The 54079-nt window shown below is 57.7% G+C and carries 40 protein-coding genes, 1 tRNA gene and 2 pseudogenes; 16 read left to right on the top strand and 27 right to left on the bottom strand.

Annotated elements, in window-relative coordinates; translation table 11 throughout:
* Window positions 1-144: 144 nt before the first annotated feature.
* The 3 genes from ACVOMF_RS06550 to ACVOMF_RS06540 form a co-directional block, all read right to left on the bottom strand.
* Window positions 145-993: an EF-hand domain-containing protein gene (locus ACVOMF_RS06550; protein WP_481508539.1), complete on the bottom strand. Its 849-nt coding sequence runs from the start codon at window positions 991-993 to the stop codon at window positions 145-147.
* Window positions 994-1018: 25 nt separating this feature from the next.
* Complete coding sequence (locus ACVOMF_RS06545; RefSeq protein ID WP_481508538.1) at window positions 1019-1813, bottom strand: DUF4198 domain-containing protein; 795 nt, start codon at window positions 1811-1813, stop codon at window positions 1019-1021.
* A 1131-nt stretch (window positions 1814-2944) separates the two neighbouring features.
* Window positions 2945-3787 (bottom strand): hypothetical protein, encoded by an 843-nt coding sequence (locus ACVOMF_RS06540; RefSeq protein ID WP_481508537.1) that lies wholly within the window; start codon window positions 3785-3787, stop codon window positions 2945-2947.
* Between the two features lie 72 nt (window positions 3788-3859).
* On the opposite strand from ACVOMF_RS06540, the gene ACVOMF_RS06535 reads away from it, so the two are divergent.
* The 4 genes from ACVOMF_RS06535 to ACVOMF_RS06520 all read left to right on the top strand — a co-directional run bounded on the left by ACVOMF_RS06535 (window position 3860) and on the right by ACVOMF_RS06520 (window position 8419).
* Window positions 3860-4051, top strand: a complete 192-nt coding sequence (locus ACVOMF_RS06535; RefSeq protein ID WP_481508536.1) for a hypothetical protein — start codon at window positions 3860-3862, stop codon at window positions 4049-4051.
* Window positions 4052-4527: 476 nt separating this feature from the next.
* Window positions 4528-5856 (top strand): SIR2 family protein, encoded by a 1329-nt coding sequence (locus ACVOMF_RS06530; RefSeq protein WP_481508535.1) that lies wholly within the window; start codon window positions 4528-4530, stop codon window positions 5854-5856.
* On the top strand, window positions 5853-6389 hold the full coding sequence (locus ACVOMF_RS06525; protein WP_481508534.1) for a hypothetical protein: 537 nt from the start codon (window positions 5853-5855) through the stop codon (window positions 6387-6389). The genes ACVOMF_RS06530 and ACVOMF_RS06525 overlap by 4 nt, the downstream gene beginning before the upstream one ends.
* Window positions 6386-8419 (top strand): AAA family ATPase, encoded by a 2034-nt coding sequence (locus ACVOMF_RS06520; protein WP_481508533.1) that lies wholly within the window; start codon window positions 6386-6388, stop codon window positions 8417-8419. Before ACVOMF_RS06525 ends, ACVOMF_RS06520 begins: the two co-directional genes overlap by 4 nt.
* A gap of 375 nt (window positions 8420-8794) precedes the next feature.
* Here ACVOMF_RS06520 and ACVOMF_RS06515 read toward each other — a convergent pair whose 3' ends face one another.
* The 5 genes from ACVOMF_RS06515 to ACVOMF_RS06495 form a co-directional block, all read right to left on the bottom strand.
* Window positions 8795-18304 (bottom strand): calcium-binding protein, encoded by a 9510-nt coding sequence (locus ACVOMF_RS06515; RefSeq protein WP_481508532.1) that lies wholly within the window; start codon window positions 18302-18304, stop codon window positions 8795-8797.
* A 36-nt stretch (window positions 18305-18340) separates the two neighbouring features.
* Window positions 18341-19024 (bottom strand): hypothetical protein, encoded by a 684-nt coding sequence (locus tag ACVOMF_RS06510; RefSeq protein ID WP_303747727.1) that lies wholly within the window; start codon window positions 19022-19024, stop codon window positions 18341-18343.
* Window positions 19025-19127: 103 nt separating this feature from the next.
* Window positions 19128-20234 carry an HlyD family type I secretion periplasmic adaptor subunit gene (locus ACVOMF_RS06505; protein WP_481508531.1) on the bottom strand — a complete coding sequence of 369 codons (1107 nt, stop codon included), beginning with the start codon at window positions 20232-20234 and terminating at the stop codon, window positions 19128-19130.
* Window positions 20235-20254: 20 nt separating this feature from the next.
* Complete coding sequence (locus tag ACVOMF_RS06500; protein WP_481508530.1) at window positions 20255-20548, bottom strand: hypothetical protein; 294 nt, start codon at window positions 20546-20548, stop codon at window positions 20255-20257.
* Window positions 20545-22722, bottom strand: a complete 2178-nt coding sequence (locus ACVOMF_RS06495; protein WP_481508529.1) for a type I secretion system permease/ATPase — start codon at window positions 22720-22722, stop codon at window positions 20545-20547. The genes ACVOMF_RS06500 and ACVOMF_RS06495 overlap by 4 nt, the downstream gene beginning before the upstream one ends.
* Before the next feature lie 723 nt (window positions 22723-23445).
* Here ACVOMF_RS06495 and ACVOMF_RS06490 point away from each other — a divergent pair.
* Window positions 23446-24843 (top strand): hypothetical protein, encoded by a 1398-nt coding sequence (locus tag ACVOMF_RS06490; RefSeq protein WP_481508528.1) that lies wholly within the window; start codon window positions 23446-23448, stop codon window positions 24841-24843.
* A gap of 221 nt (window positions 24844-25064) precedes the next feature.
* Here the strand turns inward: ACVOMF_RS06490 and ACVOMF_RS06485 are convergent, their stop codons facing one another.
* A complete protein-coding gene (locus ACVOMF_RS06485) occupies window positions 25065-26315 on the bottom strand; it encodes a YagK/YfjJ domain-containing protein (protein WP_481508527.1) in 1251 nt (416 codons plus the stop codon).
* A 451-nt stretch (window positions 26316-26766) separates the two neighbouring features.
* Window positions 26767-27186 carry a helix-turn-helix transcriptional regulator gene (locus tag ACVOMF_RS06480; protein WP_481508526.1) on the bottom strand — a complete coding sequence of 140 codons (420 nt, stop codon included), beginning with the start codon at window positions 27184-27186 and terminating at the stop codon, window positions 26767-26769.
* Window positions 27187-27606: 420 nt separating this feature from the next.
* Between ACVOMF_RS06480 and ACVOMF_RS06475 the strand changes: the two genes are divergently transcribed.
* Window positions 27607-29028 carry a DUF3987 domain-containing protein gene (locus ACVOMF_RS06475; RefSeq protein WP_481508525.1) on the top strand — a complete coding sequence of 474 codons (1422 nt, stop codon included), beginning with the start codon at window positions 27607-27609 and terminating at the stop codon, window positions 29026-29028.
* Window positions 29029-29337: 309 nt separating this feature from the next.
* Here the strand turns inward: ACVOMF_RS06475 and ACVOMF_RS06470 are convergent, their stop codons facing one another.
* From ACVOMF_RS06470 to ACVOMF_RS06450, 5 genes are all read right to left on the bottom strand, one after another.
* Complete coding sequence (locus ACVOMF_RS06470; protein WP_481508524.1) at window positions 29338-29832, bottom strand: hypothetical protein; 495 nt, start codon at window positions 29830-29832, stop codon at window positions 29338-29340.
* A 932-nt stretch (window positions 29833-30764) separates the two neighbouring features.
* Window positions 30765-31382, bottom strand: coding sequence for a hypothetical protein (locus ACVOMF_RS06465; RefSeq protein ID WP_481508523.1), 618 nt, complete (start codon window positions 31380-31382; stop codon window positions 30765-30767).
* A gap of 90 nt (window positions 31383-31472) precedes the next feature.
* On the bottom strand, window positions 31473-32426 hold the full coding sequence (locus tag ACVOMF_RS06460) for a toxin-antitoxin system YwqK family antitoxin (RefSeq protein ID WP_481508522.1): 954 nt from the start codon (window positions 32424-32426) through the stop codon (window positions 31473-31475).
* A 101-nt stretch (window positions 32427-32527) separates the two neighbouring features.
* The gene (locus ACVOMF_RS06455) at window positions 32528-32767 is read right to left on the bottom strand and encodes a hypothetical protein (protein WP_481508521.1); all 240 of its coding nucleotides are present in this window, start codon (window positions 32765-32767) and stop codon (window positions 32528-32530) included.
* A gap of 268 nt (window positions 32768-33035) precedes the next feature.
* Window positions 33036-33719: a J domain-containing protein gene (locus ACVOMF_RS06450; protein WP_481508520.1), complete on the bottom strand. Its 684-nt coding sequence runs from the start codon at window positions 33717-33719 to the stop codon at window positions 33036-33038.
* A 165-nt stretch (window positions 33720-33884) separates the two neighbouring features.
* Between ACVOMF_RS06450 and ACVOMF_RS06445 the strand changes: the two genes are divergently transcribed.
* Entirely contained in the window at window positions 33885-34232 is a 348-nt protein-coding gene (locus tag ACVOMF_RS06445; protein ID WP_293716824.1) for a helix-turn-helix domain-containing protein, read from the top strand.
* Window positions 34233-34481: 249 nt separating this feature from the next.
* On the opposite strand, the gene ACVOMF_RS06440 is transcribed toward ACVOMF_RS06445, so the two are convergent.
* The gene (locus ACVOMF_RS06440) at window positions 34482-34976 is read right to left on the bottom strand and encodes a JAB domain-containing protein (protein WP_481508519.1); all 495 of its coding nucleotides are present in this window, start codon (window positions 34974-34976) and stop codon (window positions 34482-34484) included.
* Entirely contained in the window at window positions 34973-35929 is a 957-nt protein-coding gene (locus ACVOMF_RS06435) for a DUF932 domain-containing protein (protein ID WP_481508518.1), read from the bottom strand. Before ACVOMF_RS06435 ends, ACVOMF_RS06440 begins: the two co-directional genes overlap by 4 nt.
* A 445-nt stretch (window positions 35930-36374) precedes the next feature.
* On the opposite strand from ACVOMF_RS06435, the gene ACVOMF_RS06430 reads away from it, so the two are divergent.
* Together ACVOMF_RS06430 and ACVOMF_RS06425 are read left to right on the top strand one after the other, a co-directional pair.
* A complete protein-coding gene (locus ACVOMF_RS06430) occupies window positions 36375-36773 on the top strand; it encodes a hypothetical protein (protein WP_481508517.1) in 399 nt (132 codons plus the stop codon).
* Window positions 36770-37330 carry a UvrD-helicase domain-containing protein gene (locus tag ACVOMF_RS06425; RefSeq protein WP_481508516.1) on the top strand — a complete coding sequence of 187 codons (561 nt, stop codon included), beginning with the start codon at window positions 36770-36772 and terminating at the stop codon, window positions 37328-37330. Before ACVOMF_RS06430 ends, ACVOMF_RS06425 begins: the two co-directional genes overlap by 4 nt.
* A 12-nt stretch (window positions 37331-37342) precedes the next feature.
* Here the strand turns inward: ACVOMF_RS06425 and ACVOMF_RS06420 are convergent, their stop codons facing one another.
* Entirely contained in the window at window positions 37343-37954 is a 612-nt protein-coding gene (locus ACVOMF_RS06420; protein ID WP_481508540.1) for a DNA-binding protein, read from the bottom strand.
* A gap of 431 nt (window positions 37955-38385) precedes the next feature.
* On the opposite strand from ACVOMF_RS06420, the gene ACVOMF_RS06415 reads away from it, so the two are divergent.
* Window positions 38386-39750: a phospholipase D family protein gene (locus ACVOMF_RS06415; RefSeq protein ID WP_481508515.1), complete on the top strand. Its 1365-nt coding sequence runs from the start codon at window positions 38386-38388 to the stop codon at window positions 39748-39750.
* 46 nt (window positions 39751-39796) lie between these two features.
* Here the strand turns inward: ACVOMF_RS06415 and ACVOMF_RS06410 are convergent, their stop codons facing one another.
* On the bottom strand, window positions 39797-40792 hold the full coding sequence (locus ACVOMF_RS06410; protein WP_481508514.1) for an Abi family protein: 996 nt from the start codon (window positions 40790-40792) through the stop codon (window positions 39797-39799).
* 249 nt (window positions 40793-41041) lie between these two features.
* Here ACVOMF_RS06410 and ACVOMF_RS06405 point away from each other — a divergent pair, with 249 nt between their 5' ends.
* Both ACVOMF_RS06405 and ACVOMF_RS06400 read left to right on the top strand, forming a co-directional pair.
* Window positions 41042-41419 carry a DUF2513 domain-containing protein gene (locus ACVOMF_RS06405; protein ID WP_481508513.1) on the top strand — a complete coding sequence of 126 codons (378 nt, stop codon included), beginning with the start codon at window positions 41042-41044 and terminating at the stop codon, window positions 41417-41419.
* Between the two features lie 8 nt (window positions 41420-41427).
* Window positions 41428-41676 (top strand): hypothetical protein, encoded by a 249-nt coding sequence (locus ACVOMF_RS06400; RefSeq protein ID WP_481508512.1) that lies wholly within the window; start codon window positions 41428-41430, stop codon window positions 41674-41676.
* A 9-nt stretch (window positions 41677-41685) separates the two neighbouring features.
* Here ACVOMF_RS06400 and ACVOMF_RS06395 read toward each other — a convergent pair whose 3' ends face one another.
* Together ACVOMF_RS06395 and ACVOMF_RS06390 are read right to left on the bottom strand one after the other, a co-directional pair.
* Window positions 41686-42780, bottom strand: a complete 1095-nt coding sequence (locus ACVOMF_RS06395; protein WP_481508511.1) for a BsuBI/PstI family type II restriction endonuclease — start codon at window positions 42778-42780, stop codon at window positions 41686-41688.
* A gap of 1 nt (window position 42781) precedes the next feature.
* Window positions 42782-44560 (bottom strand): HsdM family class I SAM-dependent methyltransferase, encoded by a 1779-nt coding sequence (locus tag ACVOMF_RS06390; protein ID WP_481508510.1) that lies wholly within the window; start codon window positions 44558-44560, stop codon window positions 42782-42784.
* 257 nt (window positions 44561-44817) lie between these two features.
* Here ACVOMF_RS06390 and ACVOMF_RS06385 point away from each other — a divergent pair, with 257 nt between their 5' ends.
* Window positions 44818-45252: a hypothetical protein gene (locus ACVOMF_RS06385; RefSeq protein ID WP_481508541.1), complete on the top strand. Its 435-nt coding sequence runs from the start codon at window positions 44818-44820 to the stop codon at window positions 45250-45252.
* A 174-nt stretch (window positions 45253-45426) separates the two neighbouring features.
* Here the strand turns inward: ACVOMF_RS06385 and ACVOMF_RS06380 are convergent, their stop codons facing one another.
* Window positions 45427-46383, bottom strand: coding sequence for a hypothetical protein (locus ACVOMF_RS06380; RefSeq protein WP_481508509.1), 957 nt, complete (start codon window positions 46381-46383; stop codon window positions 45427-45429).
* 492 nt (window positions 46384-46875) lie between these two features.
* On the opposite strand from ACVOMF_RS06380, the pseudogene ACVOMF_RS06375 reads away from it, so the two are divergent.
* Window positions 46876-46962: pseudogene (locus ACVOMF_RS06375) on the top strand (transposase); the annotation flags it as partial.
* A 32-nt stretch (window positions 46963-46994) separates the two neighbouring features.
* Here ACVOMF_RS06375 and ACVOMF_RS06370 read toward each other — a convergent pair.
* The 5 genes and pseudogenes from ACVOMF_RS06370 to dtd form a co-directional block, all read right to left on the bottom strand.
* Window positions 46995-47513, bottom strand: a pseudogene (locus ACVOMF_RS06370) (IS3 family transposase); the annotation flags it as partial.
* Window positions 47514-47602: 89 nt separating this feature from the next.
* Window positions 47603-48787 (bottom strand): tyrosine-type recombinase/integrase, encoded by a 1185-nt coding sequence (locus tag ACVOMF_RS06365; protein ID WP_481508508.1) that lies wholly within the window; start codon window positions 48785-48787, stop codon window positions 47603-47605.
* Window positions 48788-48967: 180 nt separating this feature from the next.
* Window positions 48968-49043 (bottom strand) — tRNA-Ile (locus tag ACVOMF_RS06360).
* Window positions 49044-49275: 232 nt separating this feature from the next.
* On the bottom strand, window positions 49276-51123 hold the full coding sequence (gene rpoD, locus ACVOMF_RS06355) for an RNA polymerase sigma factor RpoD (protein WP_303747752.1): 1848 nt from the start codon (window positions 51121-51123) through the stop codon (window positions 49276-49278).
* Window positions 51124-51216: 93 nt separating this feature from the next.
* Window positions 51217-51657: a D-aminoacyl-tRNA deacylase gene (gene dtd, locus ACVOMF_RS06350; protein ID WP_481508507.1), complete on the bottom strand. Its 441-nt coding sequence runs from the start codon at window positions 51655-51657 to the stop codon at window positions 51217-51219.
* Window positions 51658-51720: 63 nt separating this feature from the next.
* Here dtd and ACVOMF_RS06345 point away from each other — a divergent pair, with 63 nt between their 5' ends.
* Together ACVOMF_RS06345 and ribA are read left to right on the top strand one after the other, a co-directional pair.
* On the top strand, window positions 51721-52641 hold the full coding sequence (locus ACVOMF_RS06345; RefSeq protein WP_481508506.1) for a lauroyl acyltransferase: 921 nt from the start codon (window positions 51721-51723) through the stop codon (window positions 52639-52641).
* 74 nt (window positions 52642-52715) lie between these two features.
* Window positions 52716-53837 (top strand): GTP cyclohydrolase II RibA, encoded by a 1122-nt coding sequence (gene ribA / locus ACVOMF_RS06340; RefSeq protein ID WP_481508505.1) that lies wholly within the window; start codon window positions 52716-52718, stop codon window positions 53835-53837.
* The last annotated feature ends 242 nt before the right edge of the window (window positions 53838-54079 follow it).

The raw sequence follows: 54079 nt of genomic DNA, 5'->3' as shown, positions 1-54079 counted from the left end.
AACAATTTAAATGGGGTAAACCCCCGGTGCCGGGCTCCCCTAACCCATGCCCCCTGCGGGGGGGGGGGCAGGGCCGCCGGGGGGGGGCGGTGACTTTCCAAAAACTAAAACCACCGGTCGCATGCAGCGACCGGTACGCGGGGCTCAACGGTTGCCGTTGGCCGAATGGGCGCCGGCAACCGGCTCGGGATCGCGCGCATCGACGATGCCATCGCCGTTGCTGTCAGCGCGATCGAACAGGCGCTTGCCGGAAACCTGATACTCGGCAAAGGTCATGCGACCATCCTTGTCGGTATCCAGCGAGTCGAAACGCACGCCGGCCTGGCGGCTTGCCGCATCGCGAACCTTCCTGCGTTGTGCGTCCAGCCGGCCTTCAAACTCGGCGGTGTATTCGGCCAGGTCCAGCACGCCATCGCTATTGGTATCAGCAGCAGCGAAGGTCGCGGCACGTGCGGCGTCGAACTCGGCGCGCTCCACCAGCCCATCACCATTGCGGTCGTACAGCTCGATCATGCCGTTGGCGGTATGCGAGGTCGGCATCTTCAGTGGGTCGCGGTTGTCACTGGCAGCAGTTTCCTGGGTCGCGTCCTGGCGCTTCTCGTAGCCAGCCCAGGTGCGCTCGCCGGCGGCATCGAACTCGGCGCGGCTGATGCTGCCGTTCTTGTCGCGGTCCAGCGCCTTGAAGCGGGTATCGGTCTGGCGCAGGTGGCCGGCATGCGCGTCGGCCAGCCGCACATCGAAGCGCTGAAGGTATTCGTCCACGTACTCCTGGCGATCGACGTGCCCGTCATTGTTCGCATCGGTGGCGTCATAACGCTGGCGGCGGAACTGTTCGAACGCATTCCAGCTCACTGCGCCGGTCTTGTCCGGGTCGAACTGGGTAAGGAATGCGGTAACCGTCGGCGATACCACGGGCGGCGCGGCGGCCTGCGCCGAGGCAAGCGGGGCCAAGGCTGCAGCCACAACGGTGGCGGCAACTAAGAAGGTCTTCATCGGGGTATCCCTGTTGGAAAGCGGCTCAGGGCTCGAGCACGCGGAAACTGAGCGTGTAGTTGTTGCCGTATTCCGGCGCGGCCGCACCAGCCGGTGCCGGGCCGCGGTAGCGAATCAGCGCCAGATAGGTGCCCGGCTGCTGCAAGGCGAATGAGGCCTTGCCGGCAGCATCGGTGGTCAGCTCGACCGGAGCCGGCTGGATCTCGTCATCACCGCGCGCGGCGTGGATTTCCACCTTCTGCGCCGGCAACGGCTTGCCGTCGTAATGCACCTCGAAGACGAACTGCTCACCGACGTACAGGTCGGATGGATGGGTCACCGGCACCAGTTCCAGCCCCTTGCCATAGGGCGCCAAGGCTTGCCGTGTCGGCTCACCGGCGGTCAGGTAGACCTCCGAGCGCGACAGGCTCTGGTAATGCGAGAGCACGGTGGCACCGGCCGGCAGCGGCTTGGCCGGATCGCGGCTGCTTTCCTTGCGACCATCCACTTCCCAGGTGCGGAACACGGCGCCAAGGCGGTTGCCGGTAGAGAAGCGGTACGTGCCCTTCTTGCCCGGCAGGGTCTGTTCGGCCACGGCGCGGGTCTTCAGCCGCTGCACCACATCGGGCGCATGCTGCACGCCATCCGGATCGGTAACGACGAACTCGCTATTGTCGAACACGACTTCGGGCACGAAGAAATGCTCGGCGAAGCTGGCATCCAGGGTAACCGTGCTGGTCGGCTGCACCTTGAAGGTGGCGGGTGCGAGGTACGGCGTATGCGCCTGGGCAGGCAGTACCGCAGCGGCCAGCAACAGGCTGGCCAAAGGACGGAAGTTCATCGACAGGTCTCATGTAGGGACCGGCGCGACGCCAGCGGCCGATACGTTAATTCAATTGCGAATGATTCGCAATATCGTTTATTCGTAAGTAACGAACGACTGAGTCGCTCGTGGCTGGCCAAGGGCCGGAGGGCGAATTCGTCCTCTAACCACCGATAACGGTCTCACCCGTGTTGAGATGCGAACGGAGAGCGGCTCGCTGTGGCTCAGCCAAGTCGAGATTGCAAAGCTGTTCCAGATCACGCCACAGAACGTCACCCAACAAGTGAAGGCCATTTTTGCCGGGGGTGAAGTCGACCCCGAGGCAACTTGTAAGTCCCACTTACAAGTTCGCTTGGAAGGTGGCCGCAAGGTCTAGCGCGCTCTGCGCCTTTACAGCCTCGAGGTGATCCTGACGGCGGGTTACCGCGCTCGCTCGGCACCCTCACCGTCTGCGGCAAAGCGCGGACTGAGGACCTCGCGGAACTGCTCGACATCCTTGCGATTGGTCACGCCGTTGCATGACCACAAAATGCTCATGCAATGTCGGCAGGCGTTTGTACTCGGTGCTGAAGGATTGGTATGTGCCTTCAATGTTGCCTACATCGAAGCCGCCCTATGCCCGATGTCGACCGTGGACTCGTGACCTTTGAGGCCCCGCGCGAATCGCTGCGGAGGTTTGCGCATTTCGCTCCGGCGATAGGGATACCAAACGGGCACCAGCGAATTCTGAAGAGGTTGGCGTACCGGGGAAAAACACCGCAACGCATTGAATTACGTGGTGGGCCCATCATCAATCGAAAAGAAAACCTATCCAACTGAATTTAAACGACATTAAATCAGGCCACTCTAAGTGTTACTCACCCGGTTACTCACACCAGAAAAACAAACCAACTTCGAATCCAGTGCACAGCGGAAGCTCTTTTCGGCGCGAGAAGCAATGTTCCGTTAGGGCACTTTCGCGGCGACCAGCCACGAAGGCCTGAGCGTCACCACTGTTGATGGAAAGCCTGCACAGCTAGCGGCCGTGGGGCCATCTTGGCGGCAAGCAAAGAGGGCGCCGCAGCTGTTTACGAGGCTTCGGTCAAATTCCACCGTAGCTTTTTTGGGGGAACCGGACACTTAGAGACTCTGGTTCCGTCCAAAGCCTAGCTACTTCGAGGAGCGAGCCTCTGAAGCGGCCGACTTTGCTCCGTCATCCGGCGGACCGCCAAAGGCGATACCTCTGCCGCCAACGAGGCTTGGCCTGCATGGAACCACACTCGTATTCTCCATTGGCATCAACCGAGTTGTCTCGGAGATCTGCCCGCTCTTCGGGTCAAATGGTTTCAGGATCCACTGGTCAGATCGGACTCCTGCAACCAGCTGGTCCCCAGAGCACAATCGAACATCGAGCGTCCGCTCACTGAAGTAGCCGAATCCCGAAACCAGCCACGCCCCCATGAGCGACATGAAGGCCAGCCAAAGCACATTGGGAACCCAAGGTGGTAATTTAGGCCGATCTGCCGGCTCTGCTTTTTCGGTCGTGTCAGGGTCCATGCCAAGCGCTAGGAAGAAGGGGAACAGCATCGAAGCTACAACGGTGGACCACGTTGTCGAATGGAACAACGAGGGAAGTCCAAAGACGATGAAGGCAGAAAGGTAGATCGGCAGCGATCTCCCAAATCTAGTTTTCGAGGTCATCCAGCGACTCATGAATGCCACGAGTGCGAGCAACGCCGTAAACAACACAGCAAGACCGCCCCCCCCCATCAGCAGGCGGTTTACGGGTAGATCTATTAGCTCTGACGGCACCATAAGGAACCGATAACGGCCAGATTCGTAGGCGTAGACGCCTAGCAGCCCGATGCCAGGAGCAATAGCGGCCACGTAGGTCTCTTTCTTCCAAATGCTCAATGCCATTCCTTTCAGTATGTTTAAGAGACTGAAATCCCCCACGCGGACCGCGAAGACAAACATCTTGAAGCGGAACGCGCGCTTTTTTACAAAGAGCAAATGGCGGGGGCCTTGTGCACCGCAGATACACCCCCATTGGATAGAACCCTGACTACTGCTGAGAGAGCCGCTATGCCCGAGTACACCATTCCCTGCCCCGATGGTACCGACCGCAGGTGCTGGGGTGAAGTCACCATTGAGATCGACAAGAAGCTCCACCCAAGCGAAGTTGAGCAGTACATCGAGGACAACAGCATCATTGTCGATTCGTGCGGAGCTTGCGGCTCCGACTCAAATCACGATGACGAAGATGAAGAAGATTGAGCCTGCTTGAACTAGCGGCCCCACAGCCCCGCCCAATGCGGGGCTTTGTCAAAGTTGTACGGTCTAGCTCTTCACGCATATGCGCGAATTTTTTAAAGTATATTTTCGAAAACCTTCGGGGCCCCCAACCGTCAAGATCCCCGCAACCCTAGCGCAGCCTATCAAACGCTCAGAACTACCGGCAGCGGCTCTTTCAAAGGAATGCCCCCTCCCGTTTCCACAAAAATCTGCACACGCTTCCCTGGCAGTAACGATCTTTTCGCGGTAATCGCAGGCCATACTGCCACCCGATTCGGCATTGCCCGCTTCCGGCCGCATGACGCCCTGCGGCCAGAACCGGTTATTGGGCTATAGCATAGCCTTCTGGCTGCGGCATAATTTCCCTGAAAACTACCTTGGCACATGATGGCTACAGAACAGGCCGAGATGTACTTCCAGTTCCGGAGGGAGTACATAACGCACAAGGAGCGCGACAAATGCAACGTATCGATTTTGATCTTGGCATCGAAAAAGCGCTGGATTCACTGCTTGCCCAGCGGCTGACCTTACTGACGGGCGCAGGACTGTCGATGGCGGTGCCCAGCAGCCTGCCGAGCGCTTACACCATTGCAGCGGAAGCAAAGCGCAAGTACGACGCTATGCACGGCGCCAGTCGGCCGCCGTTGCCCACGGCCATTGAAGAACAGGCCGAGTTTTTCTTCCAACGTGACGAACTGGCATCGGTTTACTTCCGAACTCTGATCGACCAGAACATTTTTGCGGCACCTCCCAACGAGGGCCACTATGCTGTAGCAGATCTCTTGCTTGTCCAGGGCATTCAGACAGCCGTCACTACAAACGTCGACATCTTGGTCGAAACCGCCGGCCAAATCCTGTACGGGCAAATCGGGACCGGACTGGATCAAGCGCAGGTAGCTGCGCTCCCGCCAGACACTTCTCCATTGCTCAAGATCCATGGATGCCGCCAGAAAGATCATGACCATATGGTCTGGGCACCAGGCCAGATCAATGCGCCTCCTGTCGATGCCCGCATCGCTTCCAGTGCCCATTGGTTGTCCAATCGCCTGTTGGACAGGGATCTCCTGATCGTCGGCTACTGGACTGACTGGGACTACCTCAATCAGGTTCTTGAGACGGTGCTGGATCAAGTCCGGCCATCCAAGGTCATTGTGGTCGATCTTGCAGACGGCGGGGCTTTCCAAGCCAAGGCTCCTGCGCTTTATGCGATAGGAGAGGCCGTCCAGAATGGCTTCTGGCACGTCCAAGCCTCCGGCGATAGTTTCCTGGCCGCGCTCCGAAAGGCTTTCTCAAAAGTGTTTCTTCGGCAAGTCCTCAGCTGCGGAACCCAGGAATATCAGCATCTCACCGGAAACGCGGCGACGCAGGTAATGAAGGAACCGCCGGATATCGACAATGATTCGTTGTGGCGCATGCGTCGCGACTTGGAAGGATGCACTCCGAACCAGCCGGCTCGCCTACGTATACCTCCGAACGAATGCAACGTCGGCCTGACTGTCCTTCAACTTCGCGCATCCGGCGCTACTTCGGATGGTCACTATTGGCTCCTGAAACAGAAACGGATCAGGGCACTGCGCACGCCCAACCAACCACTCCATAGAGTCGAGGATGCGTATGCCAGGGAGACGGCTCCCTCGATCTCGCCGGATATCACCATTGCAATTGGTGCTGAAGCGGACTCCCTGCCCTCTAACATCGTCAGATCGGGAACCGCGTCTACCATCACCCGAGGTACGGCGGGCCGCTGGCTGACAAGACAGCAGGCCATTGAGGAACTGGGACTATGAATGAAATTCTCCACTTCAGTAGTGAGCTTCTCAGGGAAGCGGGCTACACGACCGAGCAGGTCACCATCGGTCAACGGCAGGCGCTTGTCTTCGAAGGAGATACTGCCTTGGGTTTCCTGTTCGCCTATGACAGCGCTGCGGATCTGATGAAGGTTTGGGCGGCGGATTCCGACCATGCCATCACGGCCTACCAGTTCGGGCTCCGCAAGTCAGGCGTCAAGGCATGGAATACCTACCTTGTGTTGCTGACCACTGAGCCCGCTGACTATGCGCGGATCGTGTCGTTAGGAGCCATCGAAGAAGACCTTAGCGGAACCAGAAAAATCGCCAGAGCAGGGATACGGGACCTAGCGGACCTAGGTGCCGCACTTCTTCCGCTTCGTCCGCTGCAAAGCGCGCCTCGTCTCGAAGCCGTCGACATGAAGAATGAAATTCGCGAACGCGCTACCGAGCTTCCCTCGCGAGCCGTTGATGCATTTCTTTCCGGCGCGGAAGAATCCGTCGTTCTTCAGGTGCTGGAGGAATCCCCATGAAGCTTGCTTACGTCGATCTGTGCGGCTTCCGTGGCTATCGAAAAAGAGTGCGAATCGACTTCGCCGACGATTTCACGATACTCGATGGACGAAACGGCGTAGGAAAAAGCACTATTTTCGACGCCGTCGAGTATGCGCTGACCGGGCATCTGAGCAAGTACAAGGATGCCAAGGCCGACGGAGAAACCGTCGCCGATTACATCTGGTGGACCGGGAGAGGCTCCGCCCCGGCAGATAGGTATGTCGAGGCGGGCTTCAGCGGTCAAGATGGCTTAATTTCCATTCGTCGTACCGAGTTCCAGCCACCTGATGATTCTATCCTTATAAAGCTAGCGGCCAGGCTATGCGACATCGACTTGGCGCCACGCGACCCGCTCTCCCAGCTTTGTTACACATCCATCATTCGCGATGAGCATATCGCCGGATTAAGCCTCGATCTCAAGGAAACGGAAAGATATGCACTGCTTCGCGATGGCCTCGGTGCAAATGATTCTGATAGCTGGGTGAGCAGAGGCGCACAGTTGCTGGCCGCGGCCAAGAAGCGGTCCCAGGTGGCACAGCAGGAAGTGGCCGCGCTCAACAATGACCTGACGGCTTCGACTCGGCGTATCGATGAGGCCCGCGCGAAGCTGGTAGCAGACAACGTCATCACCGATGCCGTCGCACGTCTGCGCGTACTGACCCGCTCGGAAGCCGCACCGGACCAACTAACCGGACCGGTGCGAGAATGGATTGCGCGAACCGAGGAAGAGATTGCGTCACTCCAGAGGTTGGCTTCCAACTGGGAAGCCGTAGAGCGGGAACGGAAGCGACTGCCCGAGTTGGCCAGAAATCGCGAAGTAGCTTCGTCCGAAGTCGCGGTCGCAACCAAGACGGTCGACGCATTGCGTAAGGGCGATGAGGTTTCTTCATCGACTGAACTCGCTAAGCAAGCACGGGATTTGATCGCTTTGGCCAGTCTCGGCCGGAGCTTGGGATTGCGGGATGGGCATTGCCCTTTGTGCCAATCAGGCCAAGACAACGATTATTACTTGGCCGGAATAGCCGTGGCCGAGGATTTTGCCAAGACGCTGGACTTGAAGGCCGCGGAAGAAGCGCAGCAAGAGCAGGCCGCACGCGCTGCCGATGCTCGGCTTACCGCTGCCCGCCAGCAGCTCGCGAACGCAGAGGCAACTTTTGTCTCCGCCAACACGGCGATCCAGGAATTCGACGCCCTGAGACAGACGCGGGACTTGGGTGATCTACAGACTCCGGAGCAGATCAACACGCGTTCGGCTCACCTTCGTCAAGAACTGGATGCGGCACAACGCGATATGCGCATCCTCGAAACTCTTCGACTGAACTCCGAACTCGAACGCGCCAAACAGGAAGAATCCCGCGCCAAGGAGCGTCTTGCTGCCGCACAGGAGCGCGCTGGTCGCGCCAGAAAAGCGGAGGCCACGGCCCAGGCGCTGCACGATGCGGCAAGACGTGCCGCCGGCGAAACCCTCGACCGACGCCTCGATCGAGTTCTGCCATTGATGTCGGAACTGTATCGCCGCCTGCGCCCACATCCTGTTTGGCGCGATATCGAGTATTCGATTCGGGGCGACGTCCGCAAATTCCTAAAACTGCAGGTAGGCGACGAACTCAATCCCCAGTTCCTGTTCTCCAGCGGTCAGCGGCGCGCCACTGGCCTTGCCTTCCTGCTGTCGGTCAACCTCTCGCTGGCATGGAGCAGATGGCGCACAGTTATGCTGGATGATCCCGTACAGCACGTCGACGACTTCCGGACTGTCCATCTCGCCGAACTCGCTGCGCAGCTGGTCTCAGAGGGGCGTCAGATTGTGTGTGCGGTTGAGGATGCAGCCTTGGCCGAGCTACTATGCCGCCGCCTTCCCGTGAACGGCCCAGATACGGCCAAGCGCGTGACATTGGGCCCTGATGAGGATGGCGACCTGACGATTAGCTCCGAACGATCGCTTCCGATGCTTGCGAAGAACTCTTTCCTTGCTGGCCGTCACTCGAGTCAATCAGTGGCTGGGGCCTAACACCAAATTTCCGCCTTGGATCGATAGTGCCCTGCGCGACAGCAGCCGCGCAGGACGATCTAAGACATAGAATCGGAGAGTCAGCCCACCAACTTTAGATGTGGCTGACCTTTCCCCTTCAACTTATCCAAGTAGTCTGCCCACACCTGCATCATCTTCCTCCGCTCAGGCAGGTGCTCCGCTCGATTGCAGGCAGCCTTGATGGTGCCGACTCCCCGTATTTCAATGCCAGGCTAAATTAGAGGTTTCCGGTTCGTTGACAGCAAGCGACCTGACAATGCCTCGTCACCGATATGACCAGAGCCATTATGAACAGAAGGCCCGAGCGTGACCCCGGGCCTTCTGTTTTGCAAACTGTACTATCTACACATCCGCTTACATCATCTGGAAGGTAGTCATTCCCTGATGTCGATGAAGCAAGTGGAAAGATTGGTTCGGAGAGCCTTCTATACCAAAGAGTGTTGGCTCAGCGCTCGGAGTCTCCTGCCCGGATTGGGCAATGTCGCCATACCCCGCCATTGCATCAATCAACTGCTGTAGTTCACTAGACCGAGTGATGAACTGCTCGCGCATTACGGGCACTGGCATGTCCACATTCGCAGTCATACCCTGCCGATCCATTTCGAAAGGCATGAGCTGCTCGAACTGCTCCTCCACATGCCAAGCAGCTTCGTCCTTCAGTCCTGGCAAGGTTGCCCAATCCGAATTCAATGGCCGCCAGGGCGTGATGGATGCCAGTAGATCCCTCCGATCCGAAGAGTGACCTGATGAAACCAAGTCAAAGACCGGACGACCGTTTATCCGAGCACCCATGCCAAGCGAGGAGTTCAACACATCCTCATCGTCAACGATCAGCTGATGAGGCACATATCCCCCCGCCCCGCTCCCACCCCGCGCCATGCCGCCCCCTTGTACTTCCATGCTGGCAGGCACGCCCATCAGGCTGTCCATATCAGGCAATACCTTCATGACGGATGCATCCGTCAGCGACATCGGGGCCAACATGGACTGAGCACTTGGCAAAGGCGTCAGCAATGCGTTGATACTGGCTGCCGAGATGCCATAGCCGTCGGCGGGCTGCACATAGTCGATTGCATAGTCACCGCTGGCATCGAAGTGCTTGTACACGCGCACCTGCTGGCCTGCATCGCTATCCACCATGATGACCAGATCATCGCCATCCTGATGGAAGCTCAAACGGGTGCGGTTGATGCTCTTGCTAGCTGAGTTGAACAGCAGCCAATCGGTGCCGCCGCCACTGTTATCAATGACATCGGCACCACCGCCATAGACATACTTGTCGTCTCCAGCACCGCCGAACATCGTGTCATCGCCATCCTCGCCCACCAGGGTGTCATTGCCGTTGCCACCGATGAGGATGTCGTTGCCGGAACCCGAGTAGCTGCCGTTGCCACCGGACAGATAATCGTCACCATCCCCGCCGACCAACTTGTCGTCGCCTCCGAACCCGAACATCGTGTCGTTGCCCGCCATGCCCGTGATCAGGTCGCGACCGGAACTTCCCAGCAATTGTTCACCATTTGCGGTGCCGGTGACGACGTTGGGGTAGTCATTGTCATTACCCTCATCTACGCCATCGCCCGGGTTGCCGGTACCTGGGCCCGGATCGCCACCACCTGGCTCACCACCGCCCGGATAACCAGATTGAGCCAATGCATTGATCGCGGCGGTGTTGAGCATGTTGCCACTGGATGGCTGGACGAAGTCCAGTGCCATATCACCTCCGAGGAAGTGATCGGTCACGCGCACGAACCCGCTGGCATTGTCGTCCACCGTAATGACCAAGTCATCGCCATCACGGTAGAACGTCAGGTCATTGGCAGTGATCCCATTGTCGAAGAACACGCCATCGGTACCGCCACCAGTATTGTCGATGGTGTCCTGGCCACCGCCGTACACGTAGTTGTCGTTACCTGCCCCCCCGATCAGGGCGTTGACGCCATCCTCGCCAACCAGCGTATCCGCCCCAGCCCCACCTTCCAGACGATCATCGCCCGAACCAGAGCCGCTGCCACTACCACCGGACAGGTAGTCATTGCCATCGCCGCCCTGCAGAGTGTCGTTCCCACCCATGCCGAACAACTGATCATTACCAGCCAGCCCCTTGATCAGGTCTTTACCGGAGCTGCCCACCAATTGCTCCGCCGCAGACGTACCCTCAATGACTTGATCATACTCGCCACCAGTACTCCCCCCTGCCACAAGCTGGTTGATCTGAGCTGTGGTGAGGTAGAAGCCACCATCCGGCTGCACGTAGTCGATTGCTGCATTGCCACCGAGGAAGTGATCAAGCACGCGAACCGCCGGCGTCGAGGCAGCATCAATGAAGATGACCAGATCATCCCCATCACGACCAAAGGACAGCCGCTCCCGCGTAATACCATTGGTGAAGAAAACACCGTCAAAGCCACCATCACTGTTGTCGATGACATCGCTGCCCGACGTGGCATCGAAGATGTATTTGTCGTCGCCCGTGCCACCTATCAAGGTGTCATTATCGCCGCCACCCACTAGCGTGTCGTTACCTGCACCGCCGTTAATCACGTTGGCCGCGCTATTGCCAGCGATGTAGTTATCAAGTGCATTGCCAGTGCCGCTGATGGCAACACTGCCGGTGAGGAACAGGTTCTCCAGGTTTTCCGACAACACATACGAGGCCGATGCCTGCACCTGATCCGTACCGGCGTTGGCCGCTTCGACGATCACGTCATCGGCGTGGTTGACGATATAGTTGTCATCGCCTGTTCCACCCTCCATGTGGTCGACGCCTGCACCACCATCGAGATAGTCATTGCCCACACCGCCGTACAGCGTGTCGGCACCGTTGCCTCCGAACAGATTGTCGTCACCGTCCAGACCGTACAACGTGTCGTCACCGTCCCAGCCACCCAGGCTATTATTGCCCGCGTTGCCGGTGATGACGTTGTTCAACGCGTTGCCGTTGCCGGTGGTCACGCCGCTGCCTAGAATCAGATTCTCAACGTTGCCCTCCAGCACCAGATTGGTCTCGAACACGCGCTCGATCGTGTCAATGCCTTCGTCTGCGTACTCGTGCACGCTGTCTTCGGCAGACACGGCCACGTAGTAGTCATCGCCCGCACCGCCATACATCACATCGGCCCCAGCACCACCTTCGATGCGGTTGTAGCCGGCGTTGCCCCGAATCAGGTTCTCGCCCGCATTGCCGGTTGCATTGAGATCCGCTGTGCCAAGTAGCGTCAGATTCTCCAGGGTCTCGCCCAAGGTGTAACTGATGCTGGATTCCACCGTATCGGTGCCTTCATTGGCCAGCTCAACAACCACATCCCCCACATTGTCCACCACGTAGGTGTCATCGCCCAAGCCGCCGATCAAGTTGTCGGCACCCGCCCCACCATCCAATCGGTTACCGTGCTGGTTGCCGGTCAAGGCCTGGCTGCCGGCACCGGCGACGCCTTCATAGGCATAGTCCACCAATATCAAGTTCTCGATGTTGTCCGACAACGTGTAGCTGTACGCGCTGGACTGCACCGTATCCGTGCCTTCCCCGGCCAGTTCGATCACTACGTCCGCACTGTCGTCCACGCGGTAGAGGTCATCACCCGAACCGCCGACCAACTGGTCTATGCCGAGACTGCCATCGAGCACGTCATTGCCTGCGCCGCCGTCCAGTAGATCAGCCCCCTCGCCTCCATTCAGCACGTCATTGCCGTTGCCGCCTTGCAGCCAATCTTCACCGGCACCGCCCATGAGCGTGTCGTTGCCATCCAATCCCTGCAAGTGGTTATTGCCAGCATTGCCTGTAAGCGTATTATCCAAGGCATTGCCGGTCGCGTTGATGTCTGCAGTTCCGGTCAGCTCAATCTTCTCGACGTGGTCGGGCAGGGCGAAACTGACGCTGCTGCGCACCAGGTCAATGCCGCCATCAGCCACTTCCCCCACCACGTCGCCGGCGTCATCGACCACATAGATGTCGTCGCCGGCACCACCGGAAAGCTGGTCGGAACCGGTACCGCCATCGAGCAAGTCATTGCCCTGGCCACCGATCAAGATGTCGTCGCCGTCCTGACCGTACAGGGCATCATCGCCCGCACCGCCATCCAGCATGTCCGCGCCGCTACCGGCCCGGATGGTGTCATTGCCAGCCTGCCCATTGATGGTGTTGTCCAGCGTGTTGCCGTCGATCACGTCATCCAGCAAGGTGCCCAGCAATGTCTTTGCATCAACCGCTGCAGCATCCAATATCCATGGCGCCCCATCACCAATGTCGATGACCAAGCCGCGCAAGGCTAACTGGGTGTTCGCATCGAAGAAGCTGACCAAACGAATCTGGTCAGTCGAAGACCCCACGAAGCACAACAGCAACGCCGTACCATCACGACGTAAGTAAACATCGCCTGTCGACACGCCCGAAAGATGAATCGTGCTTAGGCCTTGGGTGTCATTGAGGATGTCCTGACCATCGCCAACCGCGAAGTGGTAGTGGTCATCGCCCTCACCACCTTCAAGTTGGTCGTTGCCCAGCCCGCCGATCAAATTGTCATCACCGGCACCGCCTCGCAGGATGTCGCTGCCAACACCGCCGTCCAGCACGTCGTCACCCTCATCACCTTGAAGCGTGTCGATGCCAACACCACCGCTGATCGTGTCATTGCCCAAGCCGCCGAAGATCGTGTCGTTGCCATCCTGACCTTGCAAGGTGTCGTTGCCAGCATTGCCATACAGGGTGTCGTCGCCCTCACCGCCGATGATGGTGTCATCGCTGGCATAACCCAAAAGCGTGTCTTTTCCTGAGGTTGGCAACAGCACCAGCGCCTTGACCGCTTCCACATCCCAAACTGTATCGTCGGCAAAGCGGACTTGGTCAAGCTGGTAGTTTCCAGCGGCATCGTTTGCAAAGTAACTGGAAACCGTGACCTTGTCTGTGCTACCCGTAAAAGTCAGCACCAAATCATCGTTGATTCGGCGTGCGAACACGTCTGCCGGCAGGATGCCTTGCCCGAATTGCAACACATCGACACGACCATCACCGGCATCGTAGTTGCTGATGGTGTCTCTACCATCCCCCACATTGAAGAGGTAGGTATCCGAGCCGATGCCGCCGTTGAGGTTGTCATTGCCCGCGCCGCCGTGAAGCACATCATCTCCGGCATCGCCCTTGAGCGTATCGTCACCTTCACCGCCCAACAGCGAATCATTTCCTTCTCCACCGGACAGTGTGTCGTTGCCGGCTTCACCCTTCAGCACATCGTTGCCGGCATTGCCGGAAATGGTGTCATTGCCCGCGCCACCAGCAATCACGTCATCCGAGGCATAGCCTTGCAATGTGTCATTTCCGCTGGTGGGTGCCATCACCAATGCCTTGATGGCATTCACGTCCCAGACCGTATCGGGCACTCCGGCAAACCGGATTTCATCAAGCTGATAACCGCCCGCGGCATCCGAGATGAAGTAATTGGAGATCGTCACCTTGTCATCAGTGCCATTGATCGTCAGCACCAAATGGTTGTTGATGCGCCGAACCGTGACGTTGGCTGGATCGATGGTCTGGCCAAATAAAAGCACATCGACTCGACCATCACCGGCATCGTAGTTGCCGATGGTGTCCTGGCCATCACCAGCATTGAAAAGATAAGTGTCCGAACCGGCACCGCCGCTGAGATTGTCGTTACCCACACCACCGTGAAGCGCATCATCACCGGCATCACCATTGAGCGAATCATCGCCTTCGCCGCCTAGCAGCGAATCGTTTCCATCTCCACCAGACAGTATGTCGTCGCCGGATTCACCCTCCAGCACATCATTGCCGGCGTTGCCGTAAATTGTGTCATTGCCCACGCCACCGGCAATTACGTCAGCGGATGCATACCCTTGCAAGGTGTCGTTTCCGCTAGTGGGGACCAGTACCAGTGTCTTGATGGCATTCACGTCCCAGACCGTACCTGGCGCTCCAGCGAACCGGATTTCGTCAAGCTGATAACCGCCCGCGCCATCCGAGATGAAGTAGTTGGAAACTGTCACCTTGTCTTCGGTTTCATTGATCGCCAGCACGAGATGATTGTTGATGCGCCGAACCGTGACATTAGCTGGGTCGACGTTTGGGCCAAACAAAAGCACATCAACCCGGCCACTACCGGAATCGTAATTGTTGATCGTGTCCTGTCCATCACCCACGTCGAAAAGGTAGGTATCCGAGCCAGTACCTCCATCCAGTGCATCGTTGCCCGCACCGCCTGTCAGCGCGTCATTGCCGCCGTTACCATAAAGCGTGTCGTTTCCGCCTCCGCCGGTCAGGGCGTCGTTGATCTCGTAGCCGTAAATCTTGTCGGCCCCTTCGGTCGGCACCTGCACCAGGGCCTTGACCAGTTCGATATTCCAGGCCGTGCCATCGGCGAACCGGACTTCTTCAAGCCTGTAATGGCTGGCCGCATCCTGTAAGAAGTAATTGGATACCGTTATCTTGTCATCGGTGCCATTGATGGTCAGCACCAGGCTCTGACCATCACGTCTGGCCAGAACGTTTTCTGGCTCGATACCCACGCCGAACTCAATGGCATCCACACGGCTGGCAGAGGAGTCGTAGTTCTGGATGGTGTCTTGGCCATCACCAAGGTTGAATACGTAAATATCCGACCCTTCTCCGCCATCCAACGTGTCGTTGCCCAAGCCACCAATGAGACGGTCATTACCACCATAGCCGTACACCGTGTCGTTGCCACCAAGCGCAGCGATGGTGTCATCGCTGGCATACCCATACAGGTTATCCGCGTTTTCGGTGGGTACCAGCACCGCCGCTTTGATGTCCGCCACGTTCCACGCTGTGCCGTCGGCGAACCGGATTTCGTTCAACTGGTAACCGCCTGCGGCGTCGCCATTGAAGTAATTGCTGATCGTCACCTTGTCGTTACTGCCGGCAAACGTCAGCAACAGATTCGTGCCGGAGCGGCGCACGGTGACGTTCGCTGCCTCGATGTCTTCGCCAAACTGCAACACATCGAAACGGCCAATGCTGGTATCGTAATTGTCGATGGTGTCCTGACCATCACCGGCATTGAAGACATAGGTGTCCGATCCGGCACCTCCCGACAAGCTATCGTTGCCGAGGCCGCCTTCTAAAATATCGTCACCGCCGTTTCCGAAAATATTGTCATTGCCCGCGAGCCCTGCCAGCGTGTCATTGCCAGCGTACCCATACAGATTGTCATTGCCTTCCGTCGGTATCTGCACCATCGGCTTGAGGATGTCGACCGTCCAAACGGTGCCATCCGCGAAACGGATCTGATCGAGTTGATACCCGCCCGCACCATCGGATGTAAAGTAGTTGCTGACCGTAATCCGGTCAGTGGTCCCATTGATGGACAGGATCAGATTGTTGCTTAGGCGCGTCGCGGTAACGCCATTCGGGCTAATACCCTCACCCAGCACAAGAACATCGAATCTGCCTGCACTGACATCGTAGTTGTTGATCGTATCCTGACCGTCGCCCAGTTCGTAAACGTAGACGTCCGAGCCATCACCACCAGTCAGGTTGTCGTTACCCAATCCACCGATAAGACGGTCATCACCCGCCCCACCGTTGAGTGTGTCGGAGCCAAGACCGCCCAGAAGGATGTCTCGCCCGCTCTCACCTGAAAGTGAATCGTTGCCAGCATTACCTATCAATAGATCACCGCCAGCACCTCCTCGCAGGGCATTGCCACTCCCATTGCCCCACAGCACGTCATTTCCGCTGGTGCCAGTCAGGCTCCCCGTTGCCAGATCGATGCCCGCAAACGCCAGCGCCTGTAGTCCTTCGTGAGTCGTTACGGCATCGGAGATCCAGCTGGCGAGAACTTCGGCACCATTCCAGCCCGCCGAACCAAGAAGGTTTCCTCCATAACGATAGAGATCAACTAGGTCCTGGAGAGCCTCGCCCAAGTTAATCTGTCGCTTGCCGTTCAACATGGCAGTGAAAGCCGAAAAATCGACCTGCAGTTCACCATCGGCGAGCTGCAAATTAAGACTGTCCATATAGGCACCTAGTCGGGTACCCAGCACCAGTCTCGCATAGACGGACTCCTTGAGATCGGCATAAGCCTCCAACAGCGCACTGATCTGCTCCTGCTGGAGTACGATACTCATCATCTGTTCCGTGCTGCCACCTGCGTGAGCCACGGTCTTCCAGAGATAGGTATTACCGCCGGTAGATACACGATCGCTCTGGAAGCTGATAAGACTGGAGCCGTTAAACTTCTCGATAATGGCAATAATGGGTGCCAGATCGGCGTGCTGCTGCTGCTTCCACGCTTCGACCGCCACTTCACCTTGAGCGATTACAGTTGCTGGAATTGCGCCGTGGTAGTAAATAGTGCGCGCGACTGAGCCGGAGGCCTCCAGCACCTCCTCGCTGCTCTGCATAGTAGAAGTGCCAGCCCACAACGAAACGATCGTATCGAGTTGGTCCCGCATGGCATTGCGAGAAACCCCAATCTCCAATGCTTCAACTGCAGAGAGGAGGTTGCCAGACAGACTCGCAGCTTCCACCAAGTCGCGAACGGCCCCACTGCCCTTCAGGCCAGGAATCCGCTTAGCTTCATCTGTCACAGCAACGGGTTCCAGCGCCCCAGTGAAGTCGCTGAAAAAGTGGCTCATTGCCAGCAGCAGATCACCCGCCAAACCAGTCGTACCATCTGCGCGGGTGAACGTTCCGCGATTATCGACCACATTCCCATTGCCTAAGTCTAGATCGACCGTTGTGGAGGGAGTCAAGTTAATGGACGCGATGCCTAGTTGGTCAAGCGTGAATAGCTCTCCCGCTTGAGAAATGCCGTCCTGATTCAGATCCCTCCAAACCCGGACGTCAGCGAACTCAGAGTCGCCAGCGTCAAAGACGCCGTCTTCGTTACTGTCCAAGTCCGCCAGCGCAGCAAAACCTGAAGCGGCCTTACTATCGTCAGACAAAACGGTGTCTGCACCGAACAACTCACCACCGTTGTCTATCAATCCATTGCCGTTGCGATCGAGCACTAACATGCCGTCATCGCGAGCGATCCAACCCGTGCCGCTTCTTATTCCATCACCATCATGATCGAAGAGAATAGCCCCTGTTGCAGCTACGGTTTCGATGCCGTCCCCGTCCAGGTCCAGCACAAGCGGATCTCTGCGCGGAATGAACTTTTTTGCATTGTCGAACAAATCGCGAACCGAGTCGTATACGTCCTCGATGGTATCTCTTATCGAATCAGTTAACTCCCTAAGCTTTTCTAGTGCAGCTCGACGCACATCATCCAGCAAATCCAAAACTGCATCCGTGGCATACTTAATAACCTCCTGGGCCCACTCCCACCCTCGCTTCACGAATTCGGCAATCGTGTCATATATCGTCTCGGCCAGTGTCTGTGATGCCTCAACGAATCCAATGTCATCAAAAACATCGGAAGGAACGATTCTATCCGGATCCATATCTAGCGCATGTGGCCAATCATAATCCCCACCCGTTACTGTGCCGACAGATTGTGTAAAAACACCATCAAAAGCGGTCGAAGGTGGTAGCCCGTAAAATTCGACGGATTGTCGATAGCTACCTTCAATTTGTTCCGACGTGGGCCATCCACCAGTATTTTCCATTACCGTCAGGTAATTATTGAGATGCATCGACGCAACGCTATCGAAGTATTGGCTGTAAGCCGATTCGCCAGCGGTATTTTCCCAGTGCTGGCGGACCATCTCATTCATGAATTCCCCATAAAAATCAGAGGGCGCCCCAGTCACATTGGCTGCGTCGTCAGCGTATGTATCACCCCACTTCGACAGCTGCCGCCAAGCCTCCGCATAGTTTCCTTGCTGCTGAAGCGACCTCAAGGTACTCAGTTGCGCACTATTCAGATTGTGAGCCGGAATCGCCATGATCCATCCCCTATATGCAATGATTACTTTATGTGATCACTTGACCATAAAACTTTCAATTGACTTAGCGACATCATCATCTATCTCCCTCCACGACCTCAGATGAGAAATGGAAAAAACATACTCGACCTGCAAACCGCTATTGGTTACCGTCATGACGGTGCATGAAGGAGAGGGACCCCCTACCCGCGGACATTGCAACCTGAAATACTCGCCATCGCCTTCCTTGATATAGAGGTCAGCGCCCTTACTTTTGTCGCTCGCTCCTTGGTTATCCCAGTAGTGCGCAAGTCCATTCAGATCACTGGGAAGAAGGTCTAACCTATTCATACCCCTCATGCGCTGAACATACTCATCGCTTGGGTATAAGCTAATTCTTGGGCTTATTATTATTGATATCTTGTTGCCGTGCCCAAGCCGCTCAAACTCCGCCCGAACCGACTCATCATACGGCCTTACCCCCGGGATCAAACCAGTTATGGATATACCCCCCGCCTCAGTGAATTCATCCTTTGGATTTGGCCACCTATTTTTCCTCTTCAAGAAATCATCATAGTGATATCCGAGAGGAACCTCATATTTCTTTCCCGCAAGCATATACCTAACGGGCTCATTAAGGTTTACTTCTTCACTCATACGCCCCCCACAACCAGAAAGAAAAATTGAAATAGCGGCAACACTCTGCCACCAGATCGCTATGTTTAAGTAAGGAAATTTCACCAACTCTCCCGATTAGCAATATTAGAAATACTAGATTTCGCCAATCCCACAGCTAAGCGGCAAGGAATTAGCTTGTAGCGAATAGCGCCTGCAACCGTTTCGCTCATCGTTCTCGCATTGCCTCAACACCATGCCGTTTTAGAGGACTAAGCAGGTAATCGATCACCCGCCGCTTGCCGGTCTTGATCTCCGCGCTCAGCGTCATGCCCGGCGTCAGCGTTGCTTCGACACCGTCAATCACCAGACCCGCATCTGCCAGCTTGATCCGTGCCGGAAAGACTAGTCCAAGGTTTTCGTCCTGCGCGGCATCGTGTGAGACCGTTTCCACGATGCCTTCTAGATAGCCATAGCGGGTGTAGGGGAAGCTTTCCACCTTGAGTGTCACCGGTTGCCCCCGCTTGATGAAGCCAATGTCCTTATTCAATATCGTTGCCTCCACTTCCAGCGATTCCTGATTCGGTACTACCGCCATCAGAGCCTGAGCTGGCGTCACAACACCGCCATTGGTATGAATCACCAACTGTTGCACCGTGCCGTCTACAGGCGCCCGTAGCAGCATGAGTTGATCGCGCTGCTTGGCCTTCGTCACCTGCGGCGCATACTGCCCAACCTGCTCGCGGGCCTGGCGCAAACCATCTAGGGTTTGCTGGCGGGTATCAGCCTCGAGCACGCGCAACTCTTCGCGTGCACCGACCAAAGCAGAGCGAGTTTCCAGCAAAGCAGCCCTTTGGGCAGTCAGTGCTCGCTCTAACTCGACCATTTCCTGCTGACGGGCGAGGTATTCATGACGGCTGACGTATTGCCCACCCAGTAGTCGCTTTAAGTCGGCTACCCGCTCGCGCGAGATAGCCAGACTCTGCTCCATCGGTCCGATCTGTGAGCGTACGGTGTTGGCTTGTGCTTCACGCTGGGCTATGGCCGCAAGCAAGTTCTGGCGCCTTGCCTGATATTCAGCAAACTCACTGTTGGCCAAGTCCGCCGCTGCTCGCAAGCGCGGAGAAGGTACAGACGGGTCATCCGGTAAAACCGGCAGCATGCCGGTGTCCAGCGATTGCATCATGGCGGTTTGGCGCAATTCGGCCAGCTTTGCCGCAACCAGTGCATCGCCTGCCTGCTGGGCATCCGCACCGGTGGCCGTGGCATCTAGCTCGACCAGAACTTCGCCCCGTTTCACGACTTGGCCGTCGCGGACCAAGATGCGGCGGACCACGGCTGTTTCCATCGACTGGATCACCTTGGTTCGCCCCCCACGACAGTCTTGCCGGGGGCGACGGCCACCACGTCCACCTTGCCGATACATGCCCACAGCAGCGCAATACAAAAGAAGCTGGCAATGATGCGCAGAGTCCAGCGTGCCGCAGGGGAAACTGGGGTTTCCGTCAGTTCCAGGTGTGCTGGCAGAAAGGCGATTTCGTCGTGTGTGCGTGGCGGTGAATCCAGTGACTTCCGCTCCGACCATACGGCACGAAAGATCGCGGTGTAACGTCGTAGGAACTCCCCCACGCCTTGCAGAACGTGCCTCATGAAGCCGTACCTCCTTGTTGCAGGCGGTGCAGATGTGCGTAATAGCCATCGGGCCGCGCCAACAGGGCTTCATGGTTGCCGGCTTCGACGATCTCCCCCTTCTCCACCACCACGATGCGGTTGGCATGGCGCACGGTGGAGAGACGGTGGGCAATGATGAGCACCGTGCGTCCCTTACAGATGGCGCGCATGTTGGACATGACCGCGTGTTCGGACTCGTAGTCCAACGCACTGGTGGCCTCATCGAAGATCAGAATACGGGGATCGGCGATAAGCGCACGGGCGATGGCGACACGTTGACGTTGGCCGCCGGAAAGCCCCGCACCATGCTCGCCCACCTTGGTGTCGTAGCCCTCGGGCAGTTCCATGATGAAATCGTGCGCACCGGCCAGCTTAGCGGCGCGAATAACCCGTTCCAGCGGCATGCCCGGCTCGGCCAGCGCAATGTTCTCGCGGACGGATCGGTTGAACAGGAAGTTCTCCTGCAACACCACGCCCAACTGGCGGCGCAGCCAGGCCGGATCGGCCACGGCTAGGTCCTGCCCGTCTACCAATACCCGGCCGCGCTCGGGGGCATACAGCCGCTGTACCAACTTGGTTAGGGTGCTCTTCCCGGAGCCGGAGCGACCAACGATGCCGATGACCTCACCCGCCTGGATGTCCAGATCAATGCTGCGCAGAATCTCGGGAGCATCGGGTCGGTACCGAAAAGTAACCCGCTCGAAAGTCACCCGCCCGTGGATGGGCGGCAATGCCAAACGACTCCCTGGGACTTCGGTCTTGGTGTTGAGGATGTCGCCAAGGCGTTCGACCGAGATTCCCACTTGCTGAAAGTCCTGCCAGAGCTGGGCCAGCCGGATAATCGGTGCGGCGACTTGCCCAGAAAGCATGTTGAAAGCGATCAACTGGCCAAGCGTCATTTTGTTTTCAATGACCAGCTTGGCACCGAAGTACAGGATGGCAACACTGACCACCTTCTGGGTCAACTGCACGCCTTGCTGACCCAGTGTTGCGATCTTGGTGACGCGGAAGCCGGCACCCACGTACCCGGCCAGTTGGTTGTCCCAGGTACGGATCATGCGCGGCGAAACCGCCGTGGCCTTGACCGTACCGATGCCACTGACCGTTTCCACCAGGAAAGCCTGGTTGTCGGCACCACGTGCGAACTTCTCGTCCAGGCGCTTACGCAGTACTGGCGTGATGCCGCCGGAGATCAGCGCATAGACGGGGAGCGACAGCACAACGACCAAGGTCAGCCAGCCGCTGTACCAGAACATCACTGCAAGGAAGACCACAGTGAACAGCAGGTCCAGCACCGAGGTCAGTGCCTGCCCGGTCAAGAACTGGCGGATGTTCTCCAACTCGCGCACGCGAGCGATGGTGTCGCCTATACGCCGCGATTCGAAGTAGGCCAACGGTAGGTTGAGCACATGGCGGAACAAGCGCGCGCCCAATTCCACATCGATCTTGCTGGTGGTGTGGGCGAACACATAAGTACGCAGACCATTCATCACCACGTCGAACACTGCCATTGCGATCAGACCGATGGCGATGACGTGCAAGGTAGTCATCGCGTGATGTACTAGTACCTTGTCCATCACAACCTGGTAGAACAACGGCGTAACCAGCGCGAAAAGCTGTATGAACAGTGAGACGACGAAAACCTCGGTCAACAGCTTGCGGTACTTGACCACCGCCGGGATGAACCAAGTGAAATCGAACTTGGCCAGCTCCCCGAGCACTGACGCGCGCGAGGCAACCTGCAACAGACGCCCGGCATAGCGAGCTTCGAACTCGTCACGCGTCAACGCTTTTGGACGGCGTTCGACTAGATCGTGGATCAGTATCTGCGTGCCATCGTGCGAGACTTTGGCCACCACGAAGGGCGGTTCTTCCTCCGTGCCCCAAGCGAGTGCCGGGAGGTTGGCGCTCCCGATACGGGAAGCCGGGTGAAGATGGAATTTGGCCTTTAAGCCAAGCTGCTTGGCCGCCAGCAGTAGGGTGCTCTCATCGAACACCTCGCCGCCACGGCCAAAATCATGGGTTAACTGCTGCTCGTCGGCCGCAATCCCATGGAACTGTGCCAGCAGCACCAGTCCACGCATACCATAGTCAGGCTGTGGCCCATGCAGCGGCAGAGGCACGACCACATTGGGCGAACCATCGACATCCATGTCTTGCTTCCCAGCCCAATCAGGACAATGAAGATGTCGAATCTATACGCTTGAGGAAAGACAAACGCAAGTCGAAGAATTGACAAGCACATCATGGGTAGCGCGAGAAAAATGTGTAACCCCATGAAATAGAAACAAAAATAAAATATCCCTATCCGTGATGAGTATCACACATGGAAGACGCGCCACAGTGGCTCGCCACCGATTACCCGTGCATTTCAAATTGGAGAACCCGGTGCTATACGGTTCCGAGGAATCTTGAGGCCAGTGTTTCAGGGCGAATTCCGGCAAGGACCAATGCTCATTTAGGCGCATCCTGCGGTAGATAGCCCCTGCGGCTATCTATATGTCCCGCCAGGCCGCGCTAAGAACAATGCGGCTGCCGGGTTAAGTATGTCTGCATCAGCGAGGACCATCCATCAAAAGCCCGAAACTTTGAAATCCAGGTGGCGATCTTCCTTCCCCAAGGTCGAACACCAAATTCCAATGATTCTCGCACGCCTCAGCGAGACCCTAAGGTAGATCAACGAAAACGCGCTGCCGAATGACTTGAGCGCGCGAATGATGCCGTCTGTCGGCCTACTTAGCACTTGACAATCAAGAAGAAAAAATCATTCCCTATTGACGCGTATCCGATAAAACCCAGTCGCCGTGCTAGCTGAGAGCTGCCCTCGCTACAACAGTTCTCGACGGCCCACCCGAAGTATTGAGTAGAGCAATCGAATGGACTCCGCAGTTTCTGCGCACGATAAACTCGTCTCGCACCTCTCGCAACGCATCCATCTTGGTAAAGATGAGGATACAGCTACCGTCAACGAGTTGATTAAGCAGCTGAATCTTCACCATCCACGAAGCAGCTTTGAGGAGATTACGTTTCGATCCCTCAAAGAGCTATTCGCCTTCCTCCAAAATTCTGTTGACCTCTCGGTGACCGATGGAAACCAAAGACTTCCCGTCGATACACTCCGGACCATAGAACTATTATTTCTCGCAAACGAAAATAGCAGAAGGCACGTCTTTAACCTCCTTCGGCCACCAGCTGACCGACCAACAATGGAATTCAGCACCGGCACTACCATTTCCAGGGATAAGGGAGCAGCTGAACTAATCAACCTTTTGATAGATACCCTTAGCAGCGACGTGGACACCAGCAAGCGGCTGCGCTTATCTCAATTGCTTGGCAACGAGAAACACAAGACAACAGCCGAAAAACTCTGCTTGGTCGCAGAGCGCACCAGCGATGAGGTTGCTCGAACCTTAAATCTAGCAACCAGCAGCGACTATGATCTGGCGCGGGCGTATCACAAGCTTTCTGATCTCCAGGACGCCATCGAAATTCGCCCTAATAAAGATCAAACCTGCCCTACATCAGAGGCTATGTTTGTCTACTTAGAGATGCTCGCTTTCCGGCACTTCGTCATGCATCACCGTCAGCATCTCCACTCGACCGCAATCAAGGACACCTCAGCAGCCGACATTGAGCATCTCCAGCAGATTTGTGCCGCTATTGCCTTGAAGTCAGAGCTTCGAGTGACGCCACTCGATACATGGCTTACAGCCAGCAACATCCATCAACTGGGCTCAGACTTCCGAGAAGAAATAGTCTCTGCTGTACGTTCCGCAACCGGCATTGACGGCCGAGTGGATCTCAACGCGGAACGAACACAATGGTTGCTTGCTTGTTACATATCCAGAACTTGGGGAACGGATGAGCCGAATGCCCCGTTACTTTCTATTTGCGACGTCATTTGCGCTTTCTGCTCATTCCACTACGAGCAGAAAGCAGGTACCGCCTATCAGCCATACTGGCACGGCCAAAGCACCCAAGGTAGTGATGCGCGCAGACACTTCGACAAGGGGCGAAATACGGATGACCCCTATCAGCACCAAGGTGTCATCCAAATCTACCTGAACCGATTCTTCGAGTATCAAGCTGCGTTCAAAGGGAACACACGTAGCCATCATGCATGGATGCGCTACCAAGTGGCTCGGTTAAACACGTACCTGCGCGCAGTACGGACAAATGACATCTCTGCACTCATCGACAACTTACTCCGGATCGATGACCTAAGTATCAATCAGGCTAAAGAACTCGCTGGAGAGCTCTCAAGCTCTCTTTGACGAATCCCACATCCAGACCGCGGCCCTCAAGGGTACGGAAGCGTGCGCGTTCAAAGACCGATACCACTCAATCAGCTCGCAATACTCCCCCAATCAAGCACTGGACTACTAAGTAGCCCTCCAATACTGGAGGGCTGCACCATGCTTGGCTTTTTTGCTCATGCTTATCATGCATCAAACGATAGGCGCGCCTCGGTTGCAGCAACACCTACCACACGTAGCTACGCCCGACTATTCGGTTCAAAGCCAGGCGGGTACTTGCTACGACGCCCGCCCAACGTGTCCTTGAGCAGTTGCACGCTGTTCTCCTCCGTTCGCGGTCGGCCGCGCTTGCTCGGCTCTTTGCTACTCATCCGGGACCGCCAAAAGTTGCGGGTCTTATCATTGGTCAGCTTAAGCACGCAGTCCTGCTTGGTCAGGTAGTGCAGCGCGGCGCGCAGTCCGATCATTTTCTCCCTGTCCTTGAGAGTGAGTACACCCAGCCCGTCGTACTCATACTTCTTTCGATCGACCCAACAGTTATGGTAGCTGCCTGCTGTCGCCCCGACACGAGCCATCCACGCCTCACCGAGCTGCTGAGACAGCCAGCCGCCATTCTGCTGCTCGTTGCCCTCACAGATCACCATCAGGTGCCAGTGCATGCCGCGCACCACCCCGTTCTCGCACTTGATGATGAAACCCAAGTAGTCCGGCAGGTGACGCCTGCACCATGCACTGTCGCGCAACCAGTTCAGGAAGCGGTAAATGTGCTTGTATGCTCCTGGCGCGTCGTAGTACGGGCTGTAGTACAGATCAATGCGCATGATCAGCAGCTTTGAGTGGCGCTGCGCCAAGTAGCAGATGTACTCACGAGCGCTGTCGAAGTTCGCCTGCGCTTGCTTGTTCTGTTCACGTACTGCGTTGATGAAGCGCCACGTGCCGCACGCACGACGCACAAAGCGGCAGAATCGAGCCAGCAAGAGTACCAGATCCTCTGACTGCAGCCCCTCTCCCACCTTGGAGTGACCGATGGCCCGCGCGTAGCGCTTCATGGCACGCATCAGCACAGTGGTTTCGGGGTTGAACACGTGGTTGATGTACGTTGTCGCCCACTCGTGGCGATACAGCGCACACGCACTCACGATCAGCTTCCCCAACTTGGTCAGCGCATACGCTGGCAAGGGGTCCCATGCCTTCTGACGCGAAGCCAGCCTGCAGGGCTCACCGTCACGCTGGAGAGCCTCGTACAGCTCACGCAACGTTATCGAGGTGAAGTCCTTGAATGCCGTGTCATCGGTACCGGTGAACCAGACAGCTTCCTGGTCGGTGCTGTAGTACTGCTCGGTACCAGGGACTCGCACCCGACCGTTCTGACTCACCACACGAACGCAGGTCTCAACCAGGCGTTCGCGGACCGCTTCTGCCTTAAGAATCTTTTTGACCTTAATAGCCCACGCTGAATCCGGGGCTCCCTTCTGCTTACGAATTTTCATCTTATTTCCGGGATGGAGCACCCCGCCCTGCTCCTGCGACAACTAGCCACAGTCGCGCGAAAGCGTGGACAGGGAGCGTAAAAGAGATTGACACAATGAATGACCGCCCCTGATAGCGGCTCGGCAACAAGTCTTGCCTGCGATGACATTCATGGAGTATTTGCAGGTCAAGCTTATAAACTTGAATCAGCAACGAACAAGTAGAGCGCACACTAAGTGCGTATGGATCCACCCGGACTAACATCTGCACAGATGGAGTACACAAGCAGATAGATCAGCGTGATTACCTCAAAGGACAGCTTAACTACCCAGATAGATATATGGATAGATAATCTATATATCCGAAATTCCTCTGAGGAAATTCACTGGATATTCCCATGCTGAATCCCGCCAGGCCCAAGCAATTCCTACTTCAGGCCATTAAGTCAACAATGCCGAGTTAGCGAATCGCTCACTTGAAAGCACGACGCGAAGCGACCCAGCCAAAGATTTCGCTGGCGCGCCATGCCACCGCGCGTGCGCCGATCTTCACCGGCTTCGGGAAGGAAGGATCGTAGTAACGCGAGCGCGGGTTGCAATAGGACCAGATCGACGAACGACCCAAGCCGGTGACCTCCAGAACCTGCTTCTCTCGCAAGAAGGTGTCGGGAGGGGCAGCGACGACTACCGCCCCCGGCGCACCCGCGGGCTGGTCCATCCGCGCGCCATGAACGCCCGAGAGGCGCACTTTCGCGGTCATCACGTCGGTTGACGGAGTGCGCGGCTCCCCCAAGTTCTCGGAACTCCAAGAACCATCGAAGCCAAAGCGGGCGGGCGCATACGAACCCGTACTACGATCAACCTGACCGCGAGGAATCTTGCTGTTGTTCACAACCACCTCCTACGACGTCTATTAAGGCCGCCTCGCACTGCATGCCGGGCGGGTAGAGGCACAGGAAACCATATAGCTCGCCAAGCTAACACGGAGAAAAAATCAAGGAATTTGCAGCTTGCCAAATCCAACCGGCTTGGGGTGCGGCAATGCGCCGATCTACCGGGGCTAGCCGAGCGTCCATGCAAGGGAGCTTGCGGAGGCCGGCTCCTCCACAGGCGAGTGCTCCGAGCTATCGCTCACTTAGCGAAAGAAAACTTGGCTTTTCCCCTACGGGGTTAACTCGGCTTGTCCGATAGCGTCCAAATCCTAGCCAATGAGCCTTGTCGCCCATTCGATAGGGGTGCCCAGGTATTGCCTTCTGCAACTGAATGATTAGGCTCGAATCAACAAGCTGCATTGCGCTACCGGAGCTACCTCTTGTTCGAGTCCCCCCATCCTTTCCCTGACCACCGACCGATCTGCCCGATCGATCAGCTGCCCGATCCACTGCGTTCCGTCGCCCTGCATCTCATTACCGCCAAGCGCGTGCCGGCCGCGATCGCACTAACAGACGCACTCTCAGCAGCGGGGGCTGTCGTTCACTGCGGATTTGACTGTCGGGCGCCTGATGGTGGAGTTCTGCCAGCGACCATCAATACGTGTGCACTGACCCCAACGGCCACGGGCAAGGGGCGCTCCTACGAAGTCTTCTTCGAACAATTCATCAAGGCAAAGAAGGCGCGTGTTCGTCAGGCGCGTCAGGGAGCTGATGCACTCGATCCGCCGCTTCAGATGCGACTCCCTCGAGTGGAAACACTGATAACCCAGGCCATCAGCTTTCGTTCGCTGATGGAAACGCTGGATGGCATGGGCATGAACATGACACTCCAGCGCGAGGATGGTTCAAGCCTGTTGGAAACCGATCTTTTCAAGAAGCACACCGACGCTTTGACGCAGTTGTGGAGCGGCAATCCGCCCTTGGATTGGCAGGTCCGTGGTGCGACGCTTGAGGCCAGTGATGCGCGTGGGAGCGTGGGATTTCGGATTCAACCGGATTTGATGTACGACTATGTCGCCCGATCGGGCCGTCGTGACCGGGATGTGGGCTGGTGGCCGCGATCCATTGTGGGCTGCCACGACCCCAAAAGATTCCCGGAGAACGAGTCCTACGAAGCACCGCCTGGCAAATATGCAGCCGACGCATACCAAGCCAGAGTCGCCGACCTCATCAGTCAGATAAACGGAAACTATGACCGGGGGGATTTCAGCCGCATCCCTATCAGCCTTGATATACATGCCTCAGCGTACATGATGTCCTTGGAGCGCCAACTGATCAGGTGGGCTGAAACTGAGTATGAGGATGTTGATGATGCCGCCCGTAGAGCATGGGAGAACACCCTTCGGGTGGCGGTGGTGCTTCAGGTGTTTTGTGATCGTCCAGGGCCAGTCACGCTTGACATGGTGAAACGCGCCTGGGCAATCATGGAATGGTCACTTTCGCAGTATCGCTGGGTGTTTGTGGACGCACCCGCGAAGTACTCTGACAAGGCAATCGCAAAAGCGGAGGCAGCCGCCAAAAAACATGCCAGTGACTGGACCAAAAGACAATCCAAGCCTATTAAAAAGCCGACAACCTGGCAAAATGCTGATTTCATATTAACTTGCCTCGATAGCGCTTCGACCCACGATCGACTACATCGCACCGCCTCAATGGAGGATGTTTTCCGACTCTCCGACATGCCCAGGAAAAGGTTTGAATCCGCCTTGGAATGGCTTAAAAAAACGAATGAAGTGGAAGAATTCAAGGATGGCCACGAAACCGTATTAAGGCGCATCCTCCATCGCACCAACCGGTGGTAACAAAAGTGGAACCCTCCAGCGCCTCTTTGCCAGCTAATCCCTGCTGATGAAGAAGCAAAATGCTCCGCGGCTGACGTCCGCTCAACCTAGCCTGATGTGAAAGGAGGGAGGATCGAACAAGCTCGCTACGACCGCCGGAGTTCCGGCAAAGCGGTCCCGACTTTCTCGCTCGCCCCTCCCATGAGAATCGCACGCGACTATGCGTGCATCCGAACGAAGTTCCATCCGGTACAGAGAGTCACCTGCAGAAACACTCGCGCACATTCCCGTCTAAGGCAGTTACTTTGGGTAGCGATGCATCTAAACACATCATTCCAAGACAGCATCAGGGCAGTTCTCATGCAACTTGAACGTGACGCTCTCGGCGATGGCCCGCAGGTCGATCAGAATAGCAGTTCCGTTTGCTTCGGCCAGCCGATCCGATAAGTGACGCCGATCTTCGCCCTTGAATAAAATGTAGTCCTGATAAGGCGGCCAAGTCATTACCAGAGCATCCAAATGTTGAATGCCTCCGCGGAATAGTGGGCGCATATCTTCCCGGGAAACGATTGAGTTGGCTTGATCGAACGTCAGACCCATCTCGATCAGCTGCTTCGCCAGATGCATGAGGCAAAGATCAGTAAAACCAAAGCGCTTCCACGTCGCTCGCACAGAGTTAATGTCTGGAGCGGAAGCACTCATGCCAACAAGCGGAATCATGACACCACTTCTTCCTAGCAACCCCCGCTTCAAGTAGCTGCGAAGTCCTTCGTAACCGATGCCCACGATCTTCGCGGCAACGGATGTTGTGACGGTCGCTTCCATCTGGCACCTCAAAAAAAACGGTCTTGTTGAAACCGATATTGAACCTTGCAAAATTTGGTGTCAACAGGACCGAAATTGTGCGCGCAGGCCGATCCCCGAAGAATGGGAAAGTCCCGACCGGCTTACCTGGTCCGCTGACGCAGCGTTGGGGCTCCACTAAAGGAGTCCCGCGATGTCACGTGAACCGTTCAATGAAGAGCTGATACTGGCACGCTACTTGGAACGCCGGTTTGGCATGGCGCCCGCTGTCCCAGCAGCGCCAAAGACCAAATGGAAGCGCTTGCATACAAGGATCGCCAATGCCTGGAAGCGATGGTGGCCTCTTGTTGTACCAATCCTCTTCCGACAGTTGATCGCTGCGCTGCTCAAATGTGTTGGGAAGCTATGCTTAGCTGCGATGTCCCGCTTTCTGACGCTCGTTTGATGATCGCCACCTTACTCGCCCCCAGCTACGCCCTCCTGCTATCCCAAACAACTTGCTATTACTGCCGTGGCGCCACCCCCACGGCAGCCCTGTGGGTTCCATCCTTTCAGGAAATTGACCTACAGGATGGAGAGGTAGTGACCTCTGACGAGCCGGCCCTACTGAAGTCGGTGGAAGCCTTGGACTCACAGGCCCAGCTCTTCATTCAAGCCCGGGCGCCTTGGCTTCGCTTGGAAAAAAGCCGCACGGCGGGTTTTGCATACTGGGCCAACCATTGTCAGACATGTGGCGCACTTCAAGGCGATCACTACCTTTTTGGGGTAGATGGGCCCTATGGACTGAAGAGCGAAGAGCAGCTGATGACATTGGATAGGTCCGATGGCTTCGGATCGTTGGAAGCCATTGCTGTCGCGCTGAGATAGACGGCATCTCACCCAGGCGACAAGGCATAGGCGCGTTCAGCCAGCAGACGCTAGCGACGGCTGACTGAATCGCGCACGTGCTCTCCTCATTCGTGTTTGCTAGCTACCTCAGTCAACTTCCCGTTATGAAGAACGTAGCTGACATTCTTCTCCACCGATGGACAGCAGGTGGCATCGTCAGGTCCCTGTACCAGGGTCTTGATCGCAACCGTTCCTTCTTGGACCGTGAAACCCTGAACGCCCTCACCGTACCCGGACACCGGCAGTGAGTCGGCATATGCCAATGCGCCAGCCTCTCTTACAAAGACAGCCAGATGCGTTGCGTAGGCGTTACCACCAGTGGTCGCCTCCAGTACGAACAACACGGCCTTATCGCTGACACCGTCGCCATTGAGGTCACCTTCAGCGAACTTCCTCGCTTCAACGTTCTCATCCGCCTGATCGAAGATGAAAGCCTGCCGAGCCAGTGCTTCATTGATGACGCTTTCATCCGACGCAGCTACTGAGGGCTCTGCTGCGACCTGGGGCTCTGCCTGCGCAGGTGCGCAGCTGATCGCCTCCGCCTGTGCAGCCGTCAAACCTGCCGGCACTTCGCATCCGGCTAGGTTGATGTCACCGGCCTGGGTGAGAGCCGCTTCCTTCTTGCAACCTACAAGCGCCAGTACGGCCAACATGGCTCCCACCAACATACCTACCTTCTTCATACCCTCTCCTAGAGTCGTTTTGGAAAAAACTAACCACGCGCATGGAGTGGGCGTGCTTGTGCACGCCCGCTATCTTCCTTCACTACCGCATCAGTTCCTCTTGTCTGATCCGTCACAGACCCAGCAGTCCGGATCCAGACCGCGAGCGATCTTGTCAGCCCGAATGCTCTCCTGCTCCGCCTGATACCTCGCCTCGCGCTGGGCCGGCGTCAGCAGGCGCACTGCGTTGTATCGCTTCTCCGCCTCTGTAAGCAGAACATCCTGTTTGGGCGTCAGAGTGAAATCATCGCTTTCCGAGATCGAGCGATGTAGCGCCCACATTTCTGGTTCCGTCAGGTATTCCGTGCCGTCTTGCAGATAGTGGGTCTGTGAGACCAGCTTTCCGCCCTCGTACAGGCCCCGCTCCGAGACGGCTCCGTTCTCTTCCCAATAGGCTTCCCACAGCCCTACAGGCACACTGCCTTTGAAGTTGGCTTTTACTTTGACTTGACCATTGAGGTAGTAGCTGATGGCTTCTCCCTCCAGGCCATTGTTCACAGCCATCGCTTGGTAGGATAGTTGCCCCGGCTTTTCGGCGAAGTAGATCTTGATCGGCCCTTCCACGCGGCCGTTCTGCATCGTCAGGATGACACCAGGACTGCCCGTCTTCGTATGGAATACTATCTCCCCATCCAGACCGCCGTCCGTCCGCTTGCCTTCGTAGGCGACAACCTGAGACTGCGGATAGCGGCAGATGTACTTGCCACCTGCCAACCCTTCTTCCACCTCCACATCGCAGACATAGTTCAAGTTGCCCAGCAATGCGGTCATGCTGGTGGGCTGATTGGTGTTCAGGTTCTGAAGGATTGTCCTCAGAGAGCCCAAGAGCGGTTCGAGCTGCTTGTGCGGTACACCGGTCACACGTCCATCGAATGGCTCGTTGGAGCCTGATTCATAGATCTTGCCGTTACTCAGTTCTGCGTTGCGCCAGTCCAGGACAGGTTTGCTGCATCCACCAAGAAGAAGGGCAGCCAGCATGGCTGCAGCGTAGTTGATACGTTTCATGAAATTCCTTGTATGTATGGGCGGGTGGCCGACGCTCGGCCGCAGGAGTTATCCAGCGGTCTGGTCGGCGCTCTATTTCTTGAACATGGCGCCAAGATCCGTCAGCGGTTTCGACACTGGCCCGCTGCTGCAAAGAGCCGGTCGGAAAGATCGGGTGGCGGAACACTCTGCTTCTCGATAGCCAGCAGCCCCTGTTCTCCGTAGTGTTCCTGCAGCTTGTCAAAGGCACATTTACAGCTTGACTTCGGCGCTCCGCCGGCTACGCAGTTATCGACAAACTTGCCGCGCAATTTGTCGAACTCGCTGCTGCACGCACTGAGTGCTAGAACGACCATCAGCATTGGGATAAGTACTGGTTTCCGAAGACTCACGCCTATCGCCTCTTCACCTGCTCGAGGAAGGCGAAAGCCACCAAAACTCAAACCACAGCGCCGATCAGCTTTCCGTGGGAAGGGAAGACCTCTACCGGCGAGGTCAGGCCCTGTCCTAAGTTGTAGAAGAAGCCCTTGTACGCTTAGCGGCCCCGCATATCGAAACAGATGGCCGCGGTGCACAGGCACGTCGTACAGGCCTTTCAGGTACCTCATGTCATTCCCCTGTTGGTTGAGATCAGTTAGTTTCTTGCAGGTAGTGGCTGACGGCTCTGAACAGCCGTCTCAGGTCATCGGCGTTGGGAACACTCAATGTGATGAAGGGCTCGCCATGGATCCGGATGTGCGCACCGTGGGCGGTGATCTCGGTCAGACAACCCAGTAACCGGATCTCAGCCTGCTCGAACTTGGCCTTACACCGAATCTGGGCCTCGGTGATAAGCACGCCTTCCCTGGCACCGCCGAACACGGTGTCGTCGATGAGCACGACAACGTCCTGGGCCCGCAGCCTCTCCCCGTAGCTGTCCAGGGCTCCCTGGAGCTTTTTCCTTGGGATGTTCGGAGCCAGGAACACGCGTTCGAAGGGCTCATTGCTGAACTCGAGTCCCTCCAAAGCCTGCTTCAGCGAGCGGGGAGGGGGAGACTCCGGAGCCTTGGTTCGTGGAGCCTCTGGCTCGGGGCTGGGTCTGGCTGTGGCTCGGGAGCTGTCAAATCGCTCCCGTTGGTCCGGATCTTTAAGGATGGCGTAGGCCTTGTTGATGGCCTGCATCTTGGCCGTGGCCCACGCCACGGACGACGCGTCTCCCGCGGCGTAGCGATCAGGGTGGTACTGGCTTCGCCGACCCTTGTAGGCCAGTTCTATTTCCCAGAGCGGCGCCTCGGGGCGTACCCCGAGGACTTCGTAGTAGTCCTCTTGTGACATTTGGATATCTGTCAATCCTTAGGCGCACGCGCCTCTTGAAAGGTCTGATTGGTTGCTACGGGATCGGCTAAACAAGATCACCACCCCTACTGTTTGCCATAATGGCAAATGTGATGCGATGATGAAACAGGCAGACTTGGACACCGCTTGCTTCGTGCCGTTTCCATGCCTGCTCCATCCATTCCCAAATCCGTCTTTGGTCGTCGCCTGCGCGCGGCCCGACTGGAAGCTGGGTTGAGTCAAGCTGACTTGGGGGCTGTCTTGGGCTTGGAAGATTCCAATAGCGCCGCACCACGTATCTCGCGCTACGAGTTGGGGTTACGAGATCCTGATCCCAAAACCGCTGAAGCATTGGCCAAGGCGCTCGGCGTTCCTGTTGCTTACTTCCACGCCACATCCGACGTCTTGGCAGAAGTCATCCTTCTCGTCGCACGTCTTCCAGCATCAAGACAACAAGCCGTCCTGCACTTGATCAAGGACTACACAGAAGGCAAGTCCCCTCCTGCGGGTTAGGGGAAGAGTGGGAGATCCTGCCCTTCGTGATCTTGAGCCTCCATCAGGTATCTCCCAGCTCGCAATCTAAGCCGGCTGGCGGCCTCTCTAGCCCGCGCCTTCATCCGCCAGTTTCCATCGGCAGCTGAGCGCTCTACCTCCCGTGCCTGTCGGTCTAGATCAGCCGCTTTGGCACGAGCTATTGCCGCTCTGGTCGATGACCAGGACGTCTCCGCTTCCTTCATGCTGTTCTCCTAAGTATCCGGGTCTTCAGATCTGCCCGAGCTGAGCCATCGAGGTGCCTTGGCTCGCCGACACCACAAGGTGGTCGACGACCCTCACCTCCACCATCGCCAATACTTCCTTCAACCGCTTGGTGATGGCTCGATCCGCTGCTGACGGCTCGCAATGTCCGCTAGGGCGGTTGTGAGCCAGTAGGACCGCTGCTGCGTTCAGGGCCAAGGCACGTTGGACGACAATTCGCGGATGGATCTCAGCCCCGTCTATGGAGCCTGAAAACAGCCTTTCTACGGCGATCAGGCGGTTGCGGGCATCGAGGAACGCCACCTCGAAGTGCTCGCGGATCTCATGCCCTAGACGCAGGCGGAAGAACCTGCCGGCAACATCCGGATCTCCCAATAGAAGGCCACCGACCATTGCTCTGCTCTCAAGAATTTCCAATGCTTGGGAGAGAACGGAGCTGTCACGTTCGTTCAAACCGCAAGGTGGCTCTGCTAGGCGTTGCTTCTGCAGCGAGACGTTCATGCGGCTTCCCCTAACAGTTCCTTCCACGCCTTCTGCTTTAGCAAGGCACCTTGGCCGAACCAGGCTGCATCCAAGCGGTTCTCCGTACTCTGCGCCCGGCGATGGTGGTCCACGAACTCGGTGATACTGTTGAGGAGACCGAAGGCGGTGCCCTTGCTGGTCTTCAAGCAAGCTCCTCTCCCCTGCCCGTCGTACAGCGCCCGCACCTTGGCTACAGCCTGCTCATTCACGACTGCCTTCCCATTCTGAGGAGCCGGATACGTGAGCAAATTCCGTAGCACCCCATCGACCGAATCAGGGTTCACAGGTGTCTCACAGAGGATCCGCATCCGCTCCACGAAGCCATGCCAGCCCTCAACCGCAACACCCAACTGGCTCTTGACCTTGTCAGCATCGAAGGCACTGCGGTGCGGGACCTTGATGGCTCCGGTTCGATCCCCAACGGCGATCTGCAGGGTGTTGTTACACACCACGCGAACTGAGGTGAACTGGGCGGTGGTAGCCAGCGTTCCGTCACAGGCCGTGGCGAGAAGAAGGTACCCATTGACCTGATCCTGTCCCTTTAGGGCCACACCCTGCCCAGTACGGGCCAATGCCCAGAACTTCCGCCCGCCGCGAAGAACGCCTGCCGTTTCCAGCTCAAAGCCGCTGTACCGCGTCAGGTCGCGGTAGAACTCAAGGATCTCCCGCGGCTGGACCACTTGATAGCGCTTGGACACCACGGCCAGCGGTCGCTTGGTGTCAGAGCGATAAAGCACCTTCTGCCCGGGGAATGCCCTCACCGGATACTGATCCTCAGCCTCGGCGGCGAATCGCACTTCAGCCTCCTCCAATGACCAATTCATACCGGCGCGCTCGCGCCATACTTCAATGGACTGCCCTGGAGCCAACTGGCTTCCGATGCCATGCCATGGGACTTGGCCCGCATAGGCCATGGTTTCAACGTAATGCATCTCGGTCTCCTTTCATAAACGGCATAACGCACAAGGCCCGGACAATGCCGGGCCTTGTGCGTCTATCTGGATTATTGGTTTAGTCGTAGGAATCGCGACCGAACTGGTCGGGACGGGTGAACGAACAACGGGCTACGGCCGACAAGATGGCCGCAGCCACAATGAAGACGCAGTAGAGGAACTCGGACTTATCTTTCATATCTTGTACTCGAAGCGATACGCCTATGCGAGGCGCACACGCAAAGCAGGAGGATCCTGCTTCAGCGTAGTACTAAGGGTCTGAAATAAATTCAAATAGAAGATAGGTCAAGCGATTACCATGGAACCGTCGGTACGGTGACCCATCCCCACCGGCATTTCCAGGGGACATGTGGGACAAAGAATGACAAAGGAATGGGCCCCGTCGTGGGTGGGCCGGCACGTAACGGGATCATCGGAGTGGCGCTTGCGCTTGGAGGGTTTGGAGCTCTCCTTCGTCCTCGACGGCCGCACCCATCGGGTCAACGTAGAGGACGAAGCCACTTACCGCGTCAACGCCGGCACCTTCTGGACCGACATCACGTTTCACCCGGGGCAGAACCGGGAAGTGAAGGCCGATGGATTGCCCAACGCCCAAGGTGCTACCTTGGTTCAGGCGTTGAGCATTGCATTGACGGAGAAGCGCCTGCGCGAGGACGTGGAGCTCCTCAAGGGCGAGCAGCGCACGATGAATACATGGCTGGACTACAAGGCAGAACAAGAGCAAGCCTGTTCGGAGCGGCGCCGCTGGTTCACCCATGAGCAGCAGGACGACGTCCTGGCGGCCGCCCTAGGGTTGATCCTGCCGCCCTTCGGGCTCGCTTGAAGAAGCCGGGCGTGGCGGTCCGGCTGGGGCCGACGGCCCAAGCGATCGAGCGCTCGTTGGCTGCATGGGAAACCGACCACCGCCCAGCCTGGGCCGCGCTTAACGCCGCCCACGTGGAACACGAGTTGGTGGCCTGCAAAGACTTGCTGGACCGGGTGGATAGCAAACCGCTCACCCCGGAACAAGCAAGGGCAGTGGTGTGCTTCGACAACCGCGTGCAGGTGGTGGCCTCGGCCGGCTCGGGCAAGACTTCGACGATGGTCGCCAAGGCGGCTTATGCCATCCACCGCGGGTTCGTGGCACCCAAACGGATCGTCCTGCTGGCGTTCAACAAGCAGGCCGCCGAAGAGCTCAAGGACCGCGCAGCCATGGCGTTTGAGCGCCTGGGCATGGCGGAGGTGACGGGACACTCCAGCCGGTGTCCAACTTCCCTTGCCGCTCAGGCCCTTACGCGCCCGGGCACCCGCCTTAGTGGGTCCAAGGGACGGTCCAACAGGGCGATGATAACGCAGGTGGGCCTGGCAAGCCTGCCAATCAGGGGATGGGCTGGCGCTTAACCGGCACGGTCATCAAGCGACGCAGGCCTGCTGGATTTCAGGATCTAGCTGCTCGGCCGGCAGTCGGCTGAGCTCTCTGGCGAGGTTGACCTTGCGCGTAGTCATCGCAACTTCCAGCAACACACTATCCACAGGCTTGCCGCGCGCGTCCTTCCACCAGTTCAGCACATCCACCATGTGGAACAGTTCCAAGCTGCCCTCATGAACAGCGATGGGGAACTGGCTATCTGCCATGCTGGTCTTGCGGACATTTTGTCGGCTGCACCCAATGAAATCAGCGATGTCCGACAAGCCAACCAAATCGGGTTGTGCCTCAATTAGGCTCGCACCAGGTATCGCCTTGCGCACATCGGCCAACGCACTGACCATCGCTTCCGTAGCGGAGCTTGCCGAGCGCATAAATTCCAGCGCAATACGGCCCCTCTTCCCAAGACCAACAAGCGCGTCATCACACCCGGCAGCCTCCAAGCTGGCCACGTAAGCCTCGGGGTCGGCGTCATTGTCCGGCAAGGAAAATTTCAGGATGAACTCATAGTCATTCATTTTCATCTTCTTGTTCAGCTTGTGGGACGGCTTGGGCTGCTTGCGCTGCTTGGGCAACTCTGGCGGCCTGAGCGGCGACACATCGATCAACCCGAGCGCGAAGCTGCTTGGCGTGATTACCAGCGTTTTTTGGTGTTGACCAAATACTCGTCTTGCACCATTCACCGCAGGGAGCGCACGGTGTAAGTTTGTTAGGGCAATACATCACGCCCCAATGCGATCGGTTGTCCTCCACTCGCCAGCCATTAGCTTCGGCATGCTGCAAAGCATCCTCCACTTCCGATTTCGGGTGTTTTCCTCGCGCCGCCATTCTTGCTCCTTTTTAATGTAGAGGCGCCCATCTTGGTTGTCAACTGACAACCAGCCTATGAGCATGAAACCCTAGTGCCAGATGGACGCACCCGCCGTCTCAGCATGATGTGAGACACAGTGAGGCTGATTGTGCATCTATAAATATCAGTCCCGTCGGTTGTCATGCGAAGCTTAACGCCTTCACGGAACGGGGGGGGCAAATGGAATTTATCGGTAAGCCGATCACCGGCAACATGCTGCACAACATCCACGTCGGCGCCATCACGGAGTGCGCCGAAGTCAAAACCGCGGTAGCGTATGCGACCAAGCCAGTCGGCGACATCCTTCTATTCGAAGACTGCTTTGCCAAGGGGAAAAAACTGACCTTCTATGGCCGTGTTGACGGGTCTTGTCCAATCGATCTTCGCATCTTGGAATGGTTTCTTCGGAAGAGCTCGCCAAATGCGATCTGCAACCTCGTGCCCCATTGGCTTCATGCCAAAGTGATCTGGTGGGTAGGCCAAGGTGCCTATATCGGTTCGGCCAACCTCACTGACCGTGCTTGGTTCAAGAACTTCGAAGCTGGCGTCTACATCACGCACGAGGAACTCGAACAGTTTGGCCAGTTGCTCCAATTAGAGGCCTTCTTCGATGGCTTGGCTCAAAAATGCATGCCCCTTGACCAAGAAGAGTATGACCGCCAAATCAAGCAGCAGAAAGCGCGGGAAGACCTTCTCGCGAAGTTAGGAAAGATCGAGTCCGAATACGAGGACAATCACTGGCGCCTGAAAGATCGGTCTCCACCGATCGCCGTCGTGCCCACCCGAAAGGCCAGAGATAAGAAGATTGCTGAGTTTAGGGACGAGTGGGCTTCTACGCTTACGCTCATCCGTGCCATAGGAGCTCGCGTGGCAGCTGACGAGAACCGGCCTTCTTGGATCTCCTCCGAGGTGCCACAAGGCGTCCAAGGCGATCAGTTCCTTCATGCCTATTACTACCAAGTCGTGCGGCCAAATATGGAGAAGGATGCCTACGAGCGAGACTTCCGGAACAACCGTCTGAGCCCGGAGGCCGCACTTAAAAAGGCGCTAGCTTGGTGGAAATCCGGTGCCTACAAACACGAGCACGAGGAATGGACTGTCTACACATCCGCCCCATTGCTCAGCCAGCTTCTAGCCCGTGGGAATATCAACAAGTTGACAGAGGCTGAGTGGGTAGAGGCGCTGACTCATGTCTACGCTTTTGGCGACCACGCGGCGAAGATCAACAACGCCTTTCTCGGACTTGGGTCTGATCCTGGCAGCGCAGCCAAAGGAGTCGCCCTGGCAAAGATGCTTTGGAACCAGAAATCCGGAAACGGCATGTCTGCTCCCGAAGTTCTGGATTACGTTATTTGGGGGTCCGGAGACGTTGCCGAACGCATCTGGATGGCAAGTCATGAGGCCGACTACAAGCTTCCTCATATCGGCGCCAACATCTTGGGCGAGATCGTCGGCTGGGCAAGACCCACTGAATTCCCACCAAGAAACTCGCGCACAAGCAAGGCGCTTCGGGCACTTGGGAATGATGTAGAGGTTGTGGTTTAGTCGGACTTCGCAGGTTGTCAATCGCTGCGCCGCGGCGGCAGTGATGCTACTGCCAGAATGGATGTGCTGCCCAATCGTCTGGGCAACCCATGCTTGCAATTTTGATCTTGGAGCAAATTCCCGCCGGGAAGCTTGATAGGTGCTCTGACACTCGTTCAGCCCACCCTGAGTCTGGACAGACTGTGGACATCAGATGCGAAATCACGCACAGCGTTGCGTAGGGACGGCTCGCGTCCAAAGACCTCAATACTGCACCAGTCGCCCCCATCTGCCCTTCCCTTGGAAGGGTGGGCATATCCACCATGTTGCGGTTCCACAGTCGGCTATGGTGCGCCACGATATTTCGCACATAGTTGATCGTGCGCATCCAGGACTTAGCTAAGTGGGGATGAGGGATTTGAAAGCGGCGTGCCAGTCCCAGTTGATCCGTGTAACGCATTCCAGAATAGAAGTGAGACAGCATCCCAAAATCCCACACTTCGATCACAACCCATATAGGCAAGGGCAAGCCATACTTCGAGCGATAGTGCGCCACGAATTCTTCTTTTGACTTATCTACCTGACTTGCCTGCTTCACCAACCAACGATCATGCCTCGAAGGCAGATCCTTGGCATCTGGCTGTTGGCTTTCTTTTTCTCTTCTGGTGAAATTTCCGTCCAGCAAAGACACGTCTTCCTGGGCAAAGGCGGAATGACGGCCGAGCTCATATGCAACATCAACTCGCATTGCTACTTCTATGCGTTCGATTGCATCCATGAGCAACAAACGGAGCTTCTTGTCGAAGAGATAGAGTTCAACCGCGCCCTCAAAGGTGGCGTCATCTTCGAACTCATTCCCCACCTGTCGAATGGTGGTCTGCGTGCTTGGATCTTCAACAACAACCAGTTTGCGCATTGGATACCAATACGCACTCAGCCGGTAATATCCAAGTTGACAAAGATGGGAAAGAGCAGCTTGGTCGTCGGCGACCTGCAAGCCGCGCTCTTTCAGTCGGTCCAGCTGCTGCTGATACGTAAGATGCGTGCCACCATACGTCGACATCGCCGCCCCCAAAAAAGAAAACCCGGCCTTATGCCTTTCGACACAGGGGACCGGGCCGTGTTACCAGCAAGTCTAGGGGTAGGCCTGGCGCGAGTCAACTGCCCCCGGTCGGCCCCGCCCCGTGAGACCGGACGCCTCTATCCTTAGCCTCAACGGCCTAGGAACGGGGTCAGGAAGCGTTTCGGACGAACGAGGGTCTCGCTCTGTGCGACACACGGGCTGCAACCTTGTCTGACTAAGGAGCTGACCATGACCCGCGACGATGACCTAATTAGAGCCCTGATGCTGGCCCTTGAACAGGCCAATAGCTACGTCAACGACAACCTGGTCGTTGAGGGTTACACCCGAGACCAGGTCGCCTATCACCTCGGCCTCATTGTCAGGGCTGGCTATGCCGAGGGCCCACAACCTCGCTACTCATCCAGTGGGAGCGATCCAACCATTCCCCTATTCGTCGTTGTAAACCGTCTCTCGCCTGCTGGCCACGACTTCATTGCCTCCCTGCGCGACGACACGGTATGGGCCAAGGTCAAGGAGCGCTTGGCCAAGGTCGGCGGAACAGCAAGCTTGGACATCATCGGCCAAGTCGGCGCCTCTATTACGAAGCAAATGCTTGGCCTCACCTAGGAGCCGTCATGTCTCAATCCGACACTGAGGTGCAGATGCAGATGATGTTCATGCACCGCGTATTGCGCGCCCTTGTTCAGTCCCATCCGCGTCGCCATGCACTGATCGACGCTTGGCAAACCGAGTCAAGTGAAGCGCTGGCACACTTTGGAATTCAACGCATTGGCATTGGTGCCACTGATGAAGTGGAACGTGCCGCAGAGAAAGCCTTCTGGCAGTGGAATTCGCTTATCCGCGAACTGCCCGAGCCCAACTAGGCTTGAAGCTCAACTATTGCCTGGCGCTCTTTCGGAAAGCTTCCAAGGTGAGGCGTCACGCAGTTCAATCAAGTGCTCTGGCTCTGACATACACCAGGCATAGGAGCCCCACGCGAGCTCGGAGACCCCCTTCTTGAAGGGTGCATTGCCACGATCCTTGTAGGCGGTGAGGAAGGCCAGCGTTGAGACCTCGAAGCCGGCTTCCAATGCGATCGCAGTCAGCGCTTTCTTCCTCGTTTCGGTAATCGGACCATCGGTCGCGACGACTTCAACGAACACCACGAGCATATCCGCGCCGTTTTCCTGCGAACCCAGGTCAACCAGGATGATGTCGGGGAGTGTTTTTGAGGGATCGATTTTCAAGCCCAACTTCTTGGCCAGAGCATCGTCTTGCGCCACCACCTTGTTGCCTGACTCAGAGAGCCAGAGAACAGCGGGCTCCTTCAAAAACCTAGGCGCGAAGTCTTCAACGACAGCTTTGGAGATCACGCTGGAAGGGCCAGGACTTAGCGACCTGGTTCCCCCGTTGGGGAAAGAAACCGAGACAGCATCTTTGGATGCACCCGCTCCGCTCTTGACTAGGTGAACACGGGCAAGCGCCGCTTTGGACAAATGGGCTTTCTGCCAATCCGCAATGGCCGTGGTCAGTGCTTCGCCTTGTAAATCTGGATCGAACAGCGCCGCGAAGGCCGCGTTGAGCGCATAGGTAGGCTTGGATGATGTGGGCGGTATACCTGCGAGCTGAATAACTGCGCGACAAGGGATAAAACCCTCTCTTAACGTCTCATCGCGAACTGGCTCACGGCTGTTATTGGCATACCAAGTGTTTGCTGGCCGCACCTTCTTGTTAGAAAGAGAGACTTTGATCCATTCACGCCGACTCTCATCATCAAGAAGCGCGGCCTGTGCGTCGGACATATCGGTGATCTGGCTGGGCCTGAGCCAGTGCCCAGCCCCCTCGACTGCACCCGAGTAGAAGAAGACAAAGACCGATCGCGCGGCCATCTCACGGATGACATAGTTTCGATGTGCCGTGCCTTCCGGAAAAATCAGTGGCAATCGCTCGGCGATGAGTTCAATCGAAGGAACTTTGGGCAGACCCACTTCATAGCACCCCATAGCAAGTGGCGATGACCATCTCAACCATCTCAGTTGACCCCCCATTTTTTACCAGAAGGTCAAGCTGGCTCAGCTCCTTTACCGACGGGAGCGGGAGCGCGTTGATCTCATACGCCGAAACGGCAACGCTACCACTAATACAGCGGAACACGCGATCCAAGGTTCGGCTATTGAGCAGCGCCTCGATGGTTTCCAGGGAAATAGGCGCTTTCTTTGGCGCTATGGCATACACCATGTTGAGATGGTTCTCGACGATGGCGCCGCCATGGATATCCAAGAATTTCTGAGGCACCGCAGCGGCCACGAGACGTCGCCCCTGCTCCTTAGACGTCGTTCGCTGAACAAGGATGCAGGGCCGGTCCAGCACCAAGTGCTCCTGGTTCTTCTCCAAGACGAAATAGGGAACATGGTTCCGCCGCTCAGCGCTGAATTCGAAGCCCATCGTGCTAACGGACTCCGCCCAGATAAGAGGCAGCGTCTTATCTGTCCGAATGTTGCTCAATTGCTTCTTGTATCGGTTCCACACGAGAGGACCCGTGGACACCGCATAACCTAGATCACTGAGCCTGGTTGGCAGGCACGCGAGTATGCGCAACAGCTCCGCATCGCTCCGAGTGCGTGGCAGCAGCCAGGGACCGCCCGTCTTATCGACTTGAACATCCCAGATCGGTTCCACCCGCGCAGCGTTGAGGCCCTGGGGGACAAGGGCAGAGACCCTTGCCGGCGCGCCACCACTGCGGGTGTAGGTGGCGAGCAACGTCTCCTGAAGGACGTCGTCAAAAACGCCATGGCGATCCGATACGAAATCGAAGGCGACAGGCGAGGCCTCCGTAGTCAGCAGCTGGCGCAATGCTTTGAAATACTGCCCCCCCAAGAAGGATGTGGGGGTCAAATAGGCCACAACGCCGGTTGGCTTGGCCAGCCGCAGCGCCAAATCAGTGAACAACCCATACAGGTTTGCATGCCCGTAGAGGGAGCGCGCGTAGCGCTCGCGCATCGATGGGGAGAGCTTCAAGCGGCCATACGGCGGATTGCCGATCACTAGGTCGTAAGTGCCCTCCGGCTGTGGATTGAGGGCATCGGCGACCACCACGACCTCCGTCAGGCGGCGCTTGGCCAACACACAGATTGGGATCACTGCTGCATCCAGCAAGACCTGCGTCATCCAGGCAGCGAACGGATCCAACTCCACCCCTCGCAGACGCTTGCTAAGGCTGCGAACGATCCAATCAGGGGAGGCACCTTCGGATTTGGCCACCATACGAAGCGCCAACGGAGCCAAGAACGCTCCTCCGCCACATGCTGGGTCAATTGCACTACCGCGCGAAAAATCGAAGCCTGCAGCTTCCGCCAAATCAAGAAGGCGAGCGACCAACGGGGGCGGGGTGTAGTAGGCGCCCATTTCTGACCTGATCGAGTCCGGCAACATCACCGTGTAGATCGATCCGATGAGGTAGCCCGCATCCTCCGTTGGAAACTCGGTGATCAAGGCGCCAATGCTTTCTGCCACGCGCCGAACATCTGCTGGCAGGTTGGGAAGAACACTTGGGGCGGGGCGGATCTTCATCGTCGTCCCATGCCGCTCGACAAGCTTATCCCAGTAGGTATCGATTACTACTGCGCAGAACCCGCGAGCATGCGCCAGACGGTTTTTCTCCGTCTTCTTGGACTCAGCATAGCCGCGCGCCATCGCCTTGCAGGCGTGATAACGGTCAAGCGGCGACCGATCTGTCTCAGTTGGTGGCAATGGCGCTGGTAGGGTCATGGTCAGATTGCTTGTTACTTGTGAACGGGGCCAACGCACCGGACCCGAGAATTTTACACGGGATAGGACTGTCGGCCGAGGCCGAGACCGAATCACACCATCTTTGCCGCTCAAAAGCTGAGACCCTCGTCTACGCCACACTAGCGCAGCGGTGGAGGCAGCCCTTCAGCTGTATCCCAAAAACCCAAAGCGGATCGCAATATTTGGCCAGACCCGCAGGCAGCAGGTCAATGCCGTAGGACACATAGTGATCGTCGGTGACCCGGGACGTCCGACTTCGAGTGATGCGGCTAGATCAACGCCAACAGCGCCTTCCACGCCACAACCTGCTCCATCTCGGACAGGAATATCTCGCGCCGAGTGCGCTTGCGTCGGCCTTGTTGTTCGGCGTCGCCAAGCTCAAGTTGGTGCTGAATGTTAACGCGGCGAACGAAGCTGACCGTGCTTATGAGCATTTCTTCCAGATCATCTCGGCTCTCGCTAATGCAGCGATCCCCGCCGCGTTACACGATCGGAAGTTACTGGAGATACGCGCCGGCGATGCCCCATTGCTCGTCAACGGCTATGCGATTGCGCTGCGGCGCATTGAATGGCCGAGCGGCATCCAGGGCGGGCACGAGCTTGCTTTCATCATCGAAGTTGCGGATGGGCCAACTTCCGCCACAAATGCTGCCAGTCCTGCGCACACGTAACCTGGCTGAGGTAACCATTTCGTGCCGTATCCGGAAGCATGCGCTAGGGAAGGTATGAACAACTCCAGTCCAGCGCTTCAGCGACATGCAATCCAGCCAGATTGAAGCTTGCTGGAACGAAGACTCAATAACTTTCCGGATGGCGAAACGTTCAGACCGTCCTTAGGAAGGTCCTCACATCCCTGCCGGCCCGAGACGGCGCACCAAGAACCCGTCCCCCGTCCAAGAAACGGTGCAACGAATGTGCTTCGGGGATCCACCGAAGCAAGCAGCGCCGATCTCCGCCAATTTGGGCTTCGAATGGTCGAAAGTCTGTAGATTCATATCCGATGCGGATGCTGCCAGATAGTCCGCCAATCGGATCATCGGATCCAGATGATTCTGCCCCTGCCTGTCAGGCTCTACGTGCATGATCCTGGGTTTGTCCAACAGAAGCAGCGCACCATCAGCCGAAGGCATGCGGCTCCCTTTCATCACGTAGAACATAAACGCAGCAATATCCCAGACGACGCCGTCGTGGCGATCCAGAAGCGCATCCCGATCGGAGACCCAACTCGCAAACTCCGGCTCGGCGGCCTGATCGAGATAGTCCAGGACAACAGCTGCGTACGTGGCGACCAGGAATACCTGCCGAGCTAGCTTCGCGTTCCCCTTGCGCTGCAACTCTGCGGAAAACCGCCTGAATCGTTGTCGCGCCTGTGCGAAGTACGGATTTGTGTGCCCGGCGTTCGCGCACATGGAATCCGCCAGTCGTTCGAACTCCTCCAGCCCTCCAATCATCTCGCCAACGGAGGCGTAACTGGCCAAGAAGCGATCCCCGTCATCAAGGACAAAGGTGAAGCTGAATGCAACCGGCGAATTGAGATATCGGATCAGTCCCGGCGCTGCCGATCTCGTGTGCTTGATATCGGCAGGTGCCTGACTATCGATATAGTCGAGGATGGTATCCAGTCTGTCGTGGTGAAACAGCACCACGAAGGAAGCCGTGTCATGTCGATCCGGATCATCGAAGACGTAGTCCGAGATGAGATGCCACGCCGCGCCTCGCGGCAACGCGTACACCCAGTTAGAGACTGCCTGCTTCGCGCTTTTGTCCAGCACTTTGGTCAGAGCGACCATGAGGTCAAACATGGAAAGAGGACCTTTTCGTCTGGGAAGGCCTGCCGCACCGTGCAATGGGTCGAGTAAGCGTACGCCGATTGCCGCCTAAATGTACGAGAGCTTCAGGCCTGATCGCAGACTTGGAGGACGCGATCCATCCAGGCGCTCTGCCCAGCGGTCGCCCACGCAGTGATCGGGCCGAGGCCTTGGATGAAACGAAGGGATGCCAGTTGATCGTCGCCTTGCGGCCAGTAAGGTCCGTCCGGAGAGAACACGAAGTGATCCCCCTGAAGGGCCCCGCAAGTGGTGCAGTGATGGACCAAGTAGGTTAGTTCCGAGGTCCGGGTGGGTGCGTAGCGCAACCACGGGGCGTGACTAGCCACGAAGTTTGCGGCGCTTTCGTCTAGGTGCTGGATGTAGTGCAGCAAGGCCCCCCACCTTGCTCCACCATACGGTAATCCCCCCGCAGATTAGCTGACGCCAAAAGTGGAATTTTCTCGTACCCTTTCCTGAGGAGGTTCCATGAAGACATCCCGCTTCACCGACAGTCAGATCATTGCCGTGCTTAAACAGGCCGAGGCCGGCACGCCCGTGCCGGAACTGTGCCGCCGACGCCCCCCCGGCCTGAGTAGAGGTCGGGTTTAGAGTCCTGTTTTGATCTTATCTATCTTCGCCGCCAGCTGCGCGGCGTACTGGGCAGGTGTCATTCCGCCGAGTGCTCTTTTGGGTCTTTCTTCGTTGTAGTCACGTCGCCAGCTTTCGATGCTGGTACGGGCATGGAGCAATGTTGGGAACCAGTGTTCGTTGAGGCATTCATCGCGTAGCCGGCCGTTGAACGACTCAACATATGCGTTCTGATTGGGTTTCCCGGGCTCGATCAGGCGCAGGGCGATTTCCTTGTCGTGAGCCCAAGCCACCATCGCTTTTCCGCAAAGTTCCTTGCCATTGTCCGTCCTGATGACTCGCGGCAGGCCGCGCTGAGCTGCCAGCCTGTCCAGTACCTTGGATACCCCTTGGCCCGATATCGCTCGCTCCACTTCGATGGCAACTGCCTCATGGGTCACATCGTCGACGATGGTCAGACACTTGATCACCCGACCCTCAGCAGTTCGATCAAACACGAAGTCCATCGACCACACTTCATTTGCAGCGAACGGCCGTATAGGCTTGACCATAGTCCCGACTGCAACGGCGGCGACTTGCTTGTTCACTAGGACCAGCCATGCAAAGGCCAAGCAAGAAATGGCCACTAGTCAGTTTTCTGATCTCGCAGCTTATCCAAGTAGTCAGCCCACCCCTGCATCATCTTCTTACGCTCTTTTAGGTGCGTCGTACGGTTGTATGCTCGCCCCAGAGGATCTCGAACCGCATGGGCTAGCTGATGCTCAATGAAGTCTGGCCTGTATCCCAGAACCTCGTCTAACAACGTTCGAGCCATGGCTCGGAAGCCGTGAGCAGTCATCATCGTGCCGTCGAAGCCCAGATTTCGCAGAGCAGCATTAATCGTGTTCTCGCTGATCGACTTCGAAATACTCCGAATACTGGGAAGCACATACTCGCTGCGCCTCGAATACGGACGAACCTCATCCAGAACTTCGATGGCCTGATGTGCCAGAGGGACGATGTGCGCCGTATGGGTCTTACTGGTCGTGTAGCGCCACTCTCCAGCTTGCAGGTCGATGTCCGACCAACGCGCTGCTCGGAGCTCCCCCGGGCGGACAAACAGAAGCGCTGAAAGCTTCAAAGCAGCAGAGACAATAGGGGACCCCTGATAGCCGTGAATGGCCTTGAGCAACTTGGCGACCTCTTCAGGCTCGGTCATGCTGGAGAAATGCGTCGTCTTCGTTGGAGACAAAGCACCAACAAGGCTAAGCGCAGGGTTGTTCTCGGCGCGTCCCGTGGCGATGGCATAGCGGAAAACAAGGCCTGCGGCAGCCCTGGTGCGATGCGCCGTCTCCACTGCTCCGCGCGCTTCGATTTTCCTGAGTGCCTTTAAGAGCATCGGCGCGGTGATACTGCGGATCGGCAGCTCAGCGATTCCACCCAGATCTCTCTCAAGCATTCGGCGCTCGCGAACGACCGAACCAGGACTGAGCGTCTTCGCACGCTGAAACATCAACTCTTCGGCGAGGCTACCGAAGGTATTTCCCGCCTCTTCTTGCTTAGCAGCGCGCTCTACTTTCGCCACCAGACTGGGGTCCACACCCTTTTTTACCAGTGCTCGGGCCCTATCACGCTCAGCGCGCGCCTCCGCCAGAGAGACAAGCGGATACTCCCCGATAGTCAGCATGTTCGCCTTGTCGCCAAATCGGTAGCGGTAACGCCATATCTTGGCGCCCGTCGTCCGGACTTCGATGCAAAGGCCATTGGCATCTGCGAGTCGAAAGACCTTGTGCTGAGGCTTGAGACTACGGAGCTTGGTGTCAGTCAGCATGTGTGTGAGTAACGCAATTGTGAGTAACGGAGGCCGGCCCCGCAATCTTACTCACACCGTTACTCACAATCCAATCGGATGACGCCGGACGACATCGAACTAGATTGGATGAAAAATCCCTATAAAACCTTGTATTTCAGCCACTTTCCGGACTACACCGGACTTCGCTGGACTATGAAATGGTGGGCCCACCAGGATTCGAACCTGGAACCAAAGGATTATGAGTCCTCTGCTCTAACCGTTGAGCTATAGGCCCGTAGCGACGACACAGTGTAGTGGAGCGCGCTGCGTGCGACTACTTCCCTGTGTCTGCTTTTGATGTACGCGTGTTGCGCAAAGCACACAGCTGGCGCATGGCTGCGTGCGTTGGCCAGCTCTCGGCCAGACTTCCCGCACTACCCAGCGCCATCCACCCAAAGAAAAACCCCGCCAAGGCGGGGTTTTTCATTCCAGCGCTTACGCGCCAGCAATCACTTGCAAGCCACCACTTACTCGATATCGAGGAAGCTACGCAGCTGCTCCGAACGGCTCGGGTGACGCAGCTTGCGCAGCGCCTTGGCCTCGATCTGACGGATACGCTCGCGGGTGACGTCGAACTGCTTGCCCACTTCTTCCAGCGTGTGATCGGTGTTCATGTCGATGCCGAAGCGCATGCGCAGCACCTTGGCTTCCCTCGGGGTGAGGCCAGCCAGCACGTCACGCACGGTTTCAGACAAGTTGATGTTGGTGGTGTTCTCGATCGGGGACTCCACGTTGGTGTCCTCGATGAAGTCGCCCAGATGCGAATCCTCGTCGTCGCCGATCGGGGTTTCCATCGAGATCGGCTCCTTGGCGATCTTCATCACCTTGCGGATCTTGTCTTCCGGCATGTCCATTTCCTTGGCCAGCTCCTCCGGCGTGGCCTCGCGGCCGTACTGCTGGAGCATCTGGCGGGAAATGCGGTTCAACTTGTTGATCGTCTCGATCATGTGCACCGGGATACGGATGGTGCGGGCCTGGTCGGCGATCGAGCGGGTGATCGCCTGGCGGATCCACCAGGTGGCATAGGTCGAGAACTTGTAACCGCGACGGTATTCGAACTTGTCCACGGCCTTCATCAGGCCGATGTTGCCCTCCTGGATCAGGTCCAGGAACTGCAGGCCGCGGTTGGTGTACTTCTTGGCAATGGAGATGACCAGGCGCAGGTTGGCCTCGACCATTTCCTTCTTGGCCTTGCGTGCCTTGGCTTCGCCGTAGGCCATGACGCGGCTGATTTCCTTCAGCTCGTCCAGGCTCAGCTGGGTGTCCTTCTCAAGGTCGATAGTGGCCTGCTGTTCGGCAACGATCTGGTCCTTGACGTCACGCAGGGCCGACGACCACTTCTGCTTACGCTTGATTGCGTCTTCCACCCACTCCAGATTCGTCTGGTTGCCTTCCCACGAGCGGATGAAATCCTTACGCGGCATACGGGCAGTGATGGTGGCCAGGTGCAGCACGCGGCGCTCCTGCGACTTGACCTGGGCCATGGTGTCGCGCAGCAGGCGGACCAGCACGTCGGTCAGCGGCAGCGGCAGCTTCAGGGTCACGAAGGTGGCCGAGATTTCCTCGCGCAGCTTGGCCTGGGCCTTGACGTCGCCCTTGGCGTGGGCCTTCTTGAACTTGGCCATGTCGGCGGCCAGCTGCTCCATGCGGGCAGCTACTTCCACCGGGTCCGGACCGGTCGGGCCGGCTTCTTCCTCGACGTCGTCGCCATCATCGTCTTCGTCGCCGTCTGCATCAGCGTCGTCGCTGGTGTCTTCGGCAACGGCCGGTGCCGGCGCTTCCTCGACCAGGTCGTTGAAGCCGACGATCACTTCGGCCAGGCGCTTCTTGCCTTCCTTGTGCAGTTCGTAATCGGCCAGCACCGATTCAACGGCGAGCGGGAAGGTGCCCAGTGCAGCCTGCACCTGGCCCAGGCCTTCTTCGATGCGCTTGGCGATGGCGATTTCGCCTTCGCGGGTCAGCAGCTCGACCGTACCCATTTCGCGCATGTACATGCGCACCGGGTCGGTAGTGCGGCCACCTTCGGTATCGAGTGCGGTAAGTGCGGCAGCAGCTTCTTCAGCGGCGGTATCATCGACTTCACGGTTGCCGGTGTTGCCGTCGCTGAGCATCAGCGTGTCGGCGTCGGGGGCAACTTCGTGGACATCGATGCCCATGCCGGTGATCAGGCCGATGATGTCTTCGATCTGCTCCGGATCGACCATGTCGTCGGGCAGATGATCGTTAACTTCGGCGTAGGTCAGGTAGCCCTGTTCCAGGCCCTTGCTGATCAGAAGCTTGATGTCGTTTTGCTGGGCAGGACGTTCGTTGGCCATGTAATGCTCGCGCCACCGGCGATTGTGAAGATGGGAACCTAGCATTATACCAGCGCAGCATAGCGCTTGCCGGGGCGGTGGGTTCGCGGCGCGCTACGGTCTGAGCAGAAAGGTTACGGGCCCATCGTTGATCAGGCTGACAACCATATGGGCACCAAAGCGGCCAATTTCCACCCCTGAGCTGTGTTTTTCACGGCAGATAGCCACCAATCGATTGAAAAGCCGTTCAGCCTCGGCCGGCGGCGCGGCGCTGGTGAAGCTCGGACGCATACCTGAACGGGTATCGGCGGCCAGGGTGAACTGGCTGACCAGCAGCAGCCCACCACCGGTATCGCGCAGGGAACGGTTCATCTTGCCGGCATCGTCGGCGAAAACCCGGTAACCGAGCAGCCGGTCCGCCATCCGCGACAGCATCGCCTCATCGTCGCCCGGCTCCACCCCCACCAGGGCAAGCAGGCCCGGGCCGATCTGCCCGACCACGGCACCGTCGACGGTGACCGAGGCCTGGGTGACACGTTGGATCAGGCAAAGCATTGGCAGCTCCTGCTGTGGGGCCGGGCACCATAGCACCGGGCGCCAGCGGCTAAACTTGGGGGAATGAAACCGCAATCCACCGCCAAGCTCTATTACCGCCTCGCCCGTGCCCTGACCCACCTGCCCTGGTCCTGGCAGCGGACCCTGGCCGACACGGTGGCCTGGCTGTGGCGCAGCATCAATGCCCGCGAAAGCCGGGTGACCCGCCGCAACCTGGAGCTGGTCTACCCGGAACTGGACCCCGCCCAGCGCGCGCGCCTGCACCGCGAGGTGCTGCGCACCACCGCCCGCCAGGCACTGGAAACCCTGTACCTGTGGACCCACGACCCGGCGCAGAACCTGTCCCGGCACCTGCGCGAACGCCACGGTCAGGACCTGTATGACGCCGCATTGGCGTCGGGCAAGGGCGTGATCGTGATCGCCCCGCATTACGGCAACTGGGAGCTGCTGAACCAGTGGCTGGCCTCGCGCGGGCCGATCGCCATCGTCTATGCACCGCCGGAGAACCCGGTCGGCGATGAATTCCTGCAGCTGTGCCGCGGCGGCGACAACGTACGCCAGGTGCGTGCTGAAGGCCCAGCAGTGCGGCAGCTGTTCAAGGTACTCAAGGAAGGCGGCGCCACCGGCATCCTGCCCGACCAGCAACCCAAGAACGGCGACGGTGTATTCGTCCCGTTCTTCGGCATGCAGGCGCTGACCATGACCCTGGTCAATCGCCTGGCCGAGCGCACCGGCGCCACCCTGCTGTACGGCTGGTGCGAGCGCACCGGCCCCAACCTGGACTTCGCCCTGCACATCGAACCGGCTGAACCACAAATCGCCGACCCGGATCTGCAACTGGCCGCCGCTACCCTCAATGCCGGCATCGAACGCATCGCCCGCCGCGATCCTGCGCAGTACCAGTGGACCTACAAGCGCTACACGCTGCGCCCGCCGGGCAGCGGCGAGCACGACCCTTACGCCACTGCCCGTCACCCGCACTGAACCTGCTGCTGCAACACTGCGTCACCCGTGCCGCTCGATTGATTCGACAGCCAACGGCCCCCATAAGGTTTCAAATGAACAGCCCCGCTTCCCCCAGCCCGTCCTACTTCGGCCAGACCGCCGCCATCCGCTGCGAGCGTGCCGCCGCCGAACTCCGTGCGGGCCGCCCGGTAGTGATCAGCGATGGCCGGCAACGGCTGGCCAGCATTGCCTTGGACAGCAGTTCGCCGGAAGGCTACGCCGCCTTTGCCGAGGCCGCGCAAGGCCGCCATTACCTGTTCCTGAGCGCAGCGCGCGCGCAGACGCTGGGCATCAACGCCGCCAACGGCATCCACCTGCCACTGGCTGATCGCGCATTTGCCGAGCTGCCAGCACTGGCCTACCTGCGCGATGCAGTCGCACCGGCCGATGCACAAGCCAATGGCAATGCGCTGGACGCTGCAACGGTGGAAGTGGCGCGGCTTGGCCTGTTGTTGCCGGCCATGATCTCGGTGGAACTGGATGCGGCGGGCAGCCCCTTCGATGACTGCCTGCAGTTGGACACCACCGCCCTGTACGAAGGTGCTGACCAGGCAGGCCAGGACTACGAACTGGTAACGCGCTCGCCAGTGCCACTGCGTGACGTAGGCATGAGCGAGTTCGCCGTGTTCCGTGGCGGCGTGGCACAGCGCGACCAGGTTGCGGTGATCGTTGGCAATCCGGACATGAGCGGCATCGTGCCGGTGCGCGTGCATTCGTCCTGCCTCACCGGCGACCTGTTCGGCTCGCTCAAATGCGATTGCGGCGACCAGCTGCGGCGCGGCCTGCGCACGCTCAAGGAGCTGGGCGGCGGCATCCTGTTGTACCTGGACCAGGAAGGCCGCGGCACCGGCATCGCCGCCAAGATGCGCGCCTACGGCTACCAGCACGAAGGCCTGGACACCATCGACGCCGATGCACAGCTCGGCTTCGGTGCCGACGAGCGCCGCTACGGCAGCGCGGTGGCCATGCTGCGCGCGCTGGGCGTGCAGCGCATCCAGCTGCTGACCAACAACCCCACCAAGGTGCAGCACCTGCGCAAGGCCGGCATCGAAGTGGTTGGCTGTGTCCCGGTCACCGGCGAGATCACCCACGAAAACGAGCAATACCTGCGCACCAAAGCCGCACGTGCCGGCCATCATCTGGATGTGGATGCGCTGATCATGGCGGCGCAGTAGGCGCCCCGCTTTTCGCGGCATTTGTTGTGGGAGCGGTGTAAGCCGCGAAGCCACTGCACGATCCGTGCGCCCACGATGGTGCCCAACCTTGATATTCCGAGCGCAGGCTTTCCGGCGGCCTGCAGCCTCGCCAGCTTCGCGGCTTACGCCGCTTGTGTCTGCCAGCCGAGTAGATTGTGGTTGAGAGCGGAGTGCGGCAGCCCGTTACGTCGCGGTGCCCAGAAGCACGTGTAGGAGTTGGG

The organism is Stenotrophomonas sp. STEN022 (genome assembly GCF_056760155.1).
Note: the sequence above shows the minus strand (reverse complement) of the source record. Positions and strands in the feature narration are given on the sequence as shown.

What these genes read in the sequence shown, in the direction of transcription:
- ACVOMF_RS06550 (WP_481508539.1), bottom strand. Translation starts at nt 993, where the DNA reads ATGAAGACCTTCTTAGTTGCCGCCACCGTTGTGGCTGCAGCCTTGGCC.
- ACVOMF_RS06545 (WP_481508538.1), bottom strand. Translation starts at nt 1,813, where the DNA reads ATGAACTTCCGTCCTTTGGCCAGCCTGTTGCTGGCCGCTGCGGTACTG.
- ACVOMF_RS06535 (WP_481508536.1), top strand. Translation starts at nt 3,860, where the DNA reads ATGCCCGAGTACACCATTCCCTGCCCCGATGGTACCGACCGCAGGTGC.
- ACVOMF_RS06530 (WP_481508535.1), top strand. Translation starts at nt 4,528, where the DNA reads ATGCAACGTATCGATTTTGATCTTGGCATCGAAAAAGCGCTGGATTCA.
- ACVOMF_RS06525 (WP_481508534.1), top strand. Translation starts at nt 5,853, where the DNA reads ATGAATGAAATTCTCCACTTCAGTAGTGAGCTTCTCAGGGAAGCGGGC.
- ACVOMF_RS06520 (WP_481508533.1), top strand. Translation starts at nt 6,386, where the DNA reads ATGAAGCTTGCTTACGTCGATCTGTGCGGCTTCCGTGGCTATCGAAAA.
- ACVOMF_RS06515 (WP_481508532.1), bottom strand. Translation starts at nt 18,304, where the DNA reads ATGGCGATTCCGGCTCACAATCTGAATAGTGCGCAACTGAGTACCTTG.
- ACVOMF_RS06500 (WP_481508530.1), bottom strand. Translation starts at nt 20,548, where the DNA reads ATGAGGCACGTTCTGCAAGGCGTGGGGGAGTTCCTACGACGTTACACC.
- ACVOMF_RS06495 (WP_481508529.1), bottom strand. Translation starts at nt 22,722, where the DNA reads ATGGATGTCGATGGTTCGCCCAATGTGGTCGTGCCTCTGCCGCTGCAT.
- ACVOMF_RS06490 (WP_481508528.1), top strand. Translation starts at nt 23,446, where the DNA reads ATGGACTCCGCAGTTTCTGCGCACGATAAACTCGTCTCGCACCTCTCG.
- ACVOMF_RS06485 (WP_481508527.1), bottom strand. Translation starts at nt 26,315, where the DNA reads ATGAAAATTCGTAAGCAGAAGGGAGCCCCGGATTCAGCGTGGGCTATT.
- ACVOMF_RS06470 (WP_481508524.1), bottom strand. Translation starts at nt 29,832, where the DNA reads ATGGAAGCGACCGTCACAACATCCGTTGCCGCGAAGATCGTGGGCATC.
- ACVOMF_RS06465 (WP_481508523.1), bottom strand. Translation starts at nt 31,382, where the DNA reads ATGAAGAAGGTAGGTATGTTGGTGGGAGCCATGTTGGCCGTACTGGCG.
- ACVOMF_RS06460 (WP_481508522.1), bottom strand. Translation starts at nt 32,426, where the DNA reads ATGAAACGTATCAACTACGCTGCAGCCATGCTGGCTGCCCTTCTTCTT.
- ACVOMF_RS06455 (WP_481508521.1), bottom strand. Translation starts at nt 32,767, where the DNA reads ATGCTGATGGTCGTTCTAGCACTCAGTGCGTGCAGCAGCGAGTTCGAC.
- ACVOMF_RS06450 (WP_481508520.1), bottom strand. Translation starts at nt 33,719, where the DNA reads ATGTCACAAGAGGACTACTACGAAGTCCTCGGGGTACGCCCCGAGGCG.
- ACVOMF_RS06445 (WP_293716824.1), top strand. Translation starts at nt 33,885, where the DNA reads ATGCCTGCTCCATCCATTCCCAAATCCGTCTTTGGTCGTCGCCTGCGC.
- ACVOMF_RS06440 (WP_481508519.1), bottom strand. Translation starts at nt 34,976, where the DNA reads ATGAACGTCTCGCTGCAGAAGCAACGCCTAGCAGAGCCACCTTGCGGT.
- ACVOMF_RS06435 (WP_481508518.1), bottom strand. Translation starts at nt 35,929, where the DNA reads ATGCATTACGTTGAAACCATGGCCTATGCGGGCCAAGTCCCATGGCAT.
- ACVOMF_RS06415 (WP_481508515.1), top strand. Translation starts at nt 38,386, where the DNA reads ATGGAATTTATCGGTAAGCCGATCACCGGCAACATGCTGCACAACATC.
- ACVOMF_RS06410 (WP_481508514.1), bottom strand. Translation starts at nt 40,792, where the DNA reads ATGTCGACGTATGGTGGCACGCATCTTACGTATCAGCAGCAGCTGGAC.
- ACVOMF_RS06405 (WP_481508513.1), top strand. Translation starts at nt 41,042, where the DNA reads ATGACCCGCGACGATGACCTAATTAGAGCCCTGATGCTGGCCCTTGAA.
- ACVOMF_RS06400 (WP_481508512.1), top strand. Translation starts at nt 41,428, where the DNA reads ATGTCTCAATCCGACACTGAGGTGCAGATGCAGATGATGTTCATGCAC.
- ACVOMF_RS06390 (WP_481508510.1), bottom strand. Translation starts at nt 44,560, where the DNA reads ATGACCCTACCAGCGCCATTGCCACCAACTGAGACAGATCGGTCGCCG.
- ACVOMF_RS06380 (WP_481508509.1), bottom strand. Translation starts at nt 46,383, where the DNA reads ATGTTTGACCTCATGGTCGCTCTGACCAAAGTGCTGGACAAAAGCGCG.
- ACVOMF_RS06365 (WP_481508508.1), bottom strand. Translation starts at nt 48,787, where the DNA reads ATGCTGACTGACACCAAGCTCCGTAGTCTCAAGCCTCAGCACAAGGTC.
- rpoD (WP_303747752.1), bottom strand. Translation starts at nt 51,123, where the DNA reads ATGGCCAACGAACGTCCTGCCCAGCAAAACGACATCAAGCTTCTGATC.
- dtd (WP_481508507.1), bottom strand. Translation starts at nt 51,657, where the DNA reads ATGCTTTGCCTGATCCAACGTGTCACCCAGGCCTCGGTCACCGTCGAC.
- ACVOMF_RS06345 (WP_481508506.1), top strand. Translation starts at nt 51,721, where the DNA reads ATGAAACCGCAATCCACCGCCAAGCTCTATTACCGCCTCGCCCGTGCC.
- ribA (WP_481508505.1), top strand. Translation starts at nt 52,716, where the DNA reads ATGAACAGCCCCGCTTCCCCCAGCCCGTCCTACTTCGGCCAGACCGCC.